The 53536-nt window shown below is 61.5% G+C and carries 53 protein-coding genes and 2 tRNA genes (1 of these 55 running past the window's edge); 19 read left to right on the forward strand and 36 right to left on the reverse strand.

Annotated features, from left to right (window positions below):
- The 20 genes from HRF45_03055 to HRF45_03150 all read right to left on the reverse strand — a co-directional run.
- Positions 1–1343, reverse strand: the 5' portion of a protein-coding gene (locus HRF45_03055; GenBank protein MEP0765506.1) for a DUF1156 domain-containing protein. It extends 1624 nt beyond the left edge of the window; 1343 of the gene's 2967 nt are visible here — the first part of the coding sequence; it begins with the start codon at positions 1341–1343; its stop codon lies beyond the left edge, outside the window.
- A complete protein-coding gene (locus tag HRF45_03060) occupies positions 1340–2296 on the reverse strand; it encodes an ATP-dependent helicase (GenBank protein ID MEP0765507.1) in 957 nt (318 codons plus the stop codon). The genes HRF45_03055 and HRF45_03060 overlap by 4 nt, the downstream gene beginning before the upstream one ends.
- Entirely contained in the window at positions 2256–3104 is an 849-nt protein-coding gene (locus HRF45_03065; GenBank protein ID MEP0765508.1) for an ATP-dependent helicase, read from the reverse strand. Before HRF45_03065 ends, HRF45_03060 begins: the two co-directional genes overlap by 41 nt.
- 48 nt (positions 3105–3152) lie before the next feature.
- A complete protein-coding gene (locus tag HRF45_03070; GenBank protein MEP0765509.1) occupies positions 3153–6671 on the reverse strand; it encodes a DUF3883 domain-containing protein in 3519 nt (1172 codons plus the stop codon).
- Positions 6664–6942 (reverse strand): helix-turn-helix domain-containing protein, encoded by a 279-nt coding sequence (locus HRF45_03075; GenBank protein MEP0765510.1) that lies wholly within the window; start codon positions 6940–6942, stop codon positions 6664–6666. Before HRF45_03075 ends, HRF45_03070 begins: the two co-directional genes overlap by 8 nt.
- 158 nt (positions 6943–7100) lie before the next feature.
- Positions 7101–7379 carry a gamma-glutamylcyclotransferase gene (locus HRF45_03080; GenBank protein MEP0765511.1) on the reverse strand — a complete coding sequence of 93 codons (279 nt, stop codon included), beginning with the start codon at positions 7377–7379 and terminating at the stop codon, positions 7101–7103.
- A gap of 287 nt (positions 7380–7666) precedes the next feature.
- Positions 7667–7742 (reverse strand) — tRNA-Asn (locus tag HRF45_03085).
- Positions 7743–8017: 275 nt separating this feature from the next.
- Entirely contained in the window at positions 8018–9091 is a 1074-nt protein-coding gene (flhB, locus tag HRF45_03090) for a flagellar biosynthesis protein FlhB (GenBank protein MEP0765512.1), read from the reverse strand.
- Positions 9092–9868 (reverse strand): flagellar biosynthetic protein FliR, encoded by a 777-nt coding sequence (gene fliR, locus HRF45_03095; protein ID MEP0765513.1) that lies wholly within the window; start codon positions 9866–9868, stop codon positions 9092–9094.
- Positions 9865–10134 (reverse strand): flagellar biosynthesis protein FliQ, encoded by a 270-nt coding sequence (gene fliQ, locus HRF45_03100; GenBank protein MEP0765514.1) that lies wholly within the window; start codon positions 10132–10134, stop codon positions 9865–9867. Before fliQ ends, fliR begins: the two co-directional genes overlap by 4 nt.
- Before the next feature lie 9 nt (positions 10135–10143).
- Positions 10144–10884: a flagellar type III secretion system pore protein FliP gene (gene fliP, locus HRF45_03105; GenBank protein ID MEP0765515.1), complete on the reverse strand. Its 741-nt coding sequence runs from the start codon at positions 10882–10884 to the stop codon at positions 10144–10146.
- Between the two features lie 105 nt (positions 10885–10989).
- Complete coding sequence (locus HRF45_03110) at positions 10990–11472, reverse strand: flagellar biosynthetic protein FliO (protein MEP0765516.1); 483 nt, start codon at positions 11470–11472, stop codon at positions 10990–10992.
- The gene (gene fliN / locus HRF45_03115; protein ID MEP0765517.1) at positions 11469–12095 is read right to left on the reverse strand and encodes a flagellar motor switch protein FliN; all 627 of its coding nucleotides are present in this window, start codon (positions 12093–12095) and stop codon (positions 11469–11471) included. Before fliN ends, HRF45_03110 begins: the two co-directional genes overlap by 4 nt.
- Positions 12096–12393: 298 nt before the next feature.
- Positions 12394–13437 carry a flagellar motor switch protein FliM gene (gene fliM / locus HRF45_03120; protein MEP0765518.1) on the reverse strand — a complete coding sequence of 348 codons (1044 nt, stop codon included), beginning with the start codon at positions 13435–13437 and terminating at the stop codon, positions 12394–12396.
- 43 nt (positions 13438–13480) lie between these two features.
- Positions 13481–14131: a flagellar basal body-associated FliL family protein gene (locus tag HRF45_03125; protein MEP0765519.1), complete on the reverse strand. Its 651-nt coding sequence runs from the start codon at positions 14129–14131 to the stop codon at positions 13481–13483.
- 83 nt (positions 14132–14214) lie between these two features.
- Positions 14215–15507 (reverse strand): flagellar hook protein FlgE, encoded by a 1293-nt coding sequence (locus tag HRF45_03130; protein ID MEP0765520.1) that lies wholly within the window; start codon positions 15505–15507, stop codon positions 14215–14217.
- Between the two features lie 105 nt (positions 15508–15612).
- Positions 15613–15972, reverse strand: coding sequence for a hypothetical protein (locus HRF45_03135; protein ID MEP0765521.1), 360 nt, complete (start codon positions 15970–15972; stop codon positions 15613–15615).
- A gap of 39 nt (positions 15973–16011) precedes the next feature.
- Positions 16012–16398: a hypothetical protein gene (locus HRF45_03140; protein ID MEP0765522.1), complete on the reverse strand. Its 387-nt coding sequence runs from the start codon at positions 16396–16398 to the stop codon at positions 16012–16014.
- Between the two features lie 16 nt (positions 16399–16414).
- Positions 16415–16888, reverse strand: a complete 474-nt coding sequence (locus HRF45_03145; GenBank protein ID MEP0765523.1) for a flagellar hook-length control protein FliK — start codon at positions 16886–16888, stop codon at positions 16415–16417.
- Positions 16830–18236, reverse strand: a complete 1407-nt coding sequence (locus HRF45_03150; protein MEP0765524.1) for a hypothetical protein — start codon at positions 18234–18236, stop codon at positions 16830–16832. The genes HRF45_03145 and HRF45_03150 overlap by 59 nt, the downstream gene beginning before the upstream one ends.
- A 217-nt stretch (positions 18237–18453) precedes the next feature.
- Between HRF45_03150 and HRF45_03155 the strand changes: the two genes are divergently transcribed.
- From HRF45_03155 to HRF45_03200, 10 genes are all read left to right on the forward strand, one after another.
- Positions 18454–19158 carry an outer membrane lipoprotein-sorting protein gene (locus tag HRF45_03155; GenBank protein ID MEP0765525.1) on the forward strand — a complete coding sequence of 235 codons (705 nt, stop codon included), beginning with the start codon at positions 18454–18456 and terminating at the stop codon, positions 19156–19158.
- Between the two features lie 358 nt (positions 19159–19516).
- Positions 19517–20053, forward strand: a complete 537-nt coding sequence (locus HRF45_03160; protein MEP0765526.1) for an Rrf2 family transcriptional regulator — start codon at positions 19517–19519, stop codon at positions 20051–20053.
- A complete protein-coding gene (gene sufC, locus HRF45_03165) occupies positions 20046–20831 on the forward strand; it encodes a Fe-S cluster assembly ATPase SufC (protein MEP0765527.1) in 786 nt (261 codons plus the stop codon). Before HRF45_03160 ends, sufC begins: the two co-directional genes overlap by 8 nt.
- Positions 20824–22236 carry a Fe-S cluster assembly protein SufB gene (sufB, locus tag HRF45_03170; GenBank protein MEP0765528.1) on the forward strand — a complete coding sequence of 471 codons (1413 nt, stop codon included), beginning with the start codon at positions 20824–20826 and terminating at the stop codon, positions 22234–22236. The genes sufC and sufB overlap by 8 nt, the downstream gene beginning before the upstream one ends.
- A complete protein-coding gene (gene sufD / locus HRF45_03175) occupies positions 22229–23542 on the forward strand; it encodes a Fe-S cluster assembly protein SufD (protein MEP0765529.1) in 1314 nt (437 codons plus the stop codon). Before sufB ends, sufD begins: the two co-directional genes overlap by 8 nt.
- Before the next feature lie 3 nt (positions 23543–23545).
- The gene (locus HRF45_03180) at positions 23546–23860 is read left to right on the forward strand and encodes a non-heme iron oxygenase ferredoxin subunit (GenBank protein MEP0765530.1); all 315 of its coding nucleotides are present in this window, start codon (positions 23546–23548) and stop codon (positions 23858–23860) included.
- Between the two features lie 5 nt (positions 23861–23865).
- Complete coding sequence (locus HRF45_03185) at positions 23866–25095, forward strand: cysteine desulfurase (GenBank protein ID MEP0765531.1); 1230 nt, start codon at positions 23866–23868, stop codon at positions 25093–25095.
- On the forward strand, positions 25085–25537 hold the full coding sequence (locus HRF45_03190; GenBank protein MEP0765532.1) for an SUF system NifU family Fe-S cluster assembly protein: 453 nt from the start codon (positions 25085–25087) through the stop codon (positions 25535–25537). Before HRF45_03185 ends, HRF45_03190 begins: the two co-directional genes overlap by 11 nt.
- Before the next feature lie 19 nt (positions 25538–25556).
- Entirely contained in the window at positions 25557–25862 is a 306-nt protein-coding gene (locus HRF45_03195; GenBank protein MEP0765533.1) for a DUF59 domain-containing protein, read from the forward strand.
- A gap of 215 nt (positions 25863–26077) precedes the next feature.
- On the forward strand, positions 26078–26776 hold the full coding sequence (locus HRF45_03200; protein MEP0765534.1) for a prepilin-type N-terminal cleavage/methylation domain-containing protein: 699 nt from the start codon (positions 26078–26080) through the stop codon (positions 26774–26776).
- A 94-nt stretch (positions 26777–26870) separates the two neighbouring features.
- Here HRF45_03200 and HRF45_03205 read toward each other — a convergent pair whose 3' ends face one another.
- Complete coding sequence (locus HRF45_03205) at positions 26871–27689, reverse strand: ion transporter (GenBank protein ID MEP0765535.1); 819 nt, start codon at positions 27687–27689, stop codon at positions 26871–26873.
- A gap of 171 nt (positions 27690–27860) precedes the next feature.
- Between HRF45_03205 and HRF45_03210 the strand changes: the two genes are divergently transcribed.
- Positions 27861–30896 (forward strand): hypothetical protein, encoded by a 3036-nt coding sequence (locus HRF45_03210; GenBank protein MEP0765536.1) that lies wholly within the window; start codon positions 27861–27863, stop codon positions 30894–30896.
- Between the two features lie 495 nt (positions 30897–31391).
- On the forward strand, positions 31392–33611 hold the full coding sequence (locus HRF45_03215; GenBank protein ID MEP0765537.1) for a hypothetical protein: 2220 nt from the start codon (positions 31392–31394) through the stop codon (positions 33609–33611).
- 12 nt (positions 33612–33623) lie between these two features.
- Here HRF45_03215 and HRF45_03220 read toward each other — a convergent pair whose 3' ends face one another.
- From HRF45_03220 to HRF45_03240, 5 genes are all read right to left on the reverse strand, one after another.
- A complete protein-coding gene (locus HRF45_03220) occupies positions 33624–34355 on the reverse strand; it encodes a prepilin-type N-terminal cleavage/methylation domain-containing protein (protein MEP0765538.1) in 732 nt (243 codons plus the stop codon).
- 21 nt (positions 34356–34376) lie between these two features.
- Positions 34377–34808: a hypothetical protein gene (locus tag HRF45_03225; GenBank protein ID MEP0765539.1), complete on the reverse strand. Its 432-nt coding sequence runs from the start codon at positions 34806–34808 to the stop codon at positions 34377–34379.
- A gap of 25 nt (positions 34809–34833) precedes the next feature.
- Positions 34834–35250, reverse strand: coding sequence for a hypothetical protein (locus HRF45_03230; GenBank protein MEP0765540.1), 417 nt, complete (start codon positions 35248–35250; stop codon positions 34834–34836).
- Positions 35251–35398: 148 nt separating this feature from the next.
- Positions 35399–35788 carry a hypothetical protein gene (locus tag HRF45_03235; protein MEP0765541.1) on the reverse strand — a complete coding sequence of 130 codons (390 nt, stop codon included), beginning with the start codon at positions 35786–35788 and terminating at the stop codon, positions 35399–35401.
- 666 nt (positions 35789–36454) lie between these two features.
- The gene (locus tag HRF45_03240; GenBank protein MEP0765542.1) at positions 36455–36991 is read right to left on the reverse strand and encodes a hypothetical protein; all 537 of its coding nucleotides are present in this window, start codon (positions 36989–36991) and stop codon (positions 36455–36457) included.
- 425 nt (positions 36992–37416) lie between these two features.
- Here HRF45_03240 and HRF45_03245 point away from each other — a divergent pair, with 425 nt between their 5' ends.
- Positions 37417–37896 (forward strand): hypothetical protein, encoded by a 480-nt coding sequence (locus HRF45_03245; protein ID MEP0765543.1) that lies wholly within the window; start codon positions 37417–37419, stop codon positions 37894–37896.
- Positions 37897–37905: 9 nt separating this feature from the next.
- Here HRF45_03245 and HRF45_03250 read toward each other — a convergent pair whose 3' ends face one another.
- From HRF45_03250 to trpD, 5 genes are all read right to left on the reverse strand, one after another.
- Complete coding sequence (locus tag HRF45_03250; protein MEP0765544.1) at positions 37906–38163, reverse strand: zf-HC2 domain-containing protein; 258 nt, start codon at positions 38161–38163, stop codon at positions 37906–37908.
- On the reverse strand, positions 38160–38750 hold the full coding sequence (locus tag HRF45_03255) for a sigma-70 family RNA polymerase sigma factor (GenBank protein MEP0765545.1): 591 nt from the start codon (positions 38748–38750) through the stop codon (positions 38160–38162). The genes HRF45_03250 and HRF45_03255 overlap by 4 nt, the downstream gene beginning before the upstream one ends.
- A gap of 76 nt (positions 38751–38826) precedes the next feature.
- Positions 38827–39423, reverse strand: coding sequence for a phosphoribosylanthranilate isomerase (locus HRF45_03260; GenBank protein MEP0765546.1), 597 nt, complete (start codon positions 39421–39423; stop codon positions 38827–38829).
- The gene (gene trpC, locus HRF45_03265) at positions 39420–40208 is read right to left on the reverse strand and encodes an indole-3-glycerol phosphate synthase TrpC (GenBank protein MEP0765547.1); all 789 of its coding nucleotides are present in this window, start codon (positions 40206–40208) and stop codon (positions 39420–39422) included. The genes HRF45_03260 and trpC overlap by 4 nt, the downstream gene beginning before the upstream one ends.
- Positions 40195–41217, reverse strand: a complete 1023-nt coding sequence (gene trpD, locus HRF45_03270; GenBank protein ID MEP0765548.1) for an anthranilate phosphoribosyltransferase — start codon at positions 41215–41217, stop codon at positions 40195–40197. Before trpD ends, trpC begins: the two co-directional genes overlap by 14 nt.
- A 46-nt stretch (positions 41218–41263) precedes the next feature.
- Here trpD and HRF45_03275 point away from each other — a divergent pair, with 46 nt between their 5' ends.
- Positions 41264–41962 carry a 16S rRNA (guanine(527)-N(7))-methyltransferase RsmG gene (locus HRF45_03275; GenBank protein ID MEP0765549.1) on the forward strand — a complete coding sequence of 233 codons (699 nt, stop codon included), beginning with the start codon at positions 41264–41266 and terminating at the stop codon, positions 41960–41962.
- An 8-nt stretch (positions 41963–41970) separates the two neighbouring features.
- Here the strand turns inward: HRF45_03275 and HRF45_03280 are convergent, their stop codons facing one another.
- The gene (locus HRF45_03280; protein ID MEP0765550.1) at positions 41971–42447 is read right to left on the reverse strand and encodes a hypothetical protein; all 477 of its coding nucleotides are present in this window, start codon (positions 42445–42447) and stop codon (positions 41971–41973) included.
- A gap of 106 nt (positions 42448–42553) precedes the next feature.
- The gene (locus HRF45_03285; GenBank protein ID MEP0765551.1) at positions 42554–43405 is read right to left on the reverse strand and encodes a hypothetical protein; all 852 of its coding nucleotides are present in this window, start codon (positions 43403–43405) and stop codon (positions 42554–42556) included.
- A 53-nt stretch (positions 43406–43458) separates the two neighbouring features.
- On the opposite strand from HRF45_03285, the gene HRF45_03290 reads away from it, so the two are divergent.
- The 3 genes from HRF45_03290 to HRF45_03300 all read left to right on the forward strand — a co-directional run bounded on the left by HRF45_03290 (position 43459) and on the right by HRF45_03300 (position 44906).
- Complete coding sequence (locus tag HRF45_03290; GenBank protein ID MEP0765552.1) at positions 43459–44295, forward strand: S-methyl-5'-thioadenosine phosphorylase; 837 nt, start codon at positions 43459–43461, stop codon at positions 44293–44295.
- Between the two features lie 4 nt (positions 44296–44299).
- Positions 44300–44623 carry a hypothetical protein gene (locus HRF45_03295; protein ID MEP0765553.1) on the forward strand — a complete coding sequence of 108 codons (324 nt, stop codon included), beginning with the start codon at positions 44300–44302 and terminating at the stop codon, positions 44621–44623.
- A gap of 208 nt (positions 44624–44831) precedes the next feature.
- Positions 44832–44906 (forward strand) — tRNA-Arg (locus tag HRF45_03300).
- Positions 44907–44944: 38 nt separating this feature from the next.
- On the opposite strand, the gene deoC is transcribed toward HRF45_03300, so the two are convergent.
- The 3 genes from deoC to HRF45_03315 all read right to left on the reverse strand — a co-directional run bounded on the left by deoC (position 44945) and on the right by HRF45_03315 (position 49483).
- The gene (gene deoC / locus HRF45_03305) at positions 44945–45796 is read right to left on the reverse strand and encodes a deoxyribose-phosphate aldolase (GenBank protein MEP0765554.1); all 852 of its coding nucleotides are present in this window, start codon (positions 45794–45796) and stop codon (positions 44945–44947) included.
- 1 nt (position 45797) lies between these two features.
- The gene (gene nuoG / locus HRF45_03310; protein ID MEP0765555.1) at positions 45798–48068 is read right to left on the reverse strand and encodes an NADH-quinone oxidoreductase subunit NuoG; all 2271 of its coding nucleotides are present in this window, start codon (positions 48066–48068) and stop codon (positions 45798–45800) included.
- A 95-nt stretch (positions 48069–48163) separates the two neighbouring features.
- A complete protein-coding gene (locus HRF45_03315) occupies positions 48164–49483 on the reverse strand; it encodes an alpha-glucosidase/alpha-galactosidase (protein MEP0765556.1) in 1320 nt (439 codons plus the stop codon).
- Positions 49484–50207: 724 nt separating this feature from the next.
- Here HRF45_03315 and ileS point away from each other — a divergent pair.
- Positions 50208–52952 carry an isoleucine--tRNA ligase gene (ileS, locus tag HRF45_03320; GenBank protein MEP0765557.1) on the forward strand — a complete coding sequence of 915 codons (2745 nt, stop codon included), beginning with the start codon at positions 50208–50210 and terminating at the stop codon, positions 52950–52952.
- Positions 52953–52968: 16 nt separating this feature from the next.
- The gene (gene lspA / locus HRF45_03325) at positions 52969–53454 is read left to right on the forward strand and encodes a signal peptidase II (protein MEP0765558.1); all 486 of its coding nucleotides are present in this window, start codon (positions 52969–52971) and stop codon (positions 53452–53454) included.
- The last annotated feature ends 82 nt before the right edge of the window (positions 53455–53536 follow it).

Here is a 53536-nt window from a genome sequence, read left to right on the forward strand (position 1 = left end):
GACGCAAGCGTAAGCAGGTACAGCAATTGACGAGAAGTGAATAGGTCACCAAATGTGACAAGACCATACAAGGACGTCCAGTTACTATTCTTGGCGTCGGTCACTATCGGTTCGCTTGGTATCGAAAGCCCCGTGCGTGAACAAATATCCGCGATACGTTCTTGGATCGAACTCTCATCGGGCTGTGCTCCTCCCACGTCGTCGGCTGAAAGAAACACCTTTCCTCGATGCCCTGGTCTAATACATCCAATGGTCATGATTTGTTGCCCCATGCGCTTAGCGCATCCTTCGGTCTTGACGTAAGCGCTGTCGGCCACGGTGCCGCAAAACGGACATGTCGCATTACCGCCCTTCGAACCTGCGGCGGGGTCGAAACCAAGACCACGTTCGGATGTTGACTCCACGACTTCGAATCGAACGCGCTTTTCTCCCTTGGGAGCCACAAGCCTCAGGGCGACGTAGTTCTCCTTCTTCTTGCAAAGCCAGGTTTGTTTGGCCAATGGCACAGTAGCCCCGCACGAAGGGTTTTTGCAGCGGACGGTCCGCGTCCAGAGATAGGCAACCGGCATGAGGTATCCGGGAGGGATGCTTTCCTTGTCTGAAGATTGCCACATTTCTGACTGGACCGCCGGCCTGTTCCCTTTATATTTGGGATCGGGTATGAGCGGATACAAATCGCCGATCTCGGCCTTGACCTTCTCGAGCACCCAGTTCCCCCAGTACCGGACTTCCCCGGCCAACCCGCCCCAGGTCGTCTCACCCTTCGCATTCTTCGGCCCGGTCATGCCGCGCGCGCTCGGGTCGGGCTTTCCGTACTTCTGCGGATAGACCAAGGTGCAGAGTTGGATGATGTGCGCCACTGGGTTGAGGTCGAGGGCGTAAGCTTCACAACCCAGGCGTAGGGCTTCCAGAGGGATGGCCCCACCACCGGCGAACATGTCGAGCACCTTGGGACGAGGGGCGCGGCCTTCTTCGATGTCCTCGACGGTGACCTTCTTGCCGGTCTCTTCGGTCAGCCGCTCGGCGTGGGCTTCGAGAATATGCCGCTGGGCTTCCTTGATGACGGTAGGGCTGCCAGGATACTTACAGAGCCGCTCGATGAACTTGGCCGCATTGGCCCTGCCCAGACTCTGCTTCTTGTTGTCCGGCCCGTTCTCCGGGATGAACCGCGACGCCGGGACAAGCGCGCCATACACCGCGGCGCGACACGCCACCAAGGGCCGCCGCGCCCACCAGAGGTGAAGGGTCGAAATGTGCCCCTTGCGGACGGATTTCTCCCGCGACGCCTCGGCGCTGATGGCCTGGATCGGCAGAAAGTCTTCTATCAATCTACGGTCGTTCATAAGTTGTTCACCTCCGCTACTATTGCCGCCGCTTCAGCCTGGCTCAACCCGGAGATGCGTGTCACGCTTGGAACACCCATCTCGTTCAGAAACTGCGAGCGCGTCAGGCGCGCAACAGACCTTTGAGTCAAAGCCATCGCTTGGGCACCCGAATGCTGGGCGACGTGGGACGCGATGCAGCACGCCATAGCCCGGGTGACGGACACGTAAAACAGACGTCGCTGTTCAATGAGCAGCCCGGTGGCCTGCAAGGCCCTGAAGTTCGGCATGAGGCCTTGTTCCGCCCCCGGTATGAACACAACCTTCCCGCTGAGTCCTTTGGCTCCATGCATGGTCAGAATCCTGATGCGTTTCTGAACGGGTTCTTGAGTTTGAGGTTGTGCGCCACCAATTCGTTGATTTACCAAGTCAAGGATGGCCTGCTGATCGGATTCGCTGTCCGCCGCAAGAAACTGAAGAAGCTCCTCAAGTGTCATCTGGACCGGAAACGAGCCCATCAGGGTATTCCATATCGACAGGCTATTGGCAGCATCGCGCCCGGATGTGAACACCCGCGATGAGAGGATAGCCGTGATGTCGCCGCTCCGAGCGGCCAAGGTATCGCTCATGTTCCACGTTCTAATCGTTTGAACGGTTGCCATGACACGCTGAACTGCGGAGGGGCATCGCCCAGAAAACCACGTCGGGCATGCAGGGAGGTAAAAGAGTTGGCGAAAGTTCTGGTTGTTGGAAATGCAGGCATCCGCGACGCCCTTTGCCGTGGCGCTTCCGACACCGGAGAGAACCTCAAGCAGGTCCCGATGCGCCGGGTAGTCTTCTTCACCGGTTGAATTGTCCTTGGCGATCCGGAGAATCGAATAGACTGCCCTGATGGCCTCATATTCATTTGTGAGCGCCGCACCTCGCGGAGGATCATAGGGAAGACCGAGGTTGCCAAGTTCCTGGGCCAGCATGTCGAGTTGGACCCGACGATTGGATATCAAAATGAGAATTTCGTCTTCCCGCCCAGCCATGCCGGCGTTGATCAGCGCCTGACAAGATTGGGCAACGGCGCGAGCCTCCTCCTGTGCGGTCTGGAAAGACCAAACCATCATTACGGCCCTGAACTGGCGGCGTGGCAGCGCCATAGAGCGACGTAAGGTTCTTGGCAACTCGATTCGAGTTGTAGGTGATCAGTCGGCTGGCCGGGCCGAGAACTGCCGGAGTGCATCGGAAGCAGTCTGTCAACACATGTGTGGCGGATGCCGGGTAGGCGGTTTGAAACTGGACGATGCCGTCTGGATTGGCATGACGGAACGAATAGATACTCTGGTCGTCGTCTCCGGCGACAAACAAGACTGTATTGTTCGCAGACAACAAGCGCACGAATTCCTGGTCGCACGCATTAAGGTCCTGGAATTCGTCAACGATCAAATGGTCGATTTGCGGTAATTGATTTGGCTGCAATGCGCCTTGCTGAAGTGCGTCTACGCACTTGTAGATAACCTCGCCGGGAAGCACACAGCAATACAGGTTGGTCCGAGCCGGATGAAATGCGTTGAATCCTTGAACCTCGGCAGGAGTTATTTGCGCCTGGTTCACGTATTGCGGATTCAGAGTCTGCCATTGTGCGTCGTGGGCAAGTCTGATCTCGGCGGCTCGGGACGGAGTACATCCCAGACTCCCGGCGAATTCTCTGTCATAAACATTGGTCTGTTCCCAATCATCCAGCATGATTGGCGTGCTGGGATACGTGGTGCACCGTCCCTTGCTGCGGCCCACTGGCGCTGTTCGGCTTGTGCTTTTTGAGCGGCGGTTATCGGCATATTCTCACCTTTGGCAGTCTCCACACTGAGTTATGGCCTCAGCAGGGATTTCATAGAACCTCGCCGCCACGATCTCCCTCTTGGCGTGATCGAGCTTGGCAACAGGATTGTGGATGCGCACAAGTTCAGGCGAATCGCCCAGGGGGTCCCATACCACATAAAGCCAATACGTCTCGGCAAGCTGCTGGGCCTTGTACCACTCGTTCGTGGTAAGCCTTACCGGCTGCCCTCGCAGGCGTCCTTTGACCTCGACTCTCTTGACGAAGACCTCGCCGGTGGCTTCATCGGCAATCTTGTGCGCGCGGATGTCGAATCCGAGTTTCAGGTGTCCCACGCGCTCGATGCGATCCTCGGGGAAGCCTTCCGCGACCAGCGCTTCAATGACCTTGTCTTCTGCGGCGATCTCGCTCTGCCGGCGGATATCCGGATCGAGTTCGTCGGCCAGATCGGCGAGTTGGGCCTGCGTGTCGGCATCGGGGGCGAGGACAAAGGCCGTCCCCACGTGCTTGACCGGTCCAGTTCTGGCAATCTCAAGCCGTTTTAAACCGTCGAGGCGTTCCTGGCGTGCGCGCTGAAGCTCATCTACATATTTCCTGGCCTCGTCCGCAGCAAGTTTAAACTCAGGTTTGGTCACTGCTTCGGCGGCAAGCATCATGGCCCGCTCTTGGGCGCGGTCAATCCGGGCCTTGAACGACTTTTCCAGGTATTCCCGGCAAACCCGTGCGAAATGCTGCCGCTCGCTCTGACAACGGGCGCGGCACTCGAGCTGGTAGGTCGCTTTTAGAAAATCGGAAGCCGCCTGCGTGGGAGTCGGTTCGATCTTCTGCGGCGGATGCGGATGCGCCGCAAGGTTGAGCAGGATGTCGCTTGGGATGACTTCGTAATGTCCGCGCTCCTCCCGAACGGCCACCAGCTCGCCGTAAAGCGGCACGTCGTTCCCTTTCGAGTCCTTGCCACGGATCGATATCTCGAAAAAATGAATTCGATAGGGCTCTCTGCACAGTGGATCAACGAAGAAACCGACACCGCCGATGATCCCCGCAAGCCGCTCGCCCAGTTTCTCGTCCACCGCTGCATAGAGCGGATGTCCCGGCCCCATCAGTACAGCGTCAACGTGGGCGTCCTGTTCAAGGTGGTGTTTGTGGAAGGTAATCTTTCGGTAGGACGATTCTGCTTTCCCGACCTTTTGGACAGAGCGTAGACGTTCAGAGCGAAGATCCGCAAGGACGTGCTCGACGCGCCACAACCCGTCGGCTCTCGGCTCGATCCGAAGGCCCACTTCCCGGGCAGCAGCGACGAACTGCGCTTCCACATAGCGAGGCATGAGCCGACGCTCTTCGACCTCGAGGTTCCGGCGCTGGAATGCTGAAAAATCCACGTGGCTGCGTGCAAGCGCAATGCCCGTTGCTTCCTCGTATTCTTTGAGCTTGGCCGGATCGATGCGATCAATTTGATCGAGATACTCATCGAGCCGCCGGGGATCATAGGCCGCATCTCGAAGCATGTCGGGGAGGTTTACGTCGTTCAGCGACAGCACTTCGCCGATCACGTCGAAAACGCGGCCTTCGAGGGCCTCGTTCATCTGGTCCAGCTTTTCCAGAAGGCGGTGGAGAATCCGGCCTTCAACGATGGGCTGTCCGTCCTCGGAGTCCGTGGCCACGAAGTTGAAAGCGTAAACGTCCCGGTCCTGACCGATGCGATGAATACGGCCCAGGCGCTGTTCCAGCCGGGTCGGGTTCCAGGGCATGTCATAGTTGATCATCAGGTGGCAGAACTGGAGGTTGATGCCTTCGCCAGCGGCCTCCGTTGCGATGCATACCTGCGCCCCGGTTCTAAAAATCTCCTGAGTCCGCTTGCGTTCATGGGGGTTCATGCCGCCGTGGATTTCGCAGGTACTGAAACCCCATCGTTCAAGATGATCGCGCACATAGCCGAGGGTATCCCGGTGTTCCGTGAAGATCAGGAGCTTTCCCCGGCCATCCTTCAGGTCCATGAACTGCGCCTCGCCGAGGCACTTCTTCAATGCGGCCAGTTTGGAATCGTTCGCGTTTTCACGAACCCTTCGCGCCTGCTCGACGAGCTCCTTAAGGGCGGAGATTTCTGCGCGCAACTGTTCAAGTTCCAGCGCGGCAGTGTACTCATCGACCAATTGATCACGTACCGCATCGTCGAGATCGTCTTCGTCCTGCTCTGCATCAGGCAGGCGGCCCTGCAAAGCCGCCAGCCGTTTGGCGCGCTGGGCCGGAGTGAGCCCCTCAAGCTCTTCCAGGAGATCTTCCTGCTTTTTCAACCGCCGCTTGATCGACTCGTGAATGGCGCAGGTGGAGCTCACCAACCTGCGTTGCAGGACAGTTCGGGTCAGCGCCGCGGAGGAACGTCTTTGCCCGGTCTGCTGAGGGATAAACTCGTTGATGTAAGCGGTGACGCTCTTGTAAAGGGTGTACTCGTCGTTGTTCAGGCAAAAAGTGACGGTGTTGGTATGCCGGTCCGGGAAGAGCCGTTTCCCATTCGCGTCCTTAAGGTCTTCTTTCAGCCTCCGGAGAGACCACGGAGAATCCTTGCCGAGGCGGAAAACGTCTTTGCGGATTGCGGTGGCCCGTTTTCCGAGGCGGTGTGGTTCGGGAAAAAGGTCCGGATCAATGAGCCGAAGGAAATGCGCGAACTTGTCTTCATCCCCATGGTGGGGTGTGGCAGTCAGGAGGAGGACATGGTCTGCTTGGGACGTGAGACGCGACGCCAGATCATAGCGCTTCGTTGTCGCAACCTTGGATTCTCGATTCTGTCCGCCTGAGGCTGTCCTGGCCGAACACTTGTGGGCTTCGTCGATGATGACGAGGTCCCACCGCTGTTGCCAGACGCGCTCGCGCACGTCATCTTGCTTGGCGTAGTCAATGGAAGCGATGATCTGTGAAGATCTCTGCCATGGATTGGTCAATTGTTGTTGGTCGACAGCGGAAAAGACAATGTCGAAAGGCTCGCCGAACCAGCGAAGCATCTCGTCCTGCCACTGTATGGTGAGCGGAGCGGGGCACAGGATAAGAATGCGCTCAATCGCCTCGCGAAGTTTCAGCTCCTTTACCAGAAGACCGGCCATGATCGTCTTGCCGGCTCCAGGATCATCCGCCAGCAGAAACCGCAACCTGGGCTGCGGAAGCATCGCTTGGTACACTGCTTCGATCTGATGCGGCAGGGTGCGGATGCCTGAAAGACTTACGGCAAACTGTTGGTCATGCGCGTAAGCCAGACGGACTCGGGCCGACTCGATCAGGAGTCGAAGCTTCTCGGCGTCCACAGGAGTTTCTGCTTTGGCTTCGTCAGGCTCCTTTCCAAGGACAGCCACGACCTCTTCCGCGGAGATGATGGCCTCTTCCAATGAGCCGTCGGGAAGACGAACGCGACACTCATAGCCTGCCGAATCATCAGAACCGAGCGGTCGTGCATCCTCCAGGACCACGGGAACATCGAAATGTCCGGGAAGGGATATCCGCTGCCCTATCTGAGATGTGAGCAGACTGCTACTCATTCCCGCCCCTCTTCCGTGAACGTGTCTTTGCTGTTGAGCGATTCGTCTGGGTTTTCGAGGAGGGTCGGCTTTGGACGGAACTTGGAGTCTTCTCTCGCTCGTTGTCTTGGCGCACCCACTCGTCTATTTCGGATAGCTTGAAACGAAAGAGCCGTCCCACACGGTGAGCAGGGAGCCCCCGTTCATCGATCCATCTATAAACCGAGTCCTTGGCCACCCCAAGGTGGGCGGCCACATCATCGACGCCAACCCAGCGTTCTTCAGCGGCCATTTCAATCCTCTCGTCAGTTGTCAGAATCACTGCCTATGTATGCCAACCAAACCAGACACAAGTATACGAAACCTGTCCATTCCAGTCAAGGACAAACTGCTGGAATGCCGGGAATCTGCTGCGTACATGGCTCCAGACGGCGACCAACTACCGGGTTTTTAGCGCCAAATTCCCCCGGATAGATCTTTGAAGCCTCCGGTCCAGCGATCCCCCACCACATAGAGCCAGGTTTGGAGCACGGTTTCCTTTGTCCGGACAGGGACCAGAACACGGCGGTAGAGGCAGGGACCGCCGGGGTGAAACCCCTCCAGCCGGTCAATGGCCGGAAGGCGGGTTCCGGGGTCGTCGAAGGTCAGAAGCTCCCCGTACACGGGGCCCCAGGGCGCGCCTGTGCCCTTATTCGGAAGCCGGTCGGGGATTGGCTCGAGATTGGACATGCGAGCCACGACGCGCGCTTGTGTGCCCGGATGCAACCGGGCTGTTAAACAAGGCGATTCGAAAAACGGAGAACGGGAGAATTCGGAAAGGACATTTTCGGTGAGCGCCCGCAACCCCCAGGGTTGCACCCGGCCCCCGGACTGCGGGCTTCGAAACGGAGAATCAGGGTAAATGTGCGGGCGGGCGTAAGTCGGCGTGGGCACGCCGGAAACGACGAGACCCCGAGGAGATCACCCCACGGGGTCTTGCGTTAAACAAGAACCGCTGAAATCAGCGGATTGAATTTTGGCTCCTCGGCGTGGACTCGAACCACGGACCCGCTGATTAACAGTCAGCTGCTCTACCAACTGAGCTACCGAGGAGCGTCAATCGGGCCGCCCGCTGGTCGGCGACCACTACCTCTTTCCACATTCGGACTCCGGCGGCCACAACCTCAGCGTCAGAGGCCATGGCGGGTCCGACTGGTCGGCGTGCCGGCATTCGGGGAGCAATGTGCCACCCTAGGTCCCAGGGCAGCCGCTTGGCCCTTCCACCTGTCCGAGGGGGGATTCTACCCCCGAGAGAGTTCCACGTCAACCGAGAGCCGGCAAGTTTCTGCTGCAGGTCCTACAGCAGCGGGATCGGCTGCGGGCGAGGACTACGAGACACGGCGTCGGCGCTTGCGGTTCATCACGTACGCGATTACCTCGGCTACCGCCTCGAACAGCGACGACGGCACCGTGTCGCCCACTTCGCACAGCTTGTACAGGGATTGTGCGAGTGGCGGGTTCGGGATGATCGGTACGCCCCACTTCCGCGCCTCGTCGCGGATTCGCATAGCCATCAGGTCCAGGCCTTTCGCTACCACTTGGGGGGCCGACATACTAGCAGCCTCGTACTTCAGCGCCACGGCGTAATGCGTCGGGTTTGTCACGACAGCATCGGCAGTCTTGACCGCCTGCATCATGCGCTGTCTCGCCAGTTGCGCTCGCCGGCGCGCCAATGCCATTTTCAGTTCTGGGCCCTGCTCCATCTCCCGCAGCTCACGCTTCACCTCGTCCTTAGTCATCATCAGCTGCTTGTCCATCTGCTTTCGCTGGAACCAGTAGTCGAACACCGCCAGTATCAGCCACAACACGCCAACACGCAGCAGGACCGAGGACACGATACCTGCGACCACACTCACTGCCACCATCGGCTCCAGCGATCCGATACCCTGCAACACGTCCATCTGTCCGCGGATGGTAGTGAAGGCGATGTAGCCTATTAGTCCTGTCTTCACTACCGCCTTGAGCCCTTCGACGCCGGCCCTCATGCTGAACATGCGCTTGAGTCCGTTGATGGGGTTCAGTCGGTCGAACTGCGGGTTGAGCGATTCGCCCGAAACTATGAACCCGACCTGCAATAGGTTGACAGTCACACCGAACGTAACACCTATCAGCATGAGGGGGGCGAGTGCTAAGAGTACTGGAGCGATAGCAGGGAGAATGCGCGAGAGAATCTCACCCAACGTGACCGGTGACGGCTGGGCAGACGCGATGGATGCCCGTGCGCAATCGAGCAGCGCCTGAACGAGCGGCGAACCTAACAGTGGAAAGAGCAACACGAAGGCGAGGAACGTGACTGCCGAAGACAGCTCCGGGGAGCGTGCCACCATGCCGCGTCGGCGGGCTTCCCTACGACGCTTTGGTGTCGCTTCCTCGGTGCGTTCGCCGGCAGCCTGTTCTGGCAACTATGGTCCTCCCGTCGGCAAAAGAAGCCGTGCGATGGCGTCCGAGCTGAGTTGCAGCGACTCGCGGACTCCCCACAGCAGGACCGGCATACCCACCATCACGCCGAGTAGCCCGAGTAGTATCTTCGCCGGGAAGCCTACGATCAGTACGTTGACCTGTGGGACGGCGCGAGAGACGGCAGCCAGTGACGCATCGGTGATGAATGCTACGGTTGCCGCCGGCGCAGCGATCTGCAAGGCAAGCAGGAAGAGACGATAGGTGGTATCCACCACCACTGCTTGCATCGTCTCGAGATGCGCCATGCCGACCGCAGGCGTATAGTAGTAACTCGCAGCCAGGGACTTGAACACTAGGTGGTGCCCGTTCACCACGAGGAACAGTGTCATCGCCATGTAGCCCTTGAGCTGGCCCAGAACCGACACAGGGAATCCGCCTGGTGGATTGAGCAAGCGCATGATTGCGAAGCCGATCTGCAGGTCTATGAACTGTCCTGCCGTCTGTGCAGCGAGCAGAACCACTTGGAGTAGTGACCCGATCATCAAGCCTATCGCAGCTTCCTTTGCCATCGCGCCGATGAAGCTCAGGAAGTCGTCCGGCATCGTCCCGATCCATGGGCGTAGTGTCGGGGCCAGTGCTATCGCTACCATCAGTCCCAGGCCCACGCGAACGCGCGCCGGAATACCAAAGCCACCGAATACCGGAGTCGCGACTAACAGCGCACCGGTGCGTACGAATAGCAGCAGGAAGGCATATCCGAGTCGTTCGTCCAGGATCATGGGGCGTTGATAGGGATGTTCGAGAAGGTCTGTACCGTGAAGGTAACGATCTTATTCAGCATCCACCCGCCGAAGATCGCGAGCACGATCACCACCGCGATGATCTTAGGCACGTAGCTCAGTGTCATCTCTTGGACCTGAGTTATGGCCTGTAACACGCTGATCGTCAGGCCTACCACTAGTCCCGCAGCTAGGATGGGCATGCTGAGCATCATGGCCACTAGCAGTGCGTTTCGGCCGATATCGAGTGCGGCGCCTTCCGTCATACCTGCCCCCTATCGGAACCCCGCGATGAGAGTCTGTATTAGCACGGTCCAGCCATCCGCCAGAAGAAACACCAATACTTTGGCAGGCAACGAGACAACCACTGGAGGCATCATCATCATGCCCATGCTCATCAGGGTGCTCGCCACCACCAAGTCCACTACTAGAAACGGCACGTAGATGTAGAAGCCGATGATGAACGCAGTTTTCATCTCGCTAACGATGAAGGCAGGTATCAGTGTCAACAGCGAAAGGTCGCCGCTACCCTTTGGGGCAGGCTCTTTCCTGAGGTCCAGGAAGAGCTTCAGGTCTTTCGCATAGGTCTGGCGCAGCATGAACTCTTTCACCGGCACCTGCGCCCGGTGGATCGCTTGGTCGAACGTGATGCTCTTCTGCATATAAGGTTGGATGGCTTCGCGGTTCACTCGGTCGTACGTAGGTGACATAACGAAGAAGGTGAGGAACAGGCTGAGGCCTATGACTAGCTGGTTGGGTGGTATGTTCTGGGTTCCGAGCGCGCTGCGCAGGAAGCTGAGGACGATAACGATGCGCGAGAACGCAGTTGTCATGATCAAGATCGCCGGCGCCAGGGACAGCACGGTGAGCATCACGAGAAGTTTGACAGTCACCGCTACGTCTTCTGGCTGAGATGCTTTGTCCATCCCAATGCTCAGCTTGGGCATGGGTAGATCCTGGGCTGCAACCACGCATGCCGCAGCGGCCAGCGCCAAGACCAGTATGAAGCGTGGCATCCCGCCACGTGCTCTTAGGACCCGTAGGCGCAATCGTCTCTCCTCACGGTCGTTCCATGACCGCTTGGTCTGCACCCCGCGTCCTTGGGGGCGGTCGCTCGTCGTCTACTCGGAGATCAGGCTTTCGAGGCGGGCCGCAGCCGTCGAGACCCTCTCCCGAATGTCCATGCCTTCCAGATGCTCCGCGAAAGGCCGCTGTTCGCCTTCATCCAACTCCGTCAGCAGTTCTACGCTGGACGGCGTGGCTCCAATCAAGAACTTGCGCCCGCACGCCTCGATGACGTGGATGCCCGCGGGCCCAACGTGCTGAGTCTCGATCACACGCAACAAGTCTCCGTCCGACTTGGCACCGAGTCGCCTAGGCTTCAGCACCCTGGGCAGCGCCCAGCGCACACCTACCACGACTGCCGTGACCGCCAGTCCCATCTGAACCAGGCTCCACCAGCCGATGCCGTCCTGCGCCTTACTTGGTACCGAGTTCATCTCGGGCCGCGTCTGCGAGAGCACGTCTCCACCGGCGTTCGGCGCCGACTGCCCAGCGAGGGCGAGCGGCATGAGTGTCAGTACCAGCGCGACGGTTCGAATCATTCTCGGTCACCCAGCCTCTTCAGCCGATCGATAGGGCTCAGTATCTCGGTAACACGAACGCCGAAGTTGTCCTCGATCACTACCACCTCGCCTCGAGCCACGGCGCGGCCATTTACTAACACGTCCACGGGTTCGCCTGCGGCGCGGTCCAGCTCTACGATGGAACCGGTTGCCAGTTCCATCACTTCCTTCGCCAGCATTCGCACGCGCCCAAGCTCCACGGTGACATCGAGAGGCACGTCGAGGAGTATCTCGATGCTCGGGTCGAGCTGAGGAACGGGCTGCGGCGCGAGCGCCGAGCTTCCGGCAGTGGCATACACCGGCTCCCCGACTGGTGCCGACTGCTGGTGGACATCGCCTCCAACCGGTGCGATGGCCTCCAGCGTCGTGTCATCCAACAGCCAGGTCAGGCTTCCTTGTGCCCCTTCGGTGCGCCAGGTAATGGCCGTCCGCACGATGTGGTCAGCGGCCTGAAGGTTGGGCGGGAACGCGAAGACCTGATACCGTACCGTGACGCCGCCGGCGACGAAAGGCTCGTTGCGTAGCTGGCTGATCCCCAGGCACAGCCCCTGGACGATGGCCTCCAGGGTGGGCCGGATCTCCTGCACTACATCGTCCGACATCTCCTCCAAGCTCCTGTCGAGCAGGGCGGAGGTGAACTCCAGTGCCGAATCCGGCGGGAACAGCACCACCTGCGAGTTGTCCGGAGTGTCCGCAAACTGGAACTGCACCACGATCGCAGGGCCTTGGAGTTCGGTGAACAACTCTGGGGGCGAGCTCGCTGTGATGAGCGGCGTCTCGAAGCTGATCGTGCCACCGGCCTGCGCGGAGACCGTAAGGGATACGGTCTGCCAGACCGGAGACTGAAGTGCAGTGAACCGATCGAGGTAATCGCTCAGATTATATGCCACAGTCCTCTTCCTACTCGGTTGCCCGTCCTGAGATGGTGAATAGCAGCTTCCGTCCCGAAGTCGCCGGCCTTCCGTAGAACTTCACGATGTTGCCGACCGTGAAATCCATGTCTTGATCGGTCTCGCGGTCCAGCTTCAGCACGTCGCCTGCGTTAAGCGCAATGAAGTCCCGCACGAGTATGCGCGCACTGCCTAGTCGAACCGCGCAGGGGACGCCGACTTTGCCGATGTGCGCTCCCCAGATGGCACGAGTGGTGCTATTGCCCCGCCGCTCACCTGCTGAGAACCATTTTTGGGCGTTCAGCTTTTGAGTGATCGGTTTTAGCACCAGGTAAGGGATACAGAGGCTCATCGCCCCTCTTTGGTTGCCTACCCGCACCTCAAAAAGAATGGTGATCACGATGTCATTGGGAGGTGCGACCTGCACGAACTGAGTGCTCGTTTCCATCCCCTCGACACCGGGGCTCAGCATCACTATGCTCTCCCATGACGATTTGAGAGCCTGGAAGAATCGCTCCAGCACCTGAGTTACCAGAGGCCGCTCAATGTCGGTCAGGGTCGAGCGGTCGAAGCTCTTGCCCGTGCCACCTAACATACGGTCGAGTATGGCGAACACCAGCGAGAACTCTATTTCCATCACCGCCTGGCCCGTCAGCGGAGGCAGGCTGATGATGGTGAATACGGAGCGATTGATGGATAACAGGTATTCCTCATAGGGGACCTGTTCCAGCGAGATCAGCTCCACTTGCACCGGGCTCCGAAGGTAGGCCGAGAGCGCCGAGCTGGCAAGGCGGGCAAAGGTCTCGTGGAGCATCTGGAGGGTCCTTAGCTGCTCTTTCGAGAACTTGTCGGGCCTCCGGAAGTCGTAGACCTCGTAGGCGATGGTCTTTCCGCCCTGATTCCCAAAGCCCGGGGCCGGGATACGGGAGGAGACTGGCGCATCCGCGGGAGCTGCAGGCGTGTCCGATGCCCCGGCGGTCTCACCGCCGGCCGCGTCTCCCTGCAGCTCCTTGAGCAGAACCTCGATCTCGGCCTGAGACAGAATCTCCGACAAGTCGCCCAACCTCCCCGAGCGGCATCGGGCGCCTCGGCGGAGGTTAGGAGGTCGCGAACGCGGTGAAGTAGATGTTCATCACCGGTCCGGGGCCGGCGTGCTCCCCGCCGTCCCGTTTTCCTCCAGCCTCGCCAGACGCGGCATCGCCGCCGGGTGCTTCACCCCCGTCCGGGGGGTGTTTCCCGTGGGTATTATCGGCGTGTCCCTGGCCGGTCTTCTCGCCCAACAGGCGGTTCAGGCCATCTAGCAGCTCGCGCTTTAGCTTCAGTTTGCCTTCGGGCGTACCGATTTCCTCGGGCTGCTTTGCGGTCAGGATCATGATGATGGTGTCCCGAACGGCAGCCATATGCTCCTCGACCAGCTTCTCCGGTGCGCCTTCTACGATCCCGAGAGAGATCTGGCACTTGAAGAAGGTGCCTCCGTCGGCAAGGTTGACAAGGAACTCGTCCAGAGCCACGATCTTGCCCTCTTTGAGAGCCTCCGGCGCCTTCTCTTTGCCACCCATCAGCTTCTTGGACGCGACGAAGCCTCCACCCGCGAGCACGAGGATCAACAGCCCGATCACTGCAATTTTGGGGATGCCCTTCTTCTTGCCAGCCTTGGCTTTGGATTCCTTCCCCTTCGACTTCGGATCGGGTCGAGCTTCCGACGCTCCGGATGCTTCCGTGGTTTCCTTGACTTCCTCGTCTGCCATGTCCCATGTCCTCCTCTGCCTGAATGTGCGACGTCGAACTTAGCGGGCGGGCCGCCTTGCGGCGGCCCGCCCGGCCGCGCGTCCTACCGCTTCATCGCCAGAAGCTCCTGCATCATTTCGTCCACCGTGGTGACCACCCGCGTGTTGGCCTGGAAGCCTCTCTGCGTGACGATCATTTCGGTGAACTCGTTACCGATGTCCACGTTCGACTGCTCCAAGAAGCCAGCGTGGAGTGTCCCGCGTCCGTTGGTGCCCGCGGTGCCCACTACGGCAAGCCCCGAGTTGTCCGTGTCTCTCAACAGGTTCTGTCCCGTCCGTTCCATACCGGCGGGGTTCGGGAAGATGGCCAGAGCCAACTGCCCCAACCGTCGCGTCAGGCCGTTCGTGAAGATCCCGGTGACGGCTCCCAGGTTGTCTATGCTGAAGCCTGCCAACGAGCCCGGAGGGAAACCATCTTGGTTGGTCGCCTGCACCTGCATCGCCGTAGCGAGCGAGGTTATGCTGCGGAGATTGAGCGAGACGTTCATGGGTGCTGCACCGTTCGTCGGCGTCAGGCTTAGGGTCTGAGCCAGCGGCACACCATTCGTTGGGTCGAGCACCATGGCACCGTTCGAGTCGAAATACAGCCTGGAGTTGCCCGAAGAGCTGAAGTCCGAAACCAACGTGCCGTTCTCGTAGGCCGCCCACTCGAACGAAGCAACGGCCCCCGAGGGAGCGCTCCCGGCAGCGGGCGACTGCCTGTTGCTGAACACCAGGTCGATGACGTGTGACTGACCAAGCGAGTCGTAGATGCGCACCGACGCAGTCCAGGTGTCCGTGGCTTCCGCAGTTGCAGAAAGGTTGCCCGTATAGTCCACGGTCGTGGTCTGCCTAACCGCACTGACCTGTCCGATGGGGATGGTGATGTGGCTCGATGGCGAGATGGGGGTCGTGGTGTCTACGACGCCCGCCGAGTTCGCGCTCCAACCGAGCACGCGCTCACCGGTTCCCCTATGAACGAGCGAGCCGGTTGCATCGAAGTCGAAGCTCCCGTCTCGGGTGTAGGAAACACGCTCCCCGTTGCTGAGCATGAAGAACCCTGCACCCTCGATCGCGATGTCCGTCGGGCGATTAGTCGCCTGCAGGCTGCCTTGGTCTTGCGTGCTCGCCGTGCCGGCCACGATCACCCCGAGGCCGAACTGAACGGGGTTTTTCCCTCCCAGGCTCGCGCTGGGTCTCAACGCGCCCCTCACGGTCTGGGATAGCATGTCCTGGAACGTCACCCTGGAGCTCTTGAACGACGTGGTGTTCACGTTCGCCAGGTTGTTCCCGATGACGTTCATGCGTGTCTGCTGAGCCTTGATACTGGCCACTCCGGCCAAGAGCGCTTGAAGCACTGTTCGTTTCCTCCGCTTCAGCGCGCAATCGTCTAAAGGCTTGCGTGGTTATGGAGACCCCCGCAGGGACGTTGTCGGCCCTAACGGTCCAGCCTCTCGTACCCGCTACACGATTACTGCGCTGTCTATGTTAGTGAACACGTTTTCTTTCAGGTTGTCCTTGTCCACGGCGGTGATTACGGTGCGGTTGCGCACGCTCACCACCAGCGCCACGTCGTCCACGAGTATCAGCGACTCCCTGGCCCCTTTGGCCGCAGCCCGATCCACTCCATCCGTCACGCGGGCCCAGTCACCTTCGGTGAGGTCTATCCCCCGACCGCGAAGACGGGTCTGTGCGTGCCCCGACAACCGAAGCTGTTGGCGCAAGACCTCCTGGAAGTCCGCTCCACGGGCCTGCGTGCGACCACTCGTGCTCGGCGTTCCGGTCGGTTGTAGCGGGCCGATTACCTTCTCGATCTCAGGCATGTCGTTGCTTCCTCGTATGCTTGATCGGTCACTCGGTCCTCACTTCGGAGGGCCGTAGTCCTGGATCACTCTGTCGGGCGAGACGAGCAGGCCATCCACATCCAGCATCACTCCGCTGCCGGAGAACACAATCTTGGACACTACTCCCGACCGCTGCTCACCGTAACTGTCGTAGAAGTCAATCTGGTGCCCCAGCATTCCCTGCGCTCGCGTCAAGGCCATCGTATGCCGAAGCTCGTTGATGCCCTGCACGCTGGTGAGCGTCGCGAGCTGCTGGAACAGCTCCTTGTCGCTGACCGGCTCGAACGGGTTCTGCCCGCTGAGCTGGGTCACGAGGATCTGCAGGAATGCCTCCTGGTCCAGTTCCTTCTTCTGCCCGCCTAGGGAGCCGACTCCCGTGGCGGTACTCACGCCATTGATGGTCATCGTGCGTCGTCCTCTCTCATGCCTCTAGGTCCACGTGGCGAGAGTAGAGCGAGGTCGTTGCGGGCCTGATCGGTTCGTTCTCGCTCATCCCATCCGCCTCGAGCCTGAGGCTGGAAACAGCCAATCCGCTGTCGGACTGGGGCCGATTCGCTCCCTGATCGTGCGCGCGAGCTTGCGACGAGACGTCGAAGGCTCCCAAGTCGAGCCCCCGCTGATTCAGTTGGCTCTCCAACTGCGGCTTGTTCATCTCGACCACCTGCCTGACCCAATCGTGTTGGGTCACCAAGGTCGTGTCCACGGATCGACCGCGCGCTCTCACCGTCACGTCAATCGTTCCCATCTCGGGCGGGTCCAGCCGAAGCGTCACCGTCCTCGCGGGCACCGCGTCCCTCAGCCGCTCCACCGTCTCGGCGATGCGGCTGACGACTGCCTCAGAACCGAAAGTCGAGACGGGGAAAGGGCTGCGCAGGCACGCGCACCTCGCTCCCACCGTAGGCTGCAACCCCCGTTGCCACCGCGGCCGGCCGTACGCTGGTGTGAGCTTGCTCTACGCCCGCAGGTGCCCGGTTGACAGTGACATCACGCCACGCGCTCTGCCCGACGTCGGTAACCTCAGGCAGGGTCACTTGGTTGGGCAGGACACGAACTCCGTAGGCGGTCGGCTTCACCGTACCGCCGTTGGCTTCCATCGGAGCCGCACGCTGAGAACTCGCAGTTTGCCGTGGCTCAGTCGGGCTCGAGGGGCCATCGAGCGCGTGCCCATCCTCAGGCGGCTCGACACCCGCAGCCACGACGGTGGCCTTGTGCCGCTGCACCCCGGTGTCCGGGCGGTCTTCGGGCACTCTCGTGTTCTCGCCGCGCACCGCTGGCTCGACGCCCTCTTGCCGCGCTCGCTCGAATGCCGTGTCGTCCACGGGCCTACCAAGGACCCTCGACCGGTGTTGGGTTGCACCGGAGCCGACCGTCGGTTCGACGCGATCAGGCCCCCCGGACGCACGCTCGAGCAGTCCGCCGCCCGACTCGGGATTTGGCTTATCGAGCACCGCAGCGGCGACGACCTTTGCTTTGAACCGCTGCACTTCGCCCGAGCCGACCTGGTGCGTCGCACTGTCCAGTGTTTGCCTGTTACCTGGCGGCTGCAGTAGGTCGGCATCCGAGTCGGGAGGCTCGGAAGGTCGTATGTGGGTATCACGGTGGACGGATCCAACGTCGGAGTCGCCATGTCCGCTGCCTCCGCCTGAGGGTTGCTCGAGACCGCCCTTCACAAGCAAGTCCGTGGAAGAGCCTTCCTCCGGTGGTGTCATGCGGAAGGCCACGACATCCGCGTCGGTTCGCTGAACACCACGATCACCAGGGCCCAGGGAGCCTTGGATGGTGCCCGGTCCTATGTCGTCTGCGCCGGTGGTCAATGGGTGAATGCCCTCGAAGCCCCCGCCGATGCCCGCCGCCACCACGAGAGCCTTATGGTGTTTGATCCCGCCGCCTCCCAGCGGCTGCATAGCGGGATGCGGCTCCTCGCTCCCGTCCGAGAGCCCAGTATCTGATGTGCCCTGGATCTCCGGGATAGGTGGCTGCATCTGTCCAGATGCATGCGGTACGCTGGGGAGGAGAGGCTGCACTGCGGTGCCCTGACTGGTACCGAAGACGTCTCCTCCGGTCTCTTGGCCTCCCTTGACAGGTTCGTCCGAGGGTCCGGCCCTGAGTGTCTCCGCTCCGCTCGGAGGCGAGGAATCTCCCCCTCGGAGCAGCGCGCCGAAGCCCTGAGCACTCGGCGCAGCACCCTCCAAGGGGTTGCCTCTGATCGGGTACGGTGACACGCTAGAGATGGCGATATCCATCGCCGTCACCTCCCATATTGGGTTTTTGTCACTTGCATTGTCGGAGCCCCATCGGGGCCGCACACCGGAAGCCTTACGGGGAACGAGCGCCTTCCGGGAGCGTGAACGAGGACGGAGCGTAGTAATCTATAGCGGTTCGACGGGAGACGGCAACCCGCCGGGCCCGTGCGGTCGTCGGGGCCGCCGAAGCGCGCGCCGGAAGCATGGAGGGAATACGATGACGGGGATCTTGACTGCGCTGGTGTTGGCGGTTGCCGCGCCGCCCACGTTCGAGGACATCATCCAGACGAAGCTGAAGGACCTCTCGATGACGGCCTACGTCATCAGCGCGAATCGAGGGGAGCTGAGGAAGATCAACAACGACTTCTACGTCGCATACCGCTTCACCTCGATGTCGGTGAAGTACAAGTCGCCCTCCAAACTCCGACTGGACGGTGAGTACACGAACACGAAAATCACCTACATCCTGAACGGAACGAAGAAGACCTACATCATCCCTCAGCTCAAGCAGAAGGTCACGGAGGACACGAAGGACGCGCCGGGCAAACGCCAAAGCATGCTGGACTTCGGCATCGTGGACCCCGGTGTTGCGGAGTTCATGAAGGGCAAGTTCGTCCGCGAAGACCGAGCTACCGGGGAGTGGGTGTTCGACCTCGAGTACAAGCACCCGGATGACAACTCACGTCACCGGGTGTGGGTGGATCCGAAGACGAAGGTGATTACCAAGCGCGAGTGGTACAACCAAGAGGGCAAGCTTCGCGCCACCTTCTATCACCGTGACATCAAGAACCTGGGGGGAGATGTGTTCTTGCCGACCACCATCGAAGTGCGAAACGTAGAAGGCAAGTCCGCAGGCACGACCGGTTATCGGAATATCGCGGTTAATAAAGGCAACCTCGCCGACTCCCTCTTCGTGCCATAGCCCCTTGTACAAGCGGTTCCTATGCCTCTGCAGTCTCTGCGGAAGAGGAACCCGCAAGACTCCCATACTGGTCGCTCTGCACTGCGCACCGGGCAAACGTGTGCAGACAAGGTGGTTCACCATACCGGTGATTTTGGCGACCCCTCAGCAGGGCGGAGTGTCTACGATGTCTCCGAACAGCCGTTCGCGATGCCGCGGCCCGTACCCCATTTCGACCTCCGCTGAGAGTCAGGCAGAACGCCCCGGGACCCCGGGGAACGAAATCTTGACAAAGTAGTATGAATAATGGAATAATGCTGTTGCGCCGTGGCTGGAGGGCACTCCAGACACCGGCACGAGGAGCCCAGGGAACCACACCGTGAAGATCAGCGCACAAGAGGAATATGGAATCAGGTGCCTGTTGCAAGTCGCCGCTCGACCGAACGGCGACGGGCCCGTGACCGTATCCCAGATCGCTGAAGCGGAAGGCCTTTCGGGTCCCTATGTCGAGAAGTTGCTTCGTGTGCTTTCTCGCGCAGGCTTGGTCGAGGCGACCCGAGGGGCCAAGGGCGGCTATAGGCTCACCCGAGACAGTTCGGAGATCACGCTAGGCGACGCTTTGCGAGCCCTCGGCGAGTTTCCTGGTTCCAAGAAGCTTTGCGACCACTATGTCGGCAAGTTCGACTGCTGCGTCCACAGGGACGACTGCAGCGTGAGGCCCGTGTGGGCACAGATCGCTTCGTACTTGGGCACCATTCTGGACGGGCTGTCGCTCGCGGACCTCGTCGGGTCCGAGAGCACGGTGCGATCCCGTCTGATGTCGCTACACGCATCCACCCATTCCGACGGCACGACCGTTATTCGCAAGCCCTCGGTCGCGACCGCATCCCCCATGAGGAGCATGAACGATGAGTGAGAACGATTACCCGCTGCTCGAGGTCCGAGAGCTTTCGGCAGGAGTCGAGGGCAAGACCATCCTGAACGGCGTCAGCCTAACTCTTCGAAAAGGTGAGGTCCACGCAATCATGGGCCCCAACGGCTCCGGCAAGAGCACCCTTTCGAACGTGTTAATGGGCCACCCCGGTTATGAGGTGTTGTCGGGCGAGGTGCTGTACAAGGGTCAGGACCTGCTGGCGATGGAGACCGACGAGCGAGCGAAGGCCGGCGTTTTCCTGGCATTCCAGTACCCGACGGCGATCCCCGGCGTAACGGCAGTCAACTTCCTGCGTACGGCTCTCAAGTCGTTGCGAGGTCAGGACATGCCCGCGCGCGACTTCCGCAAGATGCTCAAGGAGAAGCTGAGCGATCTGAGCATGGACGAGTCCTTTGCAACTCGCTACGTGAATGACGGCTTCTCCGGCGGGGAGAAGAAGCGATTCGAGATGTTACAGATGGCGATGATCCAACCGGAGTTGGCCATCATGGACGAGACGGACTCCGGTCTGGACATTGACGCCCTAAGGGTGGTATCGGAGAACGTCAATCGGATGCGTGGTCCCGACTTGGGTGTGCTGCTGATCACCCACTACTCCCGAATTCTCACTCATATCACGCCTGACTTCGTCCACGTGATGGCGAACGGGCGGATCATCAAGAGCGGTGGGAAGGACCTAGCGCACGAGCTGGAGGAGCGTGGTTACGACTGGCTGCTGAACGGCGAACGGAAGGAAGCAGAGGTGAGTGCAAGTGTCTAAGCCCGCAACCATCCACGACATAGGCGACAAGTACGAATACGGCTTCCACGATGCCGACCGGTCGGTGTTCCGGTCCGGCCGTGGGCTCACACGAGAAATCGTCGAGACCATCTCGGAGATGAAAGGCGAGCCGCAGTGGATGCGCGAGTTCCGTCTGAAGGCGCTAGAGGTCTTCCTGGCCAAGCCCATGCCGACTTGGGGCAACACCGAACTGCTGGACGCGATTGACTTCGACAACATCTACTACTACGTCAAGCCCACGGATAGGGCCGAGAGGCAGTGGGAGGACGTACCGGAGGATATCAAGCGCACCTTCGACCGCATCGGCATTCCGGAGGCCGAGCGGAAGTTCCTCGCAGGGGTCAGCGCACAGTACGACTCCGAGGTGGTGTACCACCGAATGCGTGAGGGCTTAGAGGAGAAGGGTGTCATATTCCTGGACATGGACTCCGGTCTTCGAGAGCATCCCGATATCGTGAAGAAGTATTTCTCGACGGTGATCCCGATCTCCGATAACAAGTTCGCTGCTCTCAACTCGGCAGTGTGGTCCGGTGGTAGCTTCATCTACGTGCCCGAGGGGGTTCACGTGGACATTCCGCTGCAAGCATACTTCCGGATCAACTCGGAGAATATGGGGCAGTTCGAGCGCACGTTGATTATCGCCGACAAAGGAAGCCGAGTGCATTACATCGAGGGCTGCACGGCTCCGGTATATAGCTCGGACTCCTTACACTCCGCGGTAGTCGAGTTGATTGCCATGCCCGGGGCTCACCTTCGCTATACCACCATACAGAACTGGTCCAAGAACGTGTACAACCTCGTCACCAAGCGAGCCGTTGCCTATGAGGATGCTACTGTCGAGTGGGTGGATGGGAACATCGGGTCGAAGCTGACCATGAAGTATCCTGCGATCTATCTGATGGGTCGCGGCGCGCGAGGCGAGACGTTGTCGGTGGCATTTGCCGGTCGGGACCAGCACCAAGATGCGGGTGCGAAGATGATCCACGGGGCTCCCGATACCACATCCACCATCATCTCGAAGTCCATAAGCAAGGACGGAGGGCGTACCAGCTATCGTGGCATCATCCAAGTGCATGAAGGTTGCACGGGTGCAAAGAGCAATGTGCGCTGCGACGCGCTGCTGATGGATGAAGAATCACGCTCTGACACCTACCCCACCATGGACATTCGGGAGCCGGGTGTTAGTATCGAGCACGAGGCGACAGTGAGCAAAGTGGGCGAGGAGCAGCTTTTCTATCTGATGAGCCGCGGCCTCTCCGAGACCGAAGCGACTACTATGATTGTGAACGGCTTCTTCGAGCCGTTCGCCAAAGAGCTGCCACTGGAGTATGCGGTCGAGCTGAACCGCCTCATCCAGCTAGAGATGGAGGGTTCCGTTGGCTAACATCGTCCCCCCTATCGCCGAGGCTACCGGCTGCCACGATTTCACTCAGCTCGTTCCGGCGTGCGGGGATCCGGAATGGGCACTGGGCGCTCGGCGGACCGCCTGGGACCACTTTTGCAAAACTCCGTGGCCATCGCGCACTGATGAGGGGTGGCGTCGCGCCGACCTGGCGGGCGTCCCCTTCGAAGAGGTGCTGGCCACGTGGAGTGCGCCTCATGAGGCGTCTCTCCGCCCGCACGGCGACGCGCAGCCGGGGGGAAGTGCGTCGTCCGTCGCGGAGGGTCCCGGGCGGGCCGGGCTGCCCGAAGATGCGGTGCGCCGTGGCGTCCTGCTGAAGAGCCTTCAGGACGCAATGGCTGACCACCCCGACCTCGTGCGACCTTATCTCGACGCTGCACCCTACGACCCCACCGACCAGAAGTTCGTATCCCTCACGCGTGCTCTGTGGGATGAGGGAATCTTCCTGTACGTGCCGCGCGGTGTGAGTGTCGGGGTTCCGTTGCACGTGCAAGCCACCTTCGGCCACGGCCGTTTGGCGTGCCCTAGGCTGTTAGTCGTAGTCGAAGAGGATGCTAGTGTCATCCTGCTGGACGAGCACGTGTCGGGGGCCTTTCCACACACCGTAGTGGCCAGCTCGTTGGCGGACCTATTCGTGGGTAGTGGCGCCGAGGTGCGGTACGTGAACCTGAACCGATGGGGCGACAACGTCTACAGCTTTCAGCACATCCGCTCCGAAGTGGAACGAGACGCGCATTTGGTCACACTCACGATCAGCCTCGGGAGTCGACTGACCAAGGCTACCAACGAGGCCGTGCTGGTAGGTGAAGGTGCTCGGAGCGACATGCTGGGTCTAACCTTTGCGAAAGCCGACCAGCACATCGAATATCACACCGTGCAGCACCATCGAGTGGCTAACACCGAGAGCGACCTGCTGTTCAAAGCGGCGGTCTCCGGCAAGGCTCGATCGGTGTATTCGGGCATGATCCGAATTGATAAGGGTGCACAGCGCGCGAACGCCTATCAGACGAACCAGAACATCCTGCTGTCCAAGGACGCGCACGCCGACACGATCCCGAATCTCGAGATCCTGGCGAACGACGTTCGCTGCAGCCACGGTGCTACGGTTGCACCTCTCGACCCGAACCAGATCTTCTACATGACGACCAGGGGCATTCCTCCGGCGGAGGCGCGCAGGCTCATCGTTGCCGGTTTCCTGGACCAGGTGTTGGACAGGGCCGAATTGGGCCTACTGGACGGGTACGTGCGCGCCCGCGCCGAAGAGGCCATCGCCGAAGGGTATATCTAGGCCGTGAGCAGAATCCAACTCGGGTCGGAGAGCGCCTTCCAAGAGGGCGCAGTTCGCGTCGTCGAAGTCTCGGGGCGCAGGATCGCGATCGGAAGGGTGCAGGGCAACCTGTACGCATTCGACGACATCTGCACTCACGACAACGGACCTCTCGGCCAAGGCGTGCTGGACGGCTACGAGGTGGAGTGCCCTCGGCACGGGGCGCGCTTCGACATCCGCGACGGCCGTGCACTCTGTCTCCCCGCCATTCGTGGGATCCGAACGTACCGAGTCGTAGTGGATAACGGGGAAGCCTTTTTGGAGGGCGTAGAGGGGTGAGCTCGCTGGACGTTGCGGCCATTCGCCGAGACTTCCCCATTCTCGCACGCGAGGTCTCGGGCCGGCCGCTCGTCTACCTAGACAATCCAGCCACTTCCCAAAAGCCGCGAGCGGTGATCGAGGCCCTGACGCGCTTTTACGAAAGCTCCAACGCCAACGTCCACCGAGGTCTGCACAGGCTCAGCGAAGAGGCCACGGCGCAATACGAGGCAGCGCGCGCCGCGGTCGCCTCTTTTCTGAACGCCGCGTCACCCGAGGAGGTCGTCTTCACTGCGAACACCACCGCAGGCATCAACCTGGTGGCGCAAGGTTGGGCACGGCCGAGGCTGAAGGAGGGTGACACCATCATCCTGACCGAGATGGAGCACCACTCCAACCTCGTTCCATGGCAGGTGGCCGCGCAACGGACGGGAGCACGACTTCGCTTCGTTCGCCTAACGGACGACTTTCGTTTGGACCTCGAAGACTTTGGTGCTGCACTACGCGAGAACGCCAAGATCGTTGCTCTCACCCACGCTTCCAACGTGCTCGGAACGGTCAACCCTGTGGCGGAGATATGCCGGTTGGCTCGCGAGGCTGGGGCTGTCAGCGTGGTGGACGGCGCGCAGGCGGCTCCTCATCTCCCCGTGGATGTGCAAACGATCGGATGCGATTTCTACGCGCTCTCAGGCCACAAGGCCTGCGGGCCGACTGGCTCGGGAGCGCTTTGGGGAAAAGCGGAACGGCTGGAGGAGACCGAGCCTCTGCACTTCGGCGGCTCCATGATCAGCCGGGTACGATGGGATTCTTCTGAATGGAGCCCGCCGCCTCACAAGTTCGAAGCGGGAACTCCGAACATCGGGGAAGCGATCGCGTTCGGCGAAGCTATGCGCTATCTGACGACGCTAGGAATGGAGAATCTGGAGAGCTACGAGCGCGAGCTGACCGAATACGGACTTCGCGCGGTAGTCGAGGTACCGGGGATCACGCTGCACGGCCCGCACGACGCGGCGGATCGCTTGGGGGTATTCTCCTTCTCGCTGGAAGGCGTGCATCCCCACGATATCAGCCAGATCGTGGACGAGTATGGGGTAGCCATCCGGGCTGGGCATCACTGTTGCGAGCCACTGCACCGCAAGCTAGGTATCCCTGGCTCGGCACGCGCCGGCATTTATCTTTACAACACGAGAGAGGACCTCGACACGTTGGTAGAAGCGTTGGGGCGTGTGAGACAGGTATTCGCCGTTGCGCGTTGAGGAAGAGCTATATCGCGAAGTCATCATGGACCACTTTCGCTCGCCTCGCTATGGGCCGCCGCTGAGCGAGCCGGAGGCGCAGGCTGAGGGTGTGAATCCTCTCTGCGGCGACGAGCTGAGGCTGACTTTGCGAGTTCGCGACGGCGTTGTCGTCGAAGTCGGCGCCGACAGCAAAGGCTGTTCCATCAGCCAGGCCTCCGCCTCCATGCTGGCCGAGGTCGTCAAAGGCAAGAGCCTGGACGAAGTGCAGGCGCTGGTTGAGCAGGTGTCGGCGATGCTGACCGACAAGCCCCACGAGCCGTTGGACGAGGACGAGGACCTCGCCGCGCTGTCGGGGGTAAAGAACTATCCGGTGCGGGTGAAATGCGCCCTCTTGCCCTGGGCGACGCTGCGGCAGGCGCTCTCGAGCCCGGGCGGCAAGGTTTCGACGGAAGAGGAGTAGCGATGGGGGTGTGCTACTGATGCTGATCAACGCAGAGACGGTGCGCGAGGCGCTGAAAGAGGTCCGCGACCCCGAGCTCGGGGTGAATATCGTGGACCTGGGCCTGGTTTACGACGTGTCTGTCAGCGAGGGCGGCGTGGTGGATGTGCTGATGACGCTGACTACGCCCGCATGCCCGATCGGACCCGAGATCGAGCGCGAGATACGCAGCGTGCTCGCCGAATTGCCTGGGGTGGAGACGGTGAACATCGCCGTGACCTTCGAACCCCCGTGGTCTCAGGACCTGATCACCGAGGACGGCCGCATCGAACTGGGCATGTGGTAATTCCGGCGGGACGCCGGGGTGGGACGCGGTGGTTCTGGCGTCCCGCCGGTTCCGATTCCGTCGCCGGGAGGGCGAAACCATGCCTGACCAGACAACTCGGTCTCCAGCAGGCGGTTTCACGATGTTTTGTGGGCCATTCGCTGAAACTAATGTACAATAATGCATCTAGTCTAGATGTGAGGGCGCCGGCCCCCGATAGAACAGGAGTTGAGCCTATGAACCGGCGCATCGAACCGACGGGTTTCACGCTCATCGAGTTGTTGGTCGTTATCGCAATCATTGCCATTCTTGCCGCGATACTGTTCCCGGTGTTCGCCGCCGCGCGATCCAAGGCGAAGCAGACGGAGTGCCTCAGCAACATCAACCAGCTCAACAAGGGTATGTTGCTCTACGTTTCCGACTACGACGATCACATGATCACCTATCACTTTTTCAACTGGGCGGACGGCTTCGCGAACGACGTGAAGTCGGGTGCCGCGAACCGCTACATCAAATCGCCGGACGTGTTCCGCTGCCCGATGGACAACATGGAACGGTGGGGAGCAGGGGGCGTCAAGGTCAAGGGCACCTACAGCTACACCATCAACGGCTACCTAACAGGAAGCACTCCGTATAGCTGGAGCGACACGAAAATGGGCAAGGTGAAGATGAGCTACTTCCAGGAGCCCGCTCGCACGCCCAGCTTCGTAGAAGAGAAAGGGATCAACGAGATCACTTGGGGAGACGCTGCCGACAACTACTGGGGCATCAACGATGCCCGCTTCGTGAACGTGGACAAGACGGGTGGCCGCCACAGTGGCAAGAGCAACCTAGCGTATCTCGACGGTCACACGAAGACGGTGATACGAAACCTGGTGTGGATCAGCTCGCGGAACGACGACGGCACATACTGGTGCTGCCCGCCTGTTAGGTAACAGACCCGCCCTGCCCCGAATCTCTGCCCCCGCGCCACATGCTCCGGCGAGGGGGCAGTTGCACGGGCGCCCTCCCCGACTCAACGGTTTGCACTTACGGGTTGCTCTGGGTGCCAGCCTGGCGCGCGAGGGTGGATTCAATGCGGTCCAGCGTGCCACGCATATCGGCAATGAGCGCCATCACGTCGTCATCGCCCACAGCCTCGGCTTCCTCTACTCGTCTCTCGAGTCGGGCGTTTTGCATGTTCTCCAGAATTACCGCGACGAATAGGTTGATCATAACGAACACCGCGACGAAGATGAAGCTGCCGAAGTAGAGCCAAGACCAAGCGTGGGTGGTCTCCGCGGTGTCATGGAGTTCCACCCACCCTTCTAGAGTCAACACCTTGAACAGCGTCATCAGCGATGCCCCGAGACTTCCCCAGCGCACAGGATCCGCGTCCGCGAAGGTGTGATAGCCGAGGATCGCATACACGTATAGCAGGAGTGCCAGCAGCAACACGACATTGGTGATGGCGGGGATCGAACGAAGCATAGTATCCACGATCAAGCGGAGGTCGGGGGCGACAGACACCAGACGAGCCACTCGCAACAGCCTGGCTACACGGGCTACCGTGGCAAACACACCTACGCTGGGAAGCAGAGACCCCGCAATTACCAGGAAGTCGAAGACGTTCCAGCCGTCCCGGAAGAAGCGGTGCACGCGCGGCCAGTGGGCCAGGATCCGCAGTACGATCTCCACTACGAAGATCGCTTGGACCACCGAGTTGAAAGCGAGGAACAGGGCCTCATAGGCCTGCATCAGGCCAGGTGACGTCTCGAGGCCGACGACTACCGCCGTAAGTATGATGACACCGAGGATGAACGTCTGGAACCGTGCGCCTTCTGTGAGGCGCTTGAGGGTCTCGGGCACGCACAGTCCTCCCATGCAAAGATCTCGGAATGCCCGCGATCTTACCGAACCGGTGCACACGCGCCGTCGTGGGCGGAACGCTGCGGGCAATATCGGGGTTTTAACCTGTTGTACCGAGGCACGGCCTGACGGTGGTGCAGTCGGCATCCTTTTCGCGAAGGGAATGGGATTATGGGCACAGGCATCCGAACGATCGTCTTTTCTTCCTTGGTCCTCGTCGCCGGGTCGGCATTGGCTGCCGGCTCTGCTGCGGACCACTACAACCGTTATGAGTGGCGGGCCAACACCTTCACCCCCAGTGCGCAGGACCAAGCGACTATTGCCGTCGCCCCGGACGGCCAGATTACGGTCGCGTGGGGCAGTCGCCGGCAGTTGGCCGGGCGCAGCGGTGTCTACTATCAGAAGTTCTCGCCCGATGGCATCGCGCTTGGAGGCGAACAGCCCGTCGGCATCTGGACCGAAAGCCATCTCGGCTTCCCCGCGCTTGCCTCGGCCCCGAGCGGCGAAACTTGGGCTGTTTGGCAGTCGTGGGGCCAGGACGGACACGGCAGCGGCGTCCTCCTCCGCAAGCTGGACGGCGGCGACGAGATCCTGGTCAACCAGACCTGGAAGGGTGACCAGTCTGACCCGGCGATTGCGATTGACCAGCAGGGCAGGATTGCCGTCGTGTGGCGCTCGCTGACATCGTCCAAAGCGAACCCACGGGTGTACGTGCGCCTTTTCGATTCCGCAGGTCGGCCGTTGACCGAGGAGATCCCGATGTCTGGGGAAGACCGCTTCGAGACCACGCCCGCTCTTGCATGGAGTGCGGATGGCTCCCTCGCTGTGGTCTTCGCAGTGTTCGACGCCGCACGCGAGCCCGCCGGCATCCATCTGCAACGCTTCCGAGCCAGCGGTGAACGCATCGGAACCGACATCCTGGTGTCTGGCGAACCTAAGAACAGCCAGGTCGAACCGGTGATTGCGGCCACCCGCCGTGGGTATGTAGTGGCGTGGCAGGACGCAGAGAGCGACGGTTCCGATTACGGTGTCATTGCTCGCAGGCTGGACCTTCGGGGCGAACCGATCTCGGCGCCCTTCGTGGTCAACTCCACCACTGCCGGTGTGCAGAACGGCGCGGACATAGCCGTTGCACCGGACGGCCACTTTGCCATCGCATGGAACTCCGAGGACGGTGACCGCAACGGTGTGTTCGTGCAGATGTTCGCATCGGACGGCACCCGGCTGGGCGGTGAGGTTCGGCTGAACGATAGGACCGACGGCGACCAGTCGCTCCGGGCGGCAACCGGCTCGCGGCGGGTCGCATTCCTGCCCGATGGGCGACTGGTGTGCGCGTGGAGCGGCAACGGGCCACAGGACAAGAACGGTACGTACGTGTCCATGCTGAGTCGCCGGTCGCTAAGTGTGAACGTCGCCGAGATGGGCGTAACACCCGTCATGCAGCCAGCCGCACCGAAGGTCGTCGCCGACGCGGCGAGCCCGCACATTCCACCCACCTTCGATCCGCTGGATGTCGAGCAGGAGGGTGAACGCGAGGTGACAATCGCGGGTGCCGACATCGGATTCCTAGGTATCACCTCCACGGGTTGGACTCCTCCCGATCCGCACCTCGCAGTGGGGCCGAACCACATCGTAGTCATGACTAACGGCGCGATCGCATGGTTCACGAAGACTGGCACCAAACAGTATCAGACTCCCATCGAGGGTTCCACTGGCTTCTGGGGAAGCCTGGGCGCTACCGGATTCGTTTTCGACCCCGAGGTGTTGTACGACGAACTGTCCGGGCGCTTCTTCGCGATGGCCGCAGAAGGCTATGCTCCGAACAACAAGTCCTATGTACTGGTAGCAGTGTCCGACGATTCGGATCCGAACGGTACCTGGTACAAGTATCGCTTCGACACCTCGGCGCTGGCGGGCAACCTATTCGACTCGCCCAACATCGCGGTAGACCAGAACGTGGTGTACGTGACAGGTGACGGGTTCGGTATCGGCGCGAACTACCCAGTATATACATTCGATAAGGCGAGCTTGCTGGCTGGTTTGCCCCCTGCTATCAGCAAGTCCACCACGCTCAGCACTACCACGCAGTCTGCCGGCATGCCACCGGTCAGCTTCGACAATCCGCCCTACCTGTATCTGATCGAGCACCAGGAGGGGAGCAGCCGCACGCAGGTTCGGTTGTTAGCCTTGAAGAACCCGCTCACCAGCCCGACCTTCGTCAGCGTCAACCTCACCGTTCCCGCCTATAGCTCGCCCGGCACGCCCGTTCAGAAGGGAACGACTGTGCGGCCACAGACCTTCGATGCCAGGTTCTGGAGCGTGGCATATCGGAACGGCCATCTGTGGGCTGCGCACCACGTGAACTCGAATCCAGTGGAGTCGCGCTGGTACGAAATCGATATGCGTGGGTGGCCGGACTCCGGTCTCAACCCCGTACTCGTGCAGTCTGGTACGGCTAAGATTGACAGTGCGATCCACACCTTCTTCAACTCGATTACGGTGGACCCGGAGGGCAACGCGGCGATGACGTTTGCGCGCTCTTCCAGCAACGAGTACATCTCGATGGTCACCACCCACCGCTGGGCCTCCGACGCACTCGGCACTATGGGCCCGCATGTGATCCGAAAGGACTCCACTGGCCCGTACACGACGGATAGGTGGGGTGACTATAGCGCAATCAACGTGGACCCCGCAGACCACCGCACTTTCTGGGCACACCATGAGTGGGCATCGGGCGGATGGCGCACCTGGATCCAGGGCTTCAAGCCGGAAGCTACAATGACAGGTGCCGTGACACTGCAGAACCTGGTGCCCTCGCCCGCGGGTCGGGTCATCACCTTGGAGTTCCGACAGCCCAGCACGTTGAACGTGGTTGCTAGCTTCAACGCCGTGCTGGATGGCTCGGGCGGCTATACCGTGCCGGACGTGCTGACGGGCACCTATGACATCGCCTTGAAGCACGGCACGTGGCTGCGGCAGGTGCGTCCTTCGCAGGTGGTAGCAGGCCCCGCGACTTCGGGCGTCAACTTCACACTGAGAAATGGTGACGTGAACGACGACAACTCAGTGGATATCTCGGACCTCACGCTAGTTCTCACCAACTTCGGAGGAACGATGGGGCCCGCAGACCTGAATGCGGATGGCTCAGTGGATCTGTCCGACCTGAACATCATTCTCACCAACTTCGGCGTGGCGGGCGACCTGTAGCTGCGCCGCAATCCGATCGTAGCTGGGGGTGCGTGGCTTCGGCCACGCACCCCCCTCTCATTACACGGTCCAGACGGTCGTCTCGGCTTGGTGCGACGGCGACATGCTGTCCGACGAGGCCGAATGGCCTGTGAATGTAACCCTCGCCACTGCGAGTGGTGCGAGATAGAGAATCGCTGCCAACGGATGTCCCGCCTATACCTATGTCCCACTCTCCGTGAGTGGTGGGGCATGTGCGAGTAGCAGTCTCTCCGTATGCCGCCTCCCTTCCTCCTCGATTCATATCCCTGACCACTCGCATTGGTGAGGGATACTCGTCGTTGCCGTTCCAAGGAAGCGCTCGCCTGACCTTTTGGGCTGCACACCCTGCCGCTCGCACCCCCGGGATGACAGGGTGGGCGGATGGTGGCTGCTACTCCGTCTGCCGCGTCATCAGCAGGAGCAGCCGGCCATGCCCACCGGCAAAGGTGCTGCGAGGCAGGAAAACGGAGTGTGATGGCGTACCGGGAGCGCATGGGGATCGTCGCGTCGCTGCTCGTGCTCACCGCCGTTCTCGTCCAAGCTGGCCTGACGAAGGACATCCAGGAGCGTCCGGGGGTCCAGCTCGTCACCCAGTCGGACAAGCTCCTCAAGCAGCGCGAGGAATACTTCGACCAGCTTCGCATCTCGCCCCAAGCGCCCGCGTGGCAGGCGCGCCGGTCCGCCTGGCTCGCCGCCCTCGAGTTGCCTTACTGGACCGACGCGAAGGGCAACGTGCCCGCGTGGGAGTTCATCGGCCCCACCAAGCTGCGCGATGGATGGGGAGGATACGAGTGCGCCGGCCGCGTCAGCAGCATCGCGGTGGACCCGCGCAACACCAACCGCATCTATGTCGGCGCTTCGCACGGAGGAGTGTTCAAGAGCACCGACCGGGGTGCGAGCTGGGAGCCGCTCTCGGACTTCGAGGCGTCCCTCTCCTTCGGCTCGCTTGTTCTGGACCCTTTCAACCCGGACATCATCTACGCGGGCACGGGCGAGGCGCACGGCTCCGGCGACAGCTACTTCGGTGCGGGGTTCCTTCGCTCGATGGATGCGGGCCGCACGTGGGAGCTGCTCGCCGAAGAGCACTTTGCGGGCGCATACTGGGCCAAGCTGATTGCCAGTCCGAAAATTCCTGGGCTGCTTCTCGCCGCGACCTCGCGCGGTTTGTTCCGCTCGCTGGACGGTGGTAACTCTTGGACGCGATTGCTCGAAGGCTACTTCCGCGACGTCGTCAACAGCCCCAAGCAACCGGATACCTACTACGCCTGCGGTGGCACTCCACCCAAGGAGGGCGTCTTCAAGACGACCGATTCGGGCAACACGTGGGAGCTGCTGGGCGGCGGGCTGCGCGCACCCGGCACGTTCGGCCGTACCCAGCTCGCACAGTGCAGAGATGTGCCCAACACAGTGTACGTCTCCTATGTCACCGATGCAGGCATCGTCATGTATCGCACGGACGATGGAGGTCGCACCTGGATGCACCTCCCGAACGCACCTAACTACGGTAGCTGGTACTACAACTTCCTGGCATGCGGTCCGGACGACCCGAAAGTGGTGTATGCGGCGGGATCGAGCTGCTTCCGAAGCCTGGACGGCGGCGAGACCTGGATCGACGCCGCGCGATCCTTCCAGTGGGGCGTACATCCCGACTGGCACGGGTACTCCTTCGACCCGCACGACCCCAAGGTGCTCTATGGCGGCACCGACGGTGGTATGTTCGTTACCTACGACCGCGGTGATACGTGGCGCGCAATCAACACCGGCCTCGCGAACATCCAGTTCGAGACCATCGGCACACACCCGTGGGACCCCTACGATGCTATCGGTGGCACTCAAGACAACGGCACGCTGAAGTATCGCGGCAACCCCGTTTGGCGTATCTCGGTGCAGGGCGACGGCGGTATCAGTCTATTCGACTACAAGAACCCCAGTCGCGCCTATTCCACCTATGTCGGACTTGCCATGTATCAGTCCGATGACGGAGGCGAGAGCTGGCGGTCCATTGCGGATAGGATTGACCGCACTGGCGCGCTGTTCTATGCACCCTATGCCATGGACCCGAACGATCCTAGGATCCTAGTGGCGGGCGCGCTCCGCGCCTCACGTACCACCGATGGGGGCGATACGTGGTCCGTAATCAGTGGTGACATCGGTCCCATCTCTGCCATCGGCATCGCCTACGGGAAGTCCGAGGTAATCTACTGCGGCAATAGGTGGGGTCGGATGTGGGTCACGCCGAACACGGGAGAACAGTGGTATGACATCTCCTCGGGTCTGCCATCCCAGTGGATCACGTGGGTGGCCGTGGACCCCCGATCGCCGCGCAGGGTTATCGTCGGCCTGGCCGGATTCGGTAACAAGCACGTGTTCCTCACCGAGAACGCCGGGGGTTCCTGGCGTAGCATAGACGACAACCTGCCGGATGCTCCGGTCCGCCACATCGCCATTGACCCCACTCGCCCGGACGACGTCTACGTGGCGCTCGATTGCAGCGTGTTCGTGTCGAACACTGGCGGCGGGCAGTGGAAGCGTTTCGGGAAGGGTATCCCGCATACACCGGTCGAGAGTCTATCGCTCAACCGGCGCACAGGCTACCTGACGGCTGCCACGCACGGCCGCGGGGCCTGGCGCATCCCCCTGCCTTCCTACAAGTCGCCCGGTAGCGCCGGGCAGGTAACGGCACCGACGCCGTGATTCCACCTACCGCTATTCGGAGCAGTCCTGGCCGGCCTCTTGGCAGTTCTTGCAGCAGGCATACTTGTTCATACACAACGGGATATACGAGAATCCCATGTTGGTTTGCATGTGCTCCACGATGCGATACGTCCGCACCGAAGTGTCCAGCCGACAGCGTAGCACCTTCGGCGGGAAGTTCACCGGCGGTGGTCTGACCGGCTTGTCGTGTTCAGTGTCCGGAACGGCGTCCCCGAGCGGCCGCTGGCGGGGCAGCATCTGGAAGCCCGCGTCGTGCAGGGATACCAGGATGACAGGTGCAGCCGGAATGTCCTTCCAGTAGTTCCTCCAGACCGAATCGGGGTCACGCCACAAGACTCCCGGAGAGTCCGCCACGAAGTAGTTTGCAGAGACTCCGACCACCTGCCGGCAGTACACGTAGTCTCCGAGAAATGGAACTTCCTCTCGAGGCGCGTTGTCCATCTCAGTACGCGTTGCCATCTTGTGTGGGTAGTAGGCGATGGCTCTGACCGCCGGGTTCTTCAAAAGCGGCCTAGGGTCGAAGGGCGGAAGACGCAGGTGGTTGTCCTCCATGTAGACATTGACCGCTTGTGCGAGCTGCCGCATGTTACTCACGATCTGAGCGTTCTGCCCACGTTTCCGCGCACCATAGATCACCGGGTAAAGAATCGCAGCGAGCGCGGCGATTACCGCGATGACAACGAGTAGCTCTATCAGTGTTAGCCCGACACTAGCCTTGCGCATACAACACCTCCACATATGCACCTAGCGGTCGTTCCGCCGTACACAGCCGATCATCCACGCGAAGACAGATCCTGATCCTACGGACAGAATCGGTAGTGTGAAGAGCCACATGAGCGCCGAGACCGGGTACTCGCGGAATCGGTCCACCACCCGATCGAGGCCCGCGAACACGATGGGCATGAGTGCGAGCGAGGTTCCTATAGACAGCACCGCGGCTGCTATGATGCCTCGCCAGCCCCAGCGACGCTCCAGCGGCGCAACCACGAGGGCAGTCCACAAGGTGGCGATCAGCACGATGGAAGTCGGTCCTGTGTGACCACGATACTCGCCAAGCATATAGAAGCAGGCAGCAGCGAACACGCCGAATGCGAATGCTGCGGCCGCTCCTAGCGCCAGGCACCGGTATATTGGCCGCCACGATCGAATCTCATCCGCCAGTCCGCCCGTCCCCAATCAACGCTCCTCGTCGGATGTACCGCTAGTGCCCACGCATTGCCCGCTCCATCAGTGTATAGACCGTCGACGTGCCGACGGATAGGAGCGGCAATGTCGTGACGTACAGAATAGTATAGAAGAGCTCGGTGGCCATGTGCTCCGCGGTAAGCTGGCCCGTGTACACAGAGAACGACAGCCACAAGGTTGCTGCTAGCAAGGTGGCATATGCTATTGCTGCGCGGCCGTACCTGTTGTGCAGAGGAGCGACAACTGCAGCGCCCCACAAAGCAGCGATGATGGCGATCTCCCATGGCCTACCACGGTACTGCCCAACCAAATAGTACCCCACCGATGCAAACACCCCAAAGGAAGCGCCGGCAGCGGCGCCGACAGCCGGAACACGGACCCATGCAGGCCATGCCCTCACCTCGTCCCAAATGCCGCGATACCTAACGTCCACTTAGATTCCTCTTTCAGAAGTTCGCCAACACGACAAGTGGGGTTGGTTCCTCACGCGCCAATGCCTGCCTGGGAGGATGTGACCTGAGGCCCTGCGCGTAGCCACTCGCGGTGTGCCCGCCGTTCTCAAGCCTCATGCTGCTAAGCTCCTACTGCTGCTGGTATCGCGGGCAGGGCCATCTGTCCTTGATCATGTCCGCCGTCCGTGTGCAATTGCGATTATAATCGCAGCAGCCCTGCAGCTGAACGCACCAGCAGTTGGACGAAAGAGTCCACGTCTCGGAGTAGAGTTGTCCTTCGACATAACAGCACTTGCGATCGCAAGAGACGATAATGTCCCAGTTAGTCTCTGAGGTTGAGCATGAACCAGAGTAGTCCTTGCAGCCGAACATCCCATGGGAAGTGGTCGTGCACTGCATCGGCGGCGGGGGCGTTCCCTGTCCCAACGTGTGCATCGGTATCAGCCCCAGGATCATCGTCACGCCAAGCACGGCAACTGCGCCGCGCCAGGACTTCTTGAGTAACGTGTCGAGTCTCATTCTGTACACCTCCTGTAGTACTCGACGGCTTCATCGGCGGCTGCACCCGAAGGCCATCCCGCCGAAATCGTCTCGATCCGCCCACTCTCGTCTAGCACGAGAAAGGTGGGGTATGCCGTGTCTAGCGCTGCATCGGCGAAGCAGGGTGGACGGGCAGCTTCGCTGCACCTTCGTACTGCTATGAAGGGTACTCCTCCCCTAGTCAACCTCTGCATCGCACGTTCGCATGCCTCGCACCCCGACATGACCAGCAGAACGAGCCGGGGGCTCCTTCGGGGAGCCCGCCGACAAGCTCCGTTGCCTCTTTGCCCCGATACTCAGCGATGGGGCGACCTCCGGTGGGGACAGGCCAGTACGGCAACGAGGCGGCCTGCAGGGCCACGCTGCATGCCAGGGCGGCCCCAGCGAATACCGGCCACGCATGTGACCTCTGGGGCCGCGACTCGGCGACGGGTAGGCGGGGCAACATCTTGGCGCTAAGCAGGAAGCAAAGGCCGACACCTAGGCACGGAAGGCAGAACTTCGGAGCGATGCTCAGCAGGGACGCCTGCAGAATGGCTCCGGCCGCGCACAGCCAAGCCGCCACGTGTCTCGGCGGCGCCTGCGCTCTGGCAGCCACCATGATGCAAAGGAAGACCGCCACGCCCAAGACTGAGGCTGCCGCACTCAGCACGCGATCCCCCGACGCACACATGCCGTGCAGGGCCTCATCGCGGCCAGCAGCGAGAGAAGAACGCCGGCAGGCGGCGCGAGTTCTCCAAGCCATAGCCACGGCGCCGCGCAAGCTACCAAGACTATCCCGAGTAGCGCGACCCCGACCTTGAAGAGAACCTCCCGTTCACGGTCGGGCGCGGAGAGAGCATGGGCGAGTGCCGAGACGTCTCCGGAACCGCTTGCGCTGCGCCGAGAGCCGGCCACGACAGCTTCTAAGTAGGGGACGTTCACCTCGGGGCCGCCCTGGGCCGCAACCGCTTGCCTGTACCCCTCCCCCTGCGAGATGTCAACATAGCGGAGCCCTGCCAGCTGCCTCACCGACGGCAGCACGTCACCGCAGCCAGGGCAATCGGGAGCGTAGTAGAAGACCGGTTGCGAGTATTGGGGAGGCGCCCCAGTACCCAGCAGCGCCACGCCGGCACCCGCAACACCCACTACGACGTAGGCAGCGGCAGCTATCGTGTACTGCCTCATCACATGCGTTCGCATCTTGGCTTCCACGCAGTAGCCCAACAGCGCTTATATGCTATCCGACGGGCCTGATTATGTCAATAGTTACGAATGTGCTTTTTTTTATAGACTAGCTTACATCGAACGAGCCCGCTCGCCCCACCCGCCACGGTCGCGGCGCTTGGCGCATCCCCCTGCCTTCTTATAAGTCTCCATCAGGAGTGGATCAGCCACTGCAAACGCATGCCGCATCGAGTCCGTAGAATGGGGGCAGGGCTGCAGCTGTGTTGCCAGGCCCAGATTCACGATCGGGAGAGGACATGCTGCTTCGTCTGACGCCTGCGCTATCAATTCTCTTGCTTTTCACCGCCGCCGTCGGCGCCCAGGTGGATGCCAAGTGCCCGCTCTGAGCCGCGGGAGGATTTGGGGCCGGTTCGGCCTCGTCGGAGCGGCGAAGCACATGGATGACCAACACCCTGTGGGTCCCCGGCAGCGAGACTGAAGCTGAGACCTTCCTGTGGCACACTCCGAAGCCGCGCTTCAGTCTCGGCCTCGCCTATCTCCACAAGCAAGAGGCGCTGCGCGTTCTCGGTACCTACGAGGTAATGCCCTCTCACCGGGGCCTGCCCAACCTGCGCGTGGGGTTCGGGGTGCAGGGCATCGGCACAGGCAATCCTGGCTACTTCGCGACGACCGAGCGCGAGATACGTACCCGATCCGGCGGGCTGGCCTCCTTCGCCGGCATCGGCTTCCGCGCAAACGAAAGCCACACGCACGGGCTGCTGGGCCTGCGGTTCAGTCCGACCGGTCCCTGGAGCTTCGGTGCGCAGCTCGACGGGCACGGGCGGCACCTGTTCATCACCCACAGGCAAGGAATCTCCACGTTCGGCGTGTACCTCGTAGACATGAAGTCGCTGGGCCTACTCGTCGGCGCGAACTGGTAGGCGCTGCGCCTACTCGCGCGGCTCTTTGGGGTTGGAGGCACCACGAAGCAGGCGTGTGATGGCGTCCGGAGGGGTCGGCACGGATCGAAGCTTGGCCCGCATCTCCCGCAGCAGGGTCTGCTCGAACCGATACTCGCTCGCGCAGGCGCCACAAGCCTTGAGATGCATCTCTACGAGCGCGACTTCCGCGGCGGGCAGCTCGCGGTCCACGTAGTCCTTCATGCGGCGGAACGTCTCTTCGCAAGTGAAGAAGGTGGTGTCGCTCATGCGAGATTCCTCGTCGCGGGTTCCTGAATCGCACCGGACTCGACCGCCACGCGCCACAGAGTCCGCTGCAGCATGTTGCGCCCGCGGTGCAGCCGACTGCGCGCGACGCTCGGCGTGACGCCGAGGATGGCCGCCAGCTCCACGTACCGCAGGTCTTCGTAGAGGAACAGTGCGCAAAGCACACGGTAGTCATCCGGCAGAGCCTCGACCGCCGCCGCAATCTGCTCGGGCCGGAGCTTGGACAGAAGGACCGCTGCCGGATCCCTGGACTGCGAGTGCATGCCCAGGCGCTGCGTTTCGTGATAGAGGAATAGCTCGGTCGCTTCCTCGGCTTCCGGCTGTTTGGCCTCGCGCAGCCTTCGAGCGCGTGACTTCGTGAAGGCCTCGACTAGAAGGCGGTAGAACCAAAGGCCGAACGCTGGTCCCGGCGCATCTTTCGGGTAGCGGCGGACAGCCTCGGCGATGGTCTCGCTGAGGAGGAGCTCCGCTTCCGCTGTGCCTCGCGCCATCCGCAGGGCAACCCCATAGGCACGGTCCAATATTGCCGTCAGCAGCCTCTCGAAATCGCTGTCGGCTATGACGTGCATAGGCATACGCCGTAGTTTATGACATTTAAATGAGGATTCCTTGTGCAAAGCTGCACGTTTTCGCCCCTCTCGGGCCCTAAATCAGGGCTACAGCCCGGATGAAAGCCTCGATTTTGCGATGATCTTTCAAGCCAGGTTCGCTCTCGACGCCGGAGGACACATCCACCGCGTAAGGCCGCACGACGTACGCGGCCTCTGCTACGTTCTCCGGCGTCAGACCTCCTGCCAAGATGACGGGCACCGGACTAAGCTCTCGAACCTGTGCAGCGAGCGACCAATCCACGGGTTGCCCCGTTCCGCCCATCTGCTCCGGATGAAAAGCATCCAGCACCAACGCGGCGGCGTGGCGAGCGGCTTCAGCGATTCGGGCTAGGTCGGCCTCCGATTGCAACCTCAGCGTGCGCAACAGCGGCTTGGCCGACTCGCCCTCGACGGCCTGCGTTGCCGAGACCGCCTCTTCCCAGTCGCCGCGCCCGGCTCCCCGAATCCCGTAGACTGCGACGGTGGATACGAATGGCGGAAGGCTCGCGATCGCCTGCAGCAGATCGCCTCGTTCCCCGACATAGCGAGGGCTCGACGGCTCTAGCACGAACCCCAACGCGTGCGCGCCCATCTCGATCGCTGCCAGAGCATCTTCGATCCGCGTGATACCGCAGATCTTTACGCGGGTCATCGGCCCAACAGTTTCCTGGTGGCGGCTTCCACGTCGGGCTGTCGCATCAGCGACTCGCCGACCAGTATGGCCGACACACCGGACCGAGACAGTCGCCGTAGGTCCTCGTGCGTCTCGATCCCGCTCTCCGCGACGATAAGTGCATCACGAGGTGCCACTCCGGCTAGCCGCTCGGTCACTGCCAAGTCGGTATGGAACGTGTCGAGGTCGCGATTGTTGATGCCCAGCATGTCGAACCGGCAGCCCTCGACAAGCCGGAGATCCTCCGCGTCGTGCACCTCGACGAGAGTGTCGAGGTCGTACTCGATAGCCGTCCAGATGAGGTCCGCGAGCGCGTCGGGGTCGTTGCGAAAGGCCCGCGCGATCAGAAGGATCGCATCCGCTCCCGCCACCACGGCCTCATAGATTTGATACGGCTCGAGGATGAAGTCCTTGCACAGAACCGGTAGGGACACTGCTTCCTTCACGCGTGTCAGGTACTCGAGCCGCCCCTGAAAGTACCGCTCATCGGTCAGCACGCTGATGCACGAGGCGCCTCCTCGCTCATAGGCCTCGGCAATCCGTTCGGGGTCGAAGTCCTCCCGGATGACCCCTTTCGAGGGCGATGCCTTCTTCACCTCTGCGATCAACGCTGGTTTCGAGGGATGATCGGCTATTGCTTTGGCAAAGCCTCGCGGACGGGGTGCATCCTCAGCGCGCAGGATCATATCTGCGACCGGCACGAGCAGCTTTCGCGTGATGACTTCCTGCCGCTTGTTTTCCAGGATCTGCTCAAGAATGCTCATTGGTGAAACGGATGTACTCCTCTAGCTTCCGCGCCGCCGCCCCCGATGCCACCGAATCCCTCGCCCTCTCGACACCCGTGCGCACATCGCTTTCACCCGCAGCCCACAGTGCCGCGCCCGCCGTGGCGACGGCTGCTTCAGAGAGGGGGCTTGTAACTTCGCTGATGGCTTCGGTAAGAAGCTTCGCGTTGGTCGCCACACCGTCACCGGCCGCGATCTCCTCGGGCCGCACGCGTCGCAACCCCAGGTCCTCCGGCTGCCACTCTCCGTGACGAACGTTGTTCCCCTCAATAACCGCGTAGCGGGTCGTACCCACCACCGACACCTCGTCCATGCCCGGCTCCCCATGGAACACCACGGCCCGGTCCACCCCGAGGTAGGCCAGCGCGTCGGCCACGAGCCCAACCAGAGACGGGTCGTACACTCCCATCACCTGCCGTCTGGCTCCTGCAGGATTGGTGAGAGGGCCCAAGATGTTGAACACCGTCCGCAGGCGGAGTTCCCGCCGAACCGGTGTTGCGTGCCGCATCGCCGGATGGTGGTTCGGTGCGAACAGAAACGCGATGCCGATGCTCTCGAGCGCCTCGACCTCGCGCTCCACGCTAAGGTCGAGCTTTGCACCCAGCGCCTCCAGCACATCGGCGCTGCCGCAAGCGCTCGTGATGGCCCGATTGCCGTGTTTGGCGATCGCCACGCCCGTCCCCGCAGCGATGAACGCTGCGGCAGTGGAGATGTTGAACGTTTTGAACCCATCGCCACCCGTGCCACACGTATCCACCAGTGGCTGGCGAGTGGTTCTCACCGGCATGACCTTGTCGCGCATTGCCTGCGCGAAGCCGGCGACTTCCTCGCCCGTTTCGCCCTTCATGCGCAAGGCGACTAAGAAGCCAGCGATCTGCGTCGGTGGCGCCTCGCCGTCCATGATCACACCCATCGCGGCGCGCGCCTCCTCGACACTGAGCGATTGCCCGTCCACCACGGCTTGCAGATAAGGCTCCAGCGACTGCATGCGCGCCATTATACAGCCGTGCACGACCCGCGGGTACAACCGGACTATGGTAGTTTGCCCTCTGAACCTGGACGAACTTCGAACGGGTGCGGAGATCCTCGGGTTCCCCCTCGATGGAGTGGCAGTCGAACGATTCGAGCTACTCGCCGCACGCCTCTACGAGGCGAATGCGGTGCAGAACCTCACCCGGGTACCGCCAGGGGAGTTCGTGGAACGCCATGCATTGGAGTCGCTCCACCCCCTTTGGGCTCTGGGTGGTAAGGCCGAGGGGCCGGTGGTGGACGTCGGGTGCGGCGCGGGGTTTCCAGGCCTTCCCGTGAAGATCGTCCGGCCCGGTCTCGACATCACACTTAACGATTCCCACGGCAAGGCGTTGGTGTTCGTCCAGCGCGTGGTAGAGGAGATGGGTTTGGAGGGGGTCACGGTGCTGAACGCGAGGGCCGAAGAGGCTGCGCACGATCCGACGCATCGTGAGCGCTACGGCCTCGCACTGTGCCGGGCCGTGGGTAGGGTGACTGTCTCCGCCGAGCTGCTCGCAGGCTTCGTGCGGATCGGCGGCTACGCAGTACCGCACCGCACCGCCCACGACGAGCCGATGCCTGCCGAGGCGCTGGCGTCGCTCGGGTTGGAGCAAGAGGATGTGCGCTCGCGCGGGACGCTGTGCTACCCGCTGTGGCGCAAGAAGAGGCCGACCCCCTCCGACCGGCCCCTTCCGTGGCATCGTATCAAACGCCTCGGTCAGTAGCTAACAAGCTACCGCATCTCGAAGTCCCCAAGCAGCGTCTGGATGTAGTTGATCTGGCCGATGTGATACACCGTGTTCCAGTAGTGCCACAACATCACGTGTGCCAGCTTGATCGTCTCTCCTGGTGCAAACGGGTGCGGGATGCCGGTGCTCAGGTGCTCGTCAGGGAAGTTGCGGATTGTCTCGATCAGCTTGGCGGTGTTCGTGCGGCACACTTCTTCGCATTTTTCCAGAGTGTCCCACTGGCGCCGCGCAACCCTCATCTCTTCGTACTTGGCCGGGTCGAACTCCTGCACTTGGCGAGTTTCGAGGATCGACTGAAACCATGTCGGTGCCTGTGCACACTCTTGCAACTGGTCGAGACAGCTTCGCCCGTTGTCCAACGGCTTCCATTCGAGCTTATCTGCGGGTACGTAACGAGCGGTGTCGAAGAGCGACTTCACGGCTTGCTCGGTCTCTGCCGCGACGAAATCTTGGATTCTCATAAGTGCATTCTGCCCGCGTTCGAGTCCGCTGCGCAACGTTGGGACCAGACCTACGTAGGAATTACCTAGACAGCCGCCTATGGTGAACGCCCCGTGGGCTCGCAGGTCACGGAGTCGCAAGAGGCGCTCTGAATAGCAACAGCTCCTCTGCACCTGGCGGCATCACCACCAACGGGAAGAACGATAGCGCCTCCGTCCCGATGTCGCCGAGCCACAAGTCGATTGCGGTCTGGTTATAGTCACGACCGGGCTTGTAGTCCGTGACCGCCACGAACTCCTCGGGGAGCAAAACGGGGCCTATCTCCAGCGGCATTCTTTCGACGTGAAAGCCTTTGCAGTCCCACCCCGCTACCCAGTAGTCAGGATCGGGTGCCTCGAGTTCGCGCTCCGGAAACCCAGCACGCAGGTAGGCGTCGTAATACACCGCCGTATTCGTTCGTCCGGTGTCAAGGAGCCAACGCCCCGGAAGTCCCGAAAGCCTGCCTCGAACGAAGGGCTCGGGGCCATGTTCGACGGCGACGCGAAAAACGCCCTCTCTTGCAGCTCGCGCAAGGCCAATGACAGAACGCAGCGAGCGTGCTAGCTGCAGTCGCCACCCATCGAATTCCATCACACAAGTGAACTGTGCCAGAACGGGCAATCCTATCCAGCCCGCGATCTCCGAGTTCGACCAGCCGGCCGACATCTTGTGCGCGTCCACTTCGCGATCCTGCAACGCCAGCGTCTCGCCTGCGATGGAAAGGTAGTTGGGTGCGCTCGTTAGCCGGATCGTTTGCGCCATCGGATCGTTCTGCCTCGCCTCGTCCGGGCGGTAACCGAAGTTGTCCCTCGCGAAGCTCTCGGTGAGCAGCACGTCGGTAGGGCAGCCCGTGTCGGCAATCATGACCGCCCGAACGCCGTCCAACTCGACGTCCAGAAAGAAGAAGTCTCCGTATTCCTCGCGCAGCCTCTCGTACATTCGCCCGGCGGTATACTCCCGGCGACTTCTTACCTGATATCGGGGAGGCGACGTTGTCCAAGGCGCAGATCGGGGTGTTCGGTGGATCCGGCTTCTACTCGCTGTTGGAGGATGTGCAGGAAGCCAAGATTGACACTCCTTACGGACCCCCTAGCGACAGTGTCATGCTGGCGGAGGTAGGCGGCAAGCGGGTGGCGTTCCTTCCTCGTCACGGTCGGCACCACAGCATTCCCCCGCACCGGATCAACTATCGGGCCAACCTGTGGGCGATGAAGTCGCTGGGTGTAACCCGCATCATCAGTCCCTGTGCAGCAGGCAGTCTACAGCCGAATGTCAAGCCAGGCGAGTTCGTGCTATGTGACCAGTTCGTAGACCGCACGTCTGGTCGCGCTGACACCTTTTTCGACGGCCCTATCACCACCCATGTCAGCCCCGCAGACACCTATTGTCCGGAGATGCGCTCACTGGCAACGGAGGTGATTCGATCTCATGGCATCGGGCTGCACGAGCAGGGAACGGTGGTAGTGATTCAGGGTCCGCGTTTCAGCACGAAGGCCGAGAGCCGGTGGTTCTCCGCCGCCGGGTGGGAAGTGATCAACATGACCCAGTACCCCGAGGCATACCTGGCTCGAGAGCTGGGTATGTGTGTGCTAAACATCTCGCTCATCACCGATTACGATTGCGGCTTGCACGAGGCGGGCATCGAACCTGTGACTGCAGAAGAGGTGGTTCGTGTATTCAATGAGAACTCGGCGCGGATCAAGCAAGTGGTATTGGACTTGATCGGTCGAATCCCGCCAGAGAGAGCGGCATGCGCCTGTGCCAAGGTGCATGCCTTCAGTCGTGGCGACGGTGCATCGGCTTCAGACGCAGACGTACGACTAGTGTGAGACCATGCGCATCGAGCCGATTCCCGAGTGGATTGACGAAGCGCGTTTCGGTCTCGTGCTGACAGTGACATGCGCACTGTGGACGGGAGTGCTCTCCACCCTCGCCGTTTCCCCTGTGCGCAGACGTCTCCTACGCCTAGCAGTTTTGGGTCCCATCTGCTATCTGACTTGGCGGGCCTACCTCGCTGCGCACCAGTGGTTGGATATCACCTCGGTGGCGGGTGTGCTGACGCTTGTCGCTGGGGCTCTTCTCCTCGGCGTGGCCGTCAGCTACTTCCTTTTCGACCGCCACTCCTTTTCCTCCGCAGTTCCTCGAGACCACGAGTAGAGCACCCGAATCCTCGCCCAGCGATCTCACTTCCGAGCGGAGTAGGACTGCCGCGTCAGAATCTGCGGTTCGAGGATGCGGGACGAACAGTTCCCCCTGCAGACTCTGCGGAACGGCAGAATCTCGAGCGGGGGGCAATCCCGATCGTCCGGTGGGCGCCCGGCGCCATTGACAATCCACCCGCACTTCGGGTAGGCCATACACGAGCGCCCTCGTAGCTCAGCGGATAGAGCGCCGGCCTCCGGAGCCGGGTGCGTGGGTTCGATTCCCGCCGAGGGCGCCAGCCTCGCGTCATTCCGACGTCCCGCCGGTCGAGCCTCGTTACTCTTGTTCCAGCCTGGCAACCAGGTCGGCGAGCAACCCGCTGGCGCCGATGCGGAACCGGTCGGGTGTCAGCCACTCCGAACCGAGTTCGTACCGCACCAACTCGAGCCACTCGGCGGCTTGCTCCGCCGTCCGAATGCCTCCTGCCGGCTTCAGCCCGGCGTGAAAGCCACTCATCTCTGCGTAGGTGCGAATCGCATGAGCCATCGCCGCGCCGGCGGGCAGCGTCGCGTTGACCGCCTCCTTCCCCGTCGAGGTCTTGATGAAGTCCGCCCCCGCCATCAGCGCGGTCAACCCGGCGCGGAAGATCACCTCCGACTGGGCTAGTTCTCCGGTGGCGAGAATCACCTTCAGCTTGCGGTCCTTCACCGCATCGCGAAAGGCACGCACCTCGTCATACAGTGACTGCCACTCACCACACAGTGCGTGTGAGCGGCGAATCACCACGTCAACCTCATGCGCCCCCAAGGCGACCGCCTCACGCACCTCCGACACACGGCATGGCAGGGGACTGAGGCCGTGTGGGAACCCCGCCGCCACCGTTGCCACGCTGACACCACTACCTGCCAATGCTTCCAACGCGAGAGGTACGAAGACGGGATACACACACACGGCAGCCGGGCGAGGGATGTTAGTGCCTCTGCCCGCCGAAAGATCGCGCGCCTGTCGGCACAGTGCCGATACACGATCTTCGGTGTCATCGCCCGACAGCGTCGTCAGGTCCAGGCAAGCGATGAGCAGCGTCACGTCCTGTGGCGTCAACGGTGCCTGATAGCTCTTTTCTTCTACCACGCGCGCGCTGCGGTCGAGCCGGCCCCCATCGAACGCGATTCCCGGGTTCCGCTCCACCCTACTTCTCGGCCTTGGCAGTAGGTAGGTGATAGGCGTCAACCGCCGGCTCGACAGCAACCCTGTGGGGTGCGATACGAGTGCCGTGCTCTCCGATCTTATGGTAAGTGCATTCGGCATAAGCGGGTACCAACCGAGCGATTTCCGCCATGATGTCACCTGGTCCGAAGGGTGGTGTCATTCGGTGCATACGGAACAATAGCTCTGCGCACACTTGCCACGTGGCCTTGGCCGCCCCAATCGGCTGCAACGCCTGATCGAAACGCTGCACCCGACCCTCTACGTTCGTGAAGGTGCCTGTCCGGTCCGCCCACGACTGTGCGGGCAAGAACACACTCGCGTACTGCGTGCATTCCGACTGCAAGAAGTGGTGTACGACCAGGTAGTCCACCTCTTCCAGCGCCCTCTCCGCCAGCGCGCGGTCTGGGAAGTCGGTGAGAGGATCGAAGCAGTTAAGGAACAGTGCACGGATGCGGTTTTCGGCACACGCTTGCAACACTCGCTCCGTGCCCATCCCGGCCTCTTCGGGGATCGTACCGCCCCAAGCTGCCTCGAAGTGCGCGCGCGATGAGGGGTCGCCCAGGTCCCGAAGACCGGGCAGGCTGTCCGGAAGAACGCCCATGTCCACGGCTCCGTGCGAACCCGCATCGGGGAGTAGCCGATTCAGCGTGCCTCCCGTAAGCACGGCCAGGCTGAGGAGGCCGCCCTCGACCATCTCGGAAGACGCAGCCAGCGCCGAGCCATACAAGATGGCGCACGGCGCAGCCGACAGAGCCTCCGCGGCCCGCCGCAACGCCTCCGAGCTCACTCCGGTCTGCTCCGCGCAGCGGTCGGGAGTGATGTCCGCCACGCTCTGCCGAAGAGCGGCGATACCTTTGATCCCATCGCATTCCGGTCGCCGTGCGAGGAGGTGCAGCAGGCCGCCGATGAGCCAGCTCTCGGTGCCCGCTCGGTAGCGCAGGCTCACCTCGGCAAAGTCCTCGACATCGTTGTACTCCGAGTGCGCACAGACCAAGCGCGCCCCATTCCGGAACCATGCTTTGCGCGTTCGCAGAAAGACGATGGGCGACTCGTCCGACAGGTCCGACCCGAAGACGAAGATAGACCCCGCGCGCTCCAACTCCGACAAAGATACCTGCATACCGGGGCGACCCTGGGCTAGCACCGGCGAAGCTATCTCCGAGCGCGAGCTCGCCACTCGCCTGTGGTCCACGTTGTTCGACCCGAAGCCCCGCCGGAACAGCTTCTGGAACATATAGGCGTCTTCCGTCGTCCCGAGTCCCCCACCAAGCCCCGCGATGCCGTTTGGGCCCGAAGTGACTACCCCGGTTTCGAAGGTGCGGATGATCTCTTCATAGGCGGTAAACCAGTCGGTAGCGACCAACGCCTCGCCTTTCCGGATCAGCGGTGTCGCCGGCCGGTCGGTATTGCGCAAGTATTGATGTCCAAACTTGCCCTTATCGCATGTCCAGTCTTCGTTCACTTCCGGGTTGGAGCGGCCCAGAATGCGCGACAATACCCCGCGCCGGTGGTCTAGCCAGATGTTGCAGCCATTCGAGCAGCCGGTGCACAGCGTCTTCGACGTGTGCAGGTCCCAGGGCCTTGCCCGGAAGCGATACTCCGTGCTGGTCAGCGCGCCCACTGGGCATATCTCGATGGTGTTACCGCTGAACTTGCTCGTGAACTCCGTCATCTGGAAGGTGTTCGGCTGCATGTTGGCACCGCGGAAGAGCATCGCCAGCTGCCCGTCGCCGCTGATCTCCTCGGTGAAGCGGGTGCAGCGTCCGCACTGAATGCACCGCTCTAAGTCCAGCGTGACGTAGCGGCTGAGCGGAAACGCCTTGGGCAGGTGCCGCTTGACCTCGATGTAGCGACTGGTGCTGGGACCGTAGAACATGGTGTTGTTCTGAAGCGGGCACTCACCCCCCTTGTCGCAGATGGGGCAATCCAGGGGGTGGTTGATGAGCAGGAACTCCAGCACACCCTTGCGGTCTGCGGCCACGGTCGGGGTCTCGGTGTACACGACCATTCCCTTGCTCGCGGGCAGGGTGCAGGCGGTCTGCGGCTTCGGCATCATGCGTACGCTGCCGTCGTCCTGCCGAAAGCCGATCTCCACCAAGCACATCCGGCACATGCCGACGGGCTTGAGAAGCGGATGATAGCAGAAGATCGGCACTTCCTTGCCGATCCTCTTGACCGCCTCGACGATCAACTCGCCTTCGGGGACTTCGACTTCGACGTCGTCAATGGTGATTCTGATGTTCTCGTTCATCCGGTGCTCCAACGTGTCTGGCCCAAGCAGCCACGAACATTGTGGCAGTCGGTCTCGCACCCGCGCAAACCGTTCGGCGTCGCGTAGGACCCTGATTACGCCCCGAATTGCGGAAGCCACGGGGCGAGGGCTGCGAACATCTCGTCCACCATCGCCCACACCTCCTCGGGATTGCACACCGCGGCGGTCAGCGGATCATGCAGCACCGCCAGCCGCACGAGCTGTTTGTTCCCCGTCAGCGCCGCCTCCACCGCCATCTCCTGCACCGAAATGCTGGCTCGGCAGGTGGCGGCGCACTGCATCGGCAAGTCCCCCACGTAGCAGGGATGAATGCCCGTCGAATCCACGATGCAGGGCAACTCGACCGTGCAGCCGTCCGGCAGATTGGTGATCAGTCCCGTGTTCTCCACGTTGAAACAGCCCCAGTAGCGCCGTCCTGTTTCCAGCGCCTCGATGATGTAGGAACCGTGTTCGCTCGATCGGGAGCCCAGAGCGATCTGGTCCAGCTCGCCCGATAGCCACTTCGGAAAGTTCTCGCGATACTCGTCTTGGCTCTCGCGGCAGCATCGCAGATATCCGCCAGTCTCTCCACCGATCCAGGTGGAATAATCCACCCACCGATCCTTCTCGGCAGGCCTCTTTCGGTACCACGGCACATACTCGCTCAAGTGTCCGTTGGACTCGGTGGAATAGTAGCCGAAGCGCTCCATCATGTCAATGCGTAGTGGCTCTGACTTCATCAGCTCCGGGTCGGCCTTGAAAGCTGCCAGTACGTCGTTCGTGCGATCCCCCCCGCGATGTGCCACCTTGATGAACCACGTTTGATGGTTGATGCCTGCACACACATACTCCAGTTCTTCGTACGGAACGTCGAGAGCCTTGGCGATCTGCTTGGCTCCGCCTTGCACCCCGTGGCATAGCCCTACTACTCGGACGCCGCCCGCACGGCGCAAAGCCCAGCAGTTCATCGCCATAGGGTTGGAGTAGTTGAGCAGCAAAGCGTTCGGGCACAGTTCTCGCATGTCACTCGCGATGTCCAGCAACACCGGGATGGTACGCAACGCGTAGAACACCCCGCCCGGTCCCAATGTGTCACCAACGCACTGATCCACACCGTATTTCAACGGGATTTCGATGTCGCGCGCGAACGCCTCCAACCCACCTACGCGAATTGTACATATCACGTAGTCTGCGCCCTCCAGCGCCACTCTCCGATCCGTCCCAGCATCCACGCGGGTAGGCAAGGCGTTGTCCGCCACCATCTTGCGGCACAACGCAACTGCCATGTCCACGGCTTCCTGCGATATGTCCATAAGGTGGAAGGTGCAATCTCTAAGCTCGGGCACGGCGAGAACGTCCATGAACAGCCTGCGGGTGAAACCGACGCTACCAGCACCGATCATCGCGATCTTCATGGTCCACCCTTTCTACGCCACGGCATAACTCCTGCACGGGGGAGACGCAGCCTACGCTCGGGATCGGCCCAATCCACCATGCCGAGATTCTATAGATGGCTGTGGAGTGTCTCGACCATGGAAGGGTCGAACCGAACCATTTTGTGGCGGATGCCCCACGCAACCCGAGCCGGCTTTCGAGCCGGGATCACGCGGCATGCCGTGACGGGCAGGCCTCGCTCCCTGTAGATACACCGGAGACCACCGTTTCGAGCCCGGCGGCGTACTCCGGCGAAAGGCTCCGAAAGAACTTGGCAATCTCTTTTTTCTTGTTCCCCACCACCGGCGCGACGTTCCCGACCGACACCTGCAGAAAGCGCTTCGCCCCGATCGCCGTTCATGGTGCATAATCCCCTTTCGAAGGATGAGTTGTGGCCGGGGTCGGGCGTGCCTCGAGCGTGGGCTTGTCGATATCGGCGGTCGAAGCCGCGGGATTGCTCATCGAGGCTCGAGGGCAAAGCGGGAAGGCTTCGGCAGTCCGTCGCGATCCGGTGTTATCCGGACCGGCAGAAGGCATCCATCGTTCCTGGTCCGCCCCGACCGCCTCTGGATTACCCAGAACCGGCACGACGGACTATGCGAGCATGAAGCCAGAATCTACAAGGGATGGCATAGAGACGAGCACTGATGCCGTATCGCCGGTAAGTCACAGCGAGTCACATAGGTAGGGTGGAACAGAGGCTACATGGATTACCGTAAGACGCTAACACTTCCGAACCAAGAGTTCACCATCCCCATGCGCGCGGGGCTGCCCGCGCTCGAGCCGCGCATCCAAAAGCGGTGGGCCGACATGCGCCTTTACCACCGTATCCAGGAGCAGACGCGCGGCAGAAAGCCTTTCATCCTGCACGACGGTCCACCCTACACCAACTATCCCATCCACATCGGCACGGCGATGAATCGCGTGCTGAAGGACTTCATCGTCAAGTTCCGCACGATGTCCGGCCATAACGTGCCCTTCATACCCGGCTTCGACAACCACGGAATGCCCATCGAGCAGGCTGTCATCCGCAAGTTCCGCGAGGAGGGAAGAACGCCTAGCAAGGTGGAGTTGTGCAAGGCATGCCGCGAGCACGCTGCCTACTACATTGGGCTGCAGACCGAGCAGTCGCAGCGTCTGGGGGTCTTCGGAGACTGGGAACGGCGCTACGCCAGTATGGACTTCCGCTACGAGGCGAAGCTGATCCGGGCATTCGGGGAACTGGTGGAGAAAGGGTACATCTACCGGGGGCAGAGGCCGGTCACCTGGTGCCCCGTGTGCACCACGGCGCTCGCGGAAGCGGAAGTGGAATACGAAGACCACGTCAGCGAGTCCATCTACGTGTCCTTCCCTCTGCTTGCGGACCCGAACAGGGTGCTGGCGGGTCGGAAGAACCCTTATGCGCTGATCTGGACCACCACCCCTTGGACCATTCCGGCCAACCTGGGCATTGCCGCGGCGAAAGACATGGAGTACTCCCTTGTCGAGGCGGGAGACCGAACCTACCTGTTGTACGCAGGACTGGTTCGGCCCGCAATGGAGGAGTGCGGCATCTCGGACTACCGCGAGGTCGGCGTCGTCAAAGGTTCGAAGCTGGAGGGCATGTCCTTCCGGCACCCCATCTTCGAGAGGCCTTCGGTGGTGGTATTCGCCGACTACATCAAGGCTGACGAAGGAACGGGCTTGGTTCACACGGCGCCCGGCCACGGCGCGGAGGACTTCTACACGGGGCAGGAGTACGGATTGGACATCCTGTGTCCGGTGGATGGCAACGGCGTTTTTACCTCGGAAGCAGGCGAGTTCGCGGGGTTGCCGATCGTGCCGGAGGGGAATGCTGCGGTTCTGAAGAGGCTGCGAGAGGAAGGCAATCTCCTCCACTATCACGAGTATGAGCACCAGTACCCGCACTGCTGGCGCTGCCACACGCCGCTCATCTTTCGGGCGACTAACCAGTGGTTCCTGCGGATTGACCACCTGGGTCTTCGCGAGAAGATGCTCGAGGAGATCGAGAAGACCACCTGGTATCCCCCGCAGGCGAAGAACCGCATCTATGCGATGGTGGAGGGGCGCCCGGACTGGTGCTTGTCGCGCCAGCGCACGTGGGGCATCCCGATCCCTGCCTTCTACGCCCCGGGCAACCCCGAGCCACTGCTGGACAGGGACGCCATCGAGAAGGTCGCAGAGCTAGTAGAGCGGCAAGGCATCGAGGGCTGGTTCGAGGCCAAGCCCGAGGAGGTACTCGGAGACAGGGAGTACCTCGGCGTTCCGGCTGCAAAGCTGGAAAAGGAGACCGACATCCTGGACGTGTGGTTCGACTCGGGCTGCAGCCACTACGTCGTCTTGGACAGCGGCTACTGGCCCGAACTCTCTTGGCCAGCAGACCTTTACATAGAAGGCTCGGACCAGCACCGTGGCTGGTTCAACACGTCGCTGATTATCGGTTGCGCGCTGAAGGGTGGCGCGCCGTATCGTTCGGTGCTTACACACGGCTTCGTGCTGGACGCGGAGTACCGGAAGATGAGCAAGTCCGCCGGCAACGTGCTGGAGCCGATGGATGTCGCAGAGAAGTATGGTGCGGACATGTTGCGACTGTGGGCCGCGAACGTGTCGATCTTCGAGGACGTCGCAGCCTCGGAGGAACTGATTCAGCAGTACTCGGACGGCTTCCGGAAGGTCCGAAACACGCTGCGGTTCCTGATTGCCAACCTCGCAGACTACGACGAGAGTAAGACTGCTCCGCCACAGGAGATCGATCGCTGGGCGCTGCATCGGTGGAACCGAACCCTGGAGCAGGTCCGCTCGGCCCTCGAGCAATACGAGTTCCATCGTGCCTGGAATGCACTGTTAGTGTTTTGCACGCAAGACCTAAGCGCGTTCTACATGGACGTGACGAAGGATCGCCTTTACTGCGATGCGGCGGACTCGCCCGGAAGGCGCGGCTGTCAGGCCACCTACTTGGCGTTGGCATCGGCTCTCTGCCGTGCGTGCGCCCCCATCCTCCCCCATGCAATGGAGGAGGTGTGGGAGAAGCTGCCCCTGAGCAACAAGGAGGAGAGCGTTCATCTCGCGCCATTCCCTTCGCCCGAGTCGGACGGGCTCACCGCGGACGAGGAGAAGCGGTGGAACCTGATGCTCACTTGGCGCGATCGGGTGAACCTGCGGCTAGAGGAAGCCAAGAAGGCCGAGGTGGTGAAGGACACGCAGGAGTCGCTGGTGCGCTTCGGGCCGCCCATCGAGGAGAGGGTTCTGCCGGATTCCTGCCGCGATATCCTGCCCACCGTGTTCAAAGTGTCGGCGGTAGAGTGGTTGGAGCAGAACGCGGAGATCCAAGTGATGCTCGCGCCGGGAGAAAAGTGTGAAAGGTGCTGGCTCCGCCGAACCGATGTGGGTGCCGATGTCGAGCATCCGACTCTGTGCGGCCGATGCGCAGGGGTGGTAAAGGCGTGTTAGTATCCGGGAGTCGCTCGTGAACCGCCACGGTATGGCAATCGCAGTGTTCGCGATCAGTGTGGCGTTGGACCGCGTCGTGAAGCTTTGGGCGCAGTCGGCGCTTGCCGAGCATCAGTCCATTCCTGCGATTCCAGGAGTGCTGTACATCACGCTCACATACAACACGGGAATTGCATTCGGGATGCTGCAGAATGCACAGTGGCTGACCGTACCGGTGAGTGCACTAGTCATAGCGGGCGCGTTCGTCGTCTACCTGCGGTTACCGGCGAAGGACAGGTTCTCCGCCGTGGCCCTATCCATGCTGTTGGGTGGAGCGGTGGCCAATCTGTATGATCGCATCGTGCACGGACGGGTCACCGACATGTTCGACCTGCGCTGGTGGCCGGTCTTCAACATTGCTGATAGCCTCATCTGCGTCGCGATCGTGCTGTTAGTGGCGCGGGCGCTGTTCGCGCCACACCAGAAGCAGGAGACGGCCGTCCGACCCGGCGAGTCGGGATGAACGGAGCCGAGGGAACTTTGCTCTTTGCCGCGGGTGTGGGGGCCGGGGCATTCGGGGCGATCTTGGGTTTGGGTGGCGGGAT

This window comes from Fimbriimonadia bacterium, from assembly GCA_039961735.1.
In the GTDB taxonomy this organism is placed as follows: Bacteria; Armatimonadota; Fimbriimonadia; order Fimbriimonadales; family JABRVX01; genus JABRVX01.

Excerpts from the sequence above, each read along its gene's own strand:
- HRF45_03060 (MEP0765507.1), bottom strand. The coding sequence starts at position 2,296 with ATGCTGGCCCAGGAACTTGGCAACCTCGGTCTTCCCTATGATCCTCCG.
- HRF45_03070 (MEP0765509.1), bottom strand. The coding sequence starts at position 6,671 with ATGAGTAGCAGTCTGCTCACATCTCAGATAGGGCAGCGGATATCCCTT.
- HRF45_03075 (MEP0765510.1), bottom strand. The coding sequence starts at position 6,942 with ATGGCCGCTGAAGAACGCTGGGTTGGCGTCGATGATGTGGCCGCCCAC.
- HRF45_03080 (MEP0765511.1), bottom strand. The coding sequence starts at position 7,379 with ATGTCCAATCTCGAGCCAATCCCCGACCGGCTTCCGAATAAGGGCACA.
- fliR (MEP0765513.1), bottom strand. The coding sequence starts at position 9,868 with ATGATCCTGGACGAACGACTCGGATATGCCTTCCTGCTGCTATTCGTA.
- fliQ (MEP0765514.1), bottom strand. The coding sequence starts at position 10,134 with ATGACGGAAGGCGCCGCACTCGATATCGGCCGAAACGCACTGCTAGTG.
- fliP (MEP0765515.1), bottom strand. The coding sequence starts at position 10,884 with ATGCCACGCTTCATACTGGTCTTGGCGCTGGCCGCTGCGGCATGCGTG.
- HRF45_03110 (MEP0765516.1), bottom strand. The coding sequence starts at position 11,472 with ATGATTCGAACCGTCGCGCTGGTACTGACACTCATGCCGCTCGCCCTC.
- fliN (MEP0765517.1), bottom strand. The coding sequence starts at position 12,095 with ATGTCGGACGATGTAGTGCAGGAGATCCGGCCCACCCTGGAGGCCATC.
- HRF45_03125 (MEP0765519.1), bottom strand. The coding sequence starts at position 14,131 with ATGGCAGACGAGGAAGTCAAGGAAACCACGGAAGCATCCGGAGCGTCG.
- HRF45_03135 (MEP0765521.1), bottom strand. The coding sequence starts at position 15,972 with ATGCCTGAGATCGAGAAGGTAATCGGCCCGCTACAACCGACCGGAACG.
- HRF45_03140 (MEP0765522.1), bottom strand. The coding sequence starts at position 16,398 with ATGACCATCAATGGCGTGAGTACCGCCACGGGAGTCGGCTCCCTAGGC.
- HRF45_03150 (MEP0765524.1), bottom strand. The coding sequence starts at position 18,236 with ATGGATATCGCCATCTCTAGCGTGTCACCGTACCCGATCAGAGGCAAC.
- HRF45_03155 (MEP0765525.1), top strand. The coding sequence starts at position 18,454 with ATGACGGGGATCTTGACTGCGCTGGTGTTGGCGGTTGCCGCGCCGCCC.
- sufC (MEP0765527.1), top strand. The coding sequence starts at position 20,046 with ATGAGTGAGAACGATTACCCGCTGCTCGAGGTCCGAGAGCTTTCGGCA.
- HRF45_03195 (MEP0765533.1), top strand. The coding sequence starts at position 25,557 with ATGCTGATCAACGCAGAGACGGTGCGCGAGGCGCTGAAAGAGGTCCGC.
- HRF45_03200 (MEP0765534.1), top strand. The coding sequence starts at position 26,078 with ATGAACCGGCGCATCGAACCGACGGGTTTCACGCTCATCGAGTTGTTG.
- HRF45_03210 (MEP0765536.1), top strand. The coding sequence starts at position 27,861 with ATGGGCACAGGCATCCGAACGATCGTCTTTTCTTCCTTGGTCCTCGTC.
- HRF45_03215 (MEP0765537.1), top strand. The coding sequence starts at position 31,392 with ATGGCGTACCGGGAGCGCATGGGGATCGTCGCGTCGCTGCTCGTGCTC.
- HRF45_03220 (MEP0765538.1), bottom strand. The coding sequence starts at position 34,355 with ATGCGCAAGGCTAGTGTCGGGCTAACACTGATAGAGCTACTCGTTGTC.
- HRF45_03235 (MEP0765541.1), bottom strand. The coding sequence starts at position 35,788 with ATGAGACTCGACACGTTACTCAAGAAGTCCTGGCGCGGCGCAGTTGCC.
- HRF45_03240 (MEP0765542.1), bottom strand. The coding sequence starts at position 36,991 with ATGCGAACGCATGTGATGAGGCAGTACACGATAGCTGCCGCTGCCTAC.
- HRF45_03245 (MEP0765543.1), top strand. The coding sequence starts at position 37,417 with ATGACCAACACCCTGTGGGTCCCCGGCAGCGAGACTGAAGCTGAGACC.
- HRF45_03250 (MEP0765544.1), bottom strand. The coding sequence starts at position 38,163 with ATGAGCGACACCACCTTCTTCACTTGCGAAGAGACGTTCCGCCGCATG.
- HRF45_03255 (MEP0765545.1), bottom strand. The coding sequence starts at position 38,750 with ATGCACGTCATAGCCGACAGCGATTTCGAGAGGCTGCTGACGGCAATA.
- HRF45_03260 (MEP0765546.1), bottom strand. The coding sequence starts at position 39,423 with ATGACCCGCGTAAAGATCTGCGGTATCACGCGGATCGAAGATGCTCTG.
- trpC (MEP0765547.1), bottom strand. The coding sequence starts at position 40,208 with ATGAGCATTCTTGAGCAGATCCTGGAAAACAAGCGGCAGGAAGTCATC.
- trpD (MEP0765548.1), bottom strand. The coding sequence starts at position 41,217 with ATGCAGTCGCTGGAGCCTTATCTGCAAGCCGTGGTGGACGGGCAATCG.
- HRF45_03275 (MEP0765549.1), top strand. The coding sequence starts at position 41,264 with ATGGTAGTTTGCCCTCTGAACCTGGACGAACTTCGAACGGGTGCGGAG.
- HRF45_03280 (MEP0765550.1), bottom strand. The coding sequence starts at position 42,447 with ATGAGAATCCAAGATTTCGTCGCGGCAGAGACCGAGCAAGCCGTGAAG.
- HRF45_03285 (MEP0765551.1), bottom strand. The coding sequence starts at position 43,405 with ATGTACGAGAGGCTGCGCGAGGAATACGGAGACTTCTTCTTTCTGGAC.
- HRF45_03295 (MEP0765553.1), top strand. The coding sequence starts at position 44,300 with ATGCGCATCGAGCCGATTCCCGAGTGGATTGACGAAGCGCGTTTCGGT.
- nuoG (MEP0765555.1), bottom strand. The coding sequence starts at position 48,068 with ATGAACGAGAACATCAGAATCACCATTGACGACGTCGAAGTCGAAGTC.
- HRF45_03315 (MEP0765556.1), bottom strand. The coding sequence starts at position 49,483 with ATGAAGATCGCGATGATCGGTGCTGGTAGCGTCGGTTTCACCCGCAGG.
- ileS (MEP0765557.1), top strand. The coding sequence starts at position 50,208 with ATGGATTACCGTAAGACGCTAACACTTCCGAACCAAGAGTTCACCATC.